The sequence below is a fragment of the Pontibacter populi genome (assembly GCF_019336435.1).
Taxonomy (GTDB): Bacteria; Bacteroidota; Bacteroidia; order Cytophagales; family Hymenobacteraceae; genus Pontibacter; species Pontibacter humidus.
Genome location: NZ_JAHWXQ010000004.1, coordinates 230685 through 288355 on the forward strand (window position 1 = coordinate 230685; position 57671 = coordinate 288355).

Here is a 57671-nt window from a genome sequence, read left to right on the forward strand (position 1 = left end):
GAACTTAAAGCGATGCAACAGCCATTGCCTGCGGCTTTCGGGTTCATCCTGTATAGTGGCTACTATTTTGCGACTGGTAAATTGCTTAAAGTCACGGATAATGTCCGATAGGGTTTTGCCTTCTTCTGCTGCAGCAATCAGGTGTAAGTGATTACTCATCAGAACCCATGCGTATAGTTCTAAGCCTTTCTTGTCCTGACAATACTTAAGAGCCTCAACTATAATATGTTTGTAAACTGGCCGAGTAAAAATATCTACCCAATCAACTACCGTCATGGTTAGAGAGTATACCCCGTTTGGTACTATCTTATTCTTAAGCCCCATAAAGCAACTATACCTTATAGTTTAATATGCTGTTTCAGGTTTTGCAGCTGTTTTATAGCTGTTTCGGATTTCTTAATCCGAAATTATCCCTGAAGCGGATTTCCTAATCCGCGTTTGTAGGTACGGGGATTAGGAAATCCCCATCAGTGTGCTTTCGGACTAAGAAGTCCAAAAGAGCCTTTTACACATATCTGCTAACTCCTTCATCCACCAGATTATTTTTAAACTACCCTATATTTACAAGCACACAAAACAATTATATTACTTACCTGTTATGCTTTACAACTATACTTTTACCCGTTTTAGACGTAAGTAAAAAGCTATGGCCTGAAAACAACGTCACCTTGTCAGGTGGGTATAGTTTGGGCTTATATTTGCCGAAGCTATATTTGTTACTATATTTATAACACAGAATTTAACCAACAAAAACGCTAAAGTTATGGCTAACAAAGCAATAGAAATTACAGACGCTAACTTTAATGAGATAATCAATTCAGATAAGCCGGTGCTGGTAGACTTTTGGGCAGAGTGGTGCGGCCCATGCCGTATGGTAGGCCCGATCGTGGAAGAACTGGCTGGCGACTACGAAGGGAAAGCCGTTATCGGTAAAGTAGACGTAGATGCAAATCCGCAGACTTCTGCTAAATTCGGTATCCGCAGCATTCCTACATTGCTGGTTTTCAAGAACGGTGAAGTAGTAGATAAGCAGGTTGGCGCGGTGCCTAAAAACGTACTGGCTCAGAAGCTGGATGCGCAAATGGCATAAGCTACACAAGCTTTAAAAATTCAAGGTCCCCTTTTGCAACTATAGCAGAAGGGGACTTTTTTGTAATTACCCTTTTTTAATAATAATGCTGATCTCGCCGTTGCGCTCCAGGTAAGCCGTTTCAATGGTTGAGATGTCGGGGTGTTTACTATGCGTACGCAATGCTTCCATCAGATCGTTTTCGGTCATACTGTATTTTTGGAGGGCATCATGCTGTAGTTCCCCGTTTTTTACCAGCTGTACGGGCCTGCCCTTCAGAAAATCACCAAACCTGCCCGACGTATGATAGGCTATCGTGGCCAGGCCACGATGCAGGAGTACCAGCACCAACGCAGAAGCCAGCGTCGGCCAGAAAGGCGAATTACCGGTTATGGCCCGGCTCAGGATAGATCCGAAAACAACGCCAAGGATAATATCAAAAGCAGTGTTTTTGCCGAATACCCGTTGGTTACCTACCCTAACTATAAGCAAGGCCGCAAAGAAAACCCCGATAGCCCGCAGCGACATTTGCCACCATGTCAGGGTATCCTCCCCTATCCCGAATAAATAATTAAAATCAAGCTCCATGTGCTCTTGCCAACGCAGCGCACAACTATAAAGTTATTTAAGCCGGGCACTCACAAAGTTTACTATCTATACTGCAAAGAATGGTATAGTTCTGTTTTGCTTCCTGCAGCAGGCGCTGCAGCTGTTTTGTATAGTCCTGCACTTTCTGTAGCTGCGAGATCTCCGGTTGTTGTTTGGCTAAGGCATCCAGGGTCTTTATGGAGGCCGAAAAAGCATCGCTTTTCTCTTTGATGCGGGCGTAGTAACTATCCATGCCATTATCGGTGGTAGCTACGGCGGTAGCCTGCAGGTTATTCTCAAAACATAGTTGCTGACGCAGATAAGTAAATACCTGTTGCTCGGCTTCGTTGCGCAGTTTTGTCATGTCGTGCACGGCTTCGCGCAGTTTGTAGCTTTCGTAACGCTTGTTGTAAGCCGTAACGGCATCACGTACTTTATCGCGGCAGCTCAGGCAGTTGCTGGCATTTACTTTATCCTGCAGCGCATTGCGTACAGCTATAGTTTCATCCGATGCCGGGGTATCATCCAGCTTTTTAACATCTTTTTCAAATACCGATGCATACTGCAATTCTTCCAGTTTTGCTTTTAACCGAACGATGGCTTCCCCTTCCACAGAGGCCGACAGCAGATCTGGGCGCGGCAACTCTACGGCGTATAGTTTAGCCAGCGCTTTCTCGCGTTTTTCGGGCGTGTTATAGTTGGCCGGGTCGTTTTCGAGCTCGCGCAACGTGTTTACCAACAGTTTCCCGCTTTTCAGGTTATGATCGGCCTCTAAGTACAGATCGGCATTGGTAAGTATAGATTGATACTCGTTCTTAAAGATATTCTTATAGGTGCTGTTTGTTTTGAATTCCGCTTCACGGGCATCCATGGTTGCTTTCAGGCGCTTGTATTCCTGGATGATGGCAAACAGGTTGCGGGCATTTATTTCAGGGCTGTTATTGCGGTAGTTTAACCGGTAAATGTTAAGCTGCTGCTTCATTTCGGCAAACACACGCAAAAATTCCACAAACAATTTCTCCTGCCTGAAGGTCTCGTCGTTTACCAGTTGCTGCTCGTAGGCGTTCTGTATTTTCTGTTTGCGCTTTTCTATCAGGTCCAGGGTTACTTCGTCGCCGGTCAGCACATCCATTTTGTACAACGATTTATAGTTGGCGATCACCATGTAAGGGTAATCCTTATAATTGGTCATCTCTTCCAGCATGCGGCGCTCCAGCTTGTTCGGGTTTTTAGCCAGGTAGTCGGCCAGGCGGGCCGATTTTATAGTTACCGTTTTTACTTCGCCGGGCACAAATACATACACTTTAACCGAGTGCAGGCGCGTATCGAAGTCCTGGCCCTCGTACAATCTTATAGTGGAACTGAAACGGTATTCGCGCTTGCTGGTGCGGGTACTGAGCAAATTACCAAACTCCCCTACCAGCGACAATACAGCCCCGGTTGGTGTAGTCAGCTTAGACAGGTTGACAAGTTGTTTTGCCACCATCCCAAAAACCTCATCGCCGCCGTCGTTTGTTATGGCCTTGGCATTTATGGTAGCATCTATGTTATTCTGGGTCGATGAAAGTGGCATCTTATCAATGATCCGAACCACTTCCAGGTTATCGCTTACCTGTGTTTTATAGTTATCCTTTTCCTGGTCTACATAAAAGTTATAAAGCGGATACACGATCTCATCGTTTCCGAAGAGCTTCATGTTTTTGAGCTGCGCTGTAATCAGCAGGTATTCCAGTTTATTGCGGTAGCGTTTTTTGGGTCTTTTAACGCCGCTTTCCAACTCGTTAAGTACACGTGTAAACTTGCTGCCGTTAAAAAGGTAGATGTCGGTGCTCAGGTATTGCCACTCATCCGAGAACTCAAACTGGTCGGTGTAACTATAGCCAAGACGGGTTTCGATGTTCTTCTGTGCGAGAACCTGTTGGCTTATAAGCAGGAAAAATAAAAAAAGTATAAAATTTCTCATGTATCAGTACTTGTCGGTAAGCAGGGTCTTGCGTATACACCCCTATAAGCACATGGCATAAAACTTAGTCAGCATAACGCTGGCGCCTGTACTATAGTGCTTTAAAATTGCGAATAATTTCTTAAGCATCACAGACCAAACCTGTAAAACAAACTATAAAATAGTATGAAAACGATAACATCAATTGCCTTATTTATACTTTGCCTTGTTGCAGTACAACCAACTATGGCACAGCAAAGCAATACACCTGGTATTACCACTTCTTCTTCGGTGTCTGGCACGTTGTCTGAATCTCAAAAAATAGACCAGTTGATTGAAAGTATCCGGGGCATGAAGGGCGCTACTTTTATCCGGAACGGTACCGAACACAGTTGCCAGGAAGCAGCCGAGCACCTGAAAGCAAAATTGGAAAAACATGGAGACAAAATAAAATCGGCAGAAGACTTTATAGAGTATCTGGCTACTAAATCGTCGATGAGCGGCGAAGTTTACAAGATCCGCTTTGCTGATGGCCGCGAAGAACCCACTGGCGAAGTGTTGCTTAAAACACTCGGGCAATTAAAATAAAGCACGTGCGTTAAAACTGTATTACATATGATCAATATTTCATAAACGTGTACCCTGCCGGTTGCGTTAATAGCTTAAAGAATGTCAACATCCATGTTAGAATTGTTAGAAGAATCAAAAGGTGATCTGGTAGCTTTCCGGATATCGGGCCATGTAGACAAAAACGATTACGATATAATGCTGCCTATACTGCAGGAAAAAATAAAGCAGTATGGCAAAATAAATGTGTATGCTGAGATGCAGGAAGTGGAAGATTTTACCCTGAAAGCCCTGTGGGAAGACCTTAAATTTGACTTCAGACACGCTGCAGACTTTAGCAAGGCCGCCCTTGTTGGCGAACAGAAATGGCTCGACTGGCTTATTGTAGCAGCATCGCCTTTCACATCTGCTACCGTAAAACACTTTACCTTAGAGCAACGCCAGCAAGCCCTGGACTGGATACAAACTCCTGAAGAATAAAAGTTGAATTATACCTAAAAGTTGCGGGCTATACTTAGTACAAGTATAGCCCGCTCTTTTTATATCAACTATAGTGTATAGTTACTACTCTTTATAAATGGCCACTTCAGCTTTTCCCTTTTTAATATAGCCACGGTACATACCTGCAGAGTTAAAAGGCATGGCAACATTTCCATCTCTATCAACGGCTATTACACCACCTTCGCCGCCACGTTTCACCAGTTTCTTCATTACTACCTCGTCGGCTGCTTTCTTTAAACTATAGCCTTTATATTCCATTAAAGCGGCAATGTCGTGGGCTACCACCGAGCGTATAAAATACTCGCCATGGCCTGTTGCCGAAACGGCACATGTATTATTATCGGCATAAGTACCGGCACCAATAATCGGCACATCGCCTACGCGGCCGTAGCGCTTGTTGGTCATGCCGCCGGTTGAGGTTGCTGCCGCCAGGTTGCCATAAGCATCCAGGGCTACGGCGCCAACGGTTCCGAACTTCTCACCTTCCACAAAAATATTCTCGGTGCTGCTGGTGCCGCTGCTATCGTGGTCTAGTTTTGTTTTCTCGCCTTCTTTTTCTTTCAGCTTCTGTAGTTGCTGGTAACGGGTTTCGGTACGGAAGTAAGAAGGGTCAACAATCTCCAGCCCTTTTTCTTTGGCAAACTTCTCAGCGCCCTGTCCTATCAGCATTACATGTTCTGATTGCTCCATTACGGCACGGGCAGCAGTAATTGGGTTGCGCACAGTTGTAAGGCTGGCTACAGCTCCTGCTTTGCCTGTTTTGCCGTCCATAATAGCCGCATCCAGTTCGTTTTTGCCTTCGTTGGTAAACACGGCACCTTTGCCGGCATTAAATAACGGCGAGTCTTCCATTACGCGTACGGTGGCTTCTACTGCATCGAGGCTTGAGCCGCCTTTCTCCAATATAGCGTAGCCGGTTTTCAGAGCCTGGTTAAGCACTTCTTTGTAGGCTTTCTCTTTTTCAGGTGTCATGTTGGCTTTGGTTATAGTTCCGGCGCCGCCATGTATTACCAGGGTAATCTTAGAATAATCGGGCTTGGATTGCGCCATGCTAACTATAGCCATTAGCAGAAAGAGGCACAGAAAGTATAGTTGTTTTTTCATGATGTAGTTAGGTGAAAGTACAGATGTTAAAGTTATCCTTTTTTACGGGAATCGGAAACGAAGGCGGTAGCAACCAATTGAATTGGTACAAAAATTTTCAGGTATCCCATCAACCTATAAGCCAAATAAGTAGAGCCCTTTGCTCCTCATTCCCAGTATTTTATATAAAATATTCAATTCTCACAATATTGCACTATACTTCGTCGTTTGAGGAACAATAAATATAGTGTTTATCTAATTTAGCTTGGCTTTAGCACTTGTTTTTTACATCTTTGCAGTCGTAAATGTATTACCAGATTACTATTTATAAACTAACAACAAATTAAAACACATGAAATTTAACTTTGTAAAAGCGTCTTTCTCTGTATTGCTTTGCACTACAATGCTGGCATCTTGCGTATCTTCTAAAAAATACGAAGACCTGAAAGCAAGCAAAGAAGCTCTGGAAGCTGAACAAGCTGCTTCTAAGCAAAAAGTTGATGAGTTATCTGCATCTTTAAAAGAGCGTGAGCAATCTCTTGCTGAGATGGAGCGCAAAATGAACGAGCAGCAGAAAGCACTGGATAACCTGAGAAACGAAGTAAATACTGCATTACAAGGCTTTAACCAGGGCGACCTGAGCGTAGAAGTTAGAGATGGCAAAGTTTACGTTTCTATGTCTGATAAGCTGTTGTTTAACACAGGTAGCACTAAAGTAAACCCAGGTGGCCAGAAAGCTCTTGATCAACTGGTAAGTGTACTGAAGAAAAACAATGAAGTTGGTGTGATGGTAGAAGGCCACACAGATGACGTGGAAGTATTGCCAGGTACTAAGAAAATTGCTGACAACTGGGATCTGAGCGTACTGCGTGCAACTGAGATCACTCGTATCCTGACTCAGAAAGGTCTTTCTCCGGACAGAGTAACACCTGCAGGTCGTGCTTACTACCAGCCAGCTGACACAGGACGTACTGCTGCTGCAAAAGCTAAAAACCGTCGTACTGAGATCGTTCTGATCCCGGACATGACTGAAGTATACAAAGTATTAGGCGTTCAGGCTCAGAAGTAGTCTAAGCGAACTATAGTTACAAAGGCCGCCAGCTTTATAGTTGGCGGCCTTTTTGTTTGAACCGGGATTGATAGGATTGATGTGATTTTGTGCAAATCAACAATCAAACCTTCTGCTGTTTGGCTATAGTTATGGCATCAAATAACTCATCGGGTTTCTGGGAGCCAATAAGTAAAGACTTACGGTTATAGAAGTATAGTTTCACACCTTTGTTACCATACACGTTGTAAGCCTTGCCTTTTAAACCCCATCTAATGCCCCATCCACCATATTCCATGATCGGGTTATAAGTTACTTTCTCATAATCGCGTAGTTCGTGCAAAGCTATAGTTACCGGTTTTAAGTGGAATGGCCAGAAACGCACCCGCAGCTCACCGGGAACCACCTCTGTAGTAAGCGACATTTTGTAGAAAAAGTAAGGCAGCCCTACTCCTACCAAACCTGTTATTATAGCTAACTGCACATCAGATGCTGGCCTGTTGCCAAATGCACCACCCAACAGAACCTGGTACACAAAGCCCAGCCAGAACAAAGCAGCTATACCCAATATAAGCACCCAAAGCCATACCTGCCTGAACCGCTGTCGCTCCCTGAAAAGAACCTTCATAGTTTTAGAGTTTAGGAGTTAGAGAGTTAGAGAAAGATAAGCAATTCAGGGTTATAGTTCCAGTAGCTATAGTTACTTCCAGACCTAGTTTTTTCGGGAATGGTATCCGTTCCTGCCAGCGGCTGAAGAACCATGCAACAAAAACAATAAAACTAATTCATGGCGCGAGCGTCCTCGCTCGTGACGTGCTATAGCGGGGCCTCTGGCCCCTTTTTCATTGTTTATATTTTATTAAACCGTTCAATTATGTAATAATGGGCGGGACGCCCAACTATAGTTCGACACGAGCGAAGACGCTCGCGCCATGAGAACTATAATCCTGTTAATCCAAAAATCCTGCAAATCCTGATTCAGACAAACAAGAAGAGCCGCCAACTATAACGCTGACGGCTCTTTTAACTTTTATATAAAGTTAGACTATAAACTTACCCAATTGCCTGCTCTAAATCTGCGATCAGGTCTTCTGCATCTTCAACGCCTACACTCAGTCTGATCAGCGAGTCGCTCAGGCCAGCTTTCATACGCTCTTCGCGTGGTATGCTGGCGTGCGTCATAGTTGCCGGGTGTCCGCAAAGCGACTCTACACCGCCTAATGACTCTGCCAACGCAAAGAATTTCAGTTTCTCCAACACACGGGTAGCATCTTCTACTTTATCACCTTTCAGCACGAACGAGATCATACCACCAAAATCATTCATCTGCTCTTTAGCAACGCTGTGGTTGTTGTGATCTTCAAAGCCCGGCCAGAATACCTTCTCTACCTTGGCATGGTTACGCAGGTACTCGGCAATCTTACGACCGTTCTGGCAATGGCGCTCCATGCGCAGGTGCAGTGTTTTTAAGCCACGCAGCAGCAGGAAGCAGTCCTGCGGGCCCGGTGTACCGCCGCATGCATTCTGGATAAAGGCCAAACGCTCGTGCAGGTCATCGTTGTTAACTATAAGCGCACCCATTACCACATCCGAGTGACCGCCCATATACTTTGTAAGCGAGTGCATCACAATGTCAGCACCCAGATCCAGTGGCGTTTGCAGGTATGGAGTGGCAAACGTATTATCAGCTACCAGTAGCAGGTTATGCTTTTTAGCGATGGCAGCGCAGCCTTTAATATCAATGATGTTAAGCAAGGGGTTGGTTGGTGTTTCTACCCAGATCATTTTGGTATTCTCGTTTACCAGCGCTTCTACCTTACTCAGGTCAGCCATGTTGGTAAAATGGAATTTGATACCATAGTTCTGAAAGATCTTGGTAAAAATGCGATAGCTACCACCGTACAGGTCGTTCGTCGAGATCACTTCATCGCCGGGAGCCAACATTTTAATAACCGCATCTATAGCGGCCATACCTGAGGCAAAACACAAGCCATGCTTACCGTTCTCCAGGGCTGCCAGTGCATTCTGTAGTTGCGTGCGCGTTGGGTTGTGCGTACGCGAATACTCGTAGCCTTTGTGGTCGCCTGGTGACTTTTGCACGTAGGTTGACGTTTGGTAAATTGGCGTCATGATGGCGCCTGTGGTTGGGTCTGGTTCTACACCAGCATGTATAGCTTTTGTTCCGAATTTCATATCTATAGTTTAATTATAAACGATACTCCGCAAGTTAATAAAAATAAGAAACAGCGCCCGGCTATAGTTGTTTAGCTATAGTTATACTTTGTTGTCAGCTAAAATCTTTTCTCCTTTGTCATTCGTCTAATGCTAACATTACCAAACCCCGTAAGCTGATGAAGCTGATACCACTGCTTAAAAACCTTGTCCGCGAAAATGCATCTACGTTTGTATCGATGCTGTTGTTGGTGGTGGTGCCGGTTACGGTAAGCTCTACGCTGGCTGTTTATTTGTACCAATACCAGGATATTTTCCGGGACCTTACCATCTGGCAGCTGCTTTTATACTTTGTGGTGATATCGATTACGATGGCGCTGGCCCTTACCCCTACTACTTTTGTGGCGCTGGTAAGCGGTTTTTACTTGGGATGGCAGGCTTTTCCGGGTGTAGTAGTGGCGTATGGCGTAGCGGCGCTGGTAGGCTATAGTTTGGCCAAGCTAATTGACCATGGCAAGATGATGAGTTTCCTGAACCGTTTCGAGAATGCCCGTAACCTAATGCAGGAACTGCGCGCCGAAAGCTGGCCCCTCATCTTTTTAACCCGCATTTCGCCGGTGCTGCCTTTTGCGCTGATGAACTTTGTGCTGTCGTTGTTGCAAGTAAACCGAAAAAAGTTTTTCCTGGCAAGTATAGTTGGCATGCTTCCGCGCACTGTTTTCTTTTACTGGATAGGCACACAGGCAAAAGATATTATTTCTTTGTTGCAAGACCCGGACAGTGGCACCACCGGCAAACTGCTTATGATTGCGCTGATTATCATTTCGATAGGTGGTTTATACTTCGTTTTTGACCGCGCCCTGAAGAAAGCGCTGAAGAACGCGAGCGCTAAAAATTAAAAAAATGTGTGTTTAGGGGTTGCGTTGTAAGAAAAATTGGCGTTACTTTGCATCACCATTACGGAAAATGGTCACGTAGCTCAACTGGATAGAGCATCTGACTACGAATCAGAAGGTTAGGGGTTCGACTCCCTTCGCGACCACACTTATTTAAAGAAAAGGCTTGTAAATCAGACGATTACAAGCCTTTTTTCATTTCTGCGGTACACTATACGGTACACTTTGTAAAGATTTACATAAATTTCGCTTTAAAGCAATCGTATTACATTTAAGAATCAAGTCCACTTGAATTCTCTTTTCTTAGTTTTACTCTTCTAAATAATTCAAAAGTATCATATCCTAGTACTGCCAAAATAAAAGTCATTTCTCTCGGTTCTAACATTATTGTTTGATTTTCAATATCTTGAATATAGCTTAAAGAAGATTGAATCTTTAAAGCTAAATCGTTTTGCGAAAGTCCTTTTTCCTTTCTTAGCTTTATAAGCTCATCTATCATTAAATCGTAGTAATCATATCCGTTTCCCATAAACAAATATGATGAATGCCTCTGATTAACGCAAAAGAGGATACCACAATTTAGATGCAGCACCCTCTTAATCTTAATATCCAGCATTCTTTGTTGATGAAGCTGACGAATGATTAAAAATTGATCAGTATGGGAGCATAAAGTGTGTTGATGTTATCTCCCGCTATTGTAGAACTTATCTCCCGCTATGTTTCTCCTACTAAATTTTTAATAACTAATTATTCCCTGATATATGAATCAATTGTATGAAAAGCTAAAAGGATATTTTCTCCTATCCTATAACTAATCATTGGATATTCATTTTCTGAATAGCTCCCTAAAACTTCAATTATTACCAGAGTTTTCTTACCATCCTTCCCACTATGCGCAGTCCAGTATGTTATCATATTTTCTTCCTTAATGCTTTCACTCTTAAGAATTTTTAAATCATATTTTCTCCCAGCCCATTGTAATGATATTGTGCTTTGTGTAAAGCTGAATACAGCTTTCTCTTCGAATTTTTCTTTTCTAAGTAAATCGAGATTGTAATCAGAGACATAGTAGATAGTTTTTTGCGCATTTGCTGAACCAATCAAAATGAAAGTTAACAGCAGAATCAAGTAAAACTTTTTCATTTTCGTTTATATTGTTTGTTTACACTATAAATATACAAACTACTATATCTATAACACATATATGTGTTAATAAAACTTCTTTAATCTCACCTTCTTGCTTTGTGACCAAAGTGAGAAACGAGCATATTATAAAAGCTGTGGGTGAGAACATCCGCTTATTAAGACTTTCTAAGGGCCTTTCTCAAGAAGAAATCGCATATGCAGCAGACATTCCAATAAATCAGATAGGAAGGATTGAAAGGGGTGAGATCAATGCTACAGTAAGTACTTTGTATGTTATTTCTAAAGCTCTTGACGTCCCTTTAACTTCGCTTGTATCAGTTGAAGAGCAATCTTAACTTGCATTAATACTTTTAAGCGTTTTTAAGCGTTTTAAGCATCTCGATAAGTATAATTAACATTGTTTGCTTTTATCTTAATTTATGACCGCTAAAAATGCGTTATTAAGTAGTATTTGCTTCTCTATTATACTTCTCAATGTTATTTGCTATAATATTAATCTATCTAATAGCTTTAACATCTTTTATCTACCCATTATAACCTAATAACACCTTCTATTACCTATCTAATCCTTTGTTAATTCTTCTCTCTTACTTATTAAACTTTTGCCCATCTCTTCAAACCTTTACACTTCCTTTATTTCAAAGCTTTTCAACCCATTCTAACAAACATTTCTACCCTTAACATACATTTCGCAATAAATTGTCGGGTAATGTATACCTTAAATTTGAGTCAAGTGATGACCTCAGCTCTTCATATACTCCTATGCTTTCTGCCTTTATTTTGCACTTTGGTATAGCAGATTGTACTAAGTCGTTTAAGTAATAAACACTATTCACATAGAAGCTTTCTTTTGTAAGTTCTGAAACTAAAGCTTCGTGCTTTAAATGCCTTTTAAACAAATAATTTGCACTTTGCCCTAATTCAGCTTTACTAAACAACCTTGCTTCTATTCTTAACAAATCTTCTTTATCATAAAGAGATAATACCCTTGCAGAATCTTTCAATTCTGCAGCTGTATGGTAATAAATACCTTTCTTCTTCAAGTTACATCCTTTGAAGTATGGAGGATTCTTTAAATGCTTAACATAAGCGCTTGCTCTGATAGAACTTTTAATATTTGTTGTTATATCAAGCCTGGAATTATGAAACTTCGAAAAATCTATACCTAGTATTTCCGCCATCAGCCCGACAGCTTCTAAAGTTTCGTTTATACCTGCAAGTTCTATATTACATCCGTTAAATAAGAGCTTCGGTATACTGAATGAAACAATCGTCATACCATTGGGAAATGACAGATGTATCTCGGCACTATTGTAAGTGATTTTACCACTTTTATTACGCTTAAATTCCTGCTCAAACCTATCACTAAGAATTTGACTATAGTCTTCGTATTGATACGCCCTTAACGTATCATATCCATAAATATACATATACAGAGAGTGGCATCAGCAGCGTTTAAGCTACTGATGCTCTTTTTACAGTTCTTGAAATTGATTGATTAAATGGGTGTGTTAATACGGAAGTTCGTCCGTTCGCCCATTAAGAAATGTATCTAACTGTTCTGCTGTGTATAAGCACTTTCTACCTGACTGCATCGGCACCAGAATGCCCTGCACTTTCCAGTTATGCAAAGTAGTAAGTGATACGTTAAGCTTTTCCGCAGCTTCTTTTCTTGTGTAGAGTTTTTGCTCATTTATAGAGCTTTTAACTGCACTTAATACATACGGAAGTACTTTCTCCAACTCTACAGCAAATGTTTTACTCATAAGCTCCAAGAGCTGTTGTGAAGTAAGATGTACTAATAATGTGTTTGTGTTTAATTGTTCTGGGAACATAATAAATTGATTTTTATTTGCCCCGATCAATAAGAACCTATGTTTTAAACAGAGTTCTTACTCTTTACAGTCTTTACTATTTACAGTATAGGCTCCAACCCTTGTATGCCTATGATTTGCTGAAGCTTTATTATCAAGTTCAGCTTATGTTACGATCTCTTAATTATGGTAAGCTTTGTATGATATAACTCAGCTTTAATAATAAGCTTACCTAAGCTACTAACTTCATTATTGCAGACTTATCAGCGAGTTTTTTAAACGCTTCAGCTTTGTCTTTTGAATTTGAAAAATCTATATATCGTTGAAATGACTTATAGTCTGTATGACCTGAACATTCCATAACCAATTGTACTGGCAACCCTGCTTTAAGTGCTCTTGTTATAAATGTCCGTCTCATACAGTGAGATGTAAGCATCTGCCATTTGGGTAATACATCAATAATAACTTCTCTACCACCCTGTGTTTTCGTCTTATTTACCTTATCTGTAATCTTAGCTCTTCTAGCAATTACTTTAATAAGCTTATTAAATTCTTGTTTCGATATTTTTGTAAGCAAAGATTCGATTTGCTCGTTGTACTTTTTAATAATTGCCACTGCTTCATTACTTACAATGGGTACTGAAAGCGGCTTTGAACGATGTTTTATAGTTTTCTCGGGTAAATACTCGATGAAGTAGTTACCGTCCTTATAAGCTATATTACTATGCTTTAAAACCAGTAAATCTGATACCCTGGCACCTACCGCAATACCAAGCACAAAGATGTCTCTTACCCGTTGCAACTTTTCGTCATCACCTAGATTTACATCTAATAGTTGCTGGTACTCATCATCATTCAAAGTAATTATCTGTTCCTTCTCAGCTTTCATTACTTTAAAATTTTTGTAAGCTGTATTACTATGTAATCCTTCCTGCTCTGCCCAGCTAAGAAATGCTTTTATATTTTTAACTGTACACCCTATCGTACTATCATCAAGCCCCACAATAGTTTTACCTTTCTCTGTGTAGAAGTATTCATATGTAAAGTAGCTTACGAAATCATTATAGAACCCTTTTGTCATTGAGTCAAAAGTTAACACTACCCTTCTGACGTCCTGATATATTTCCAGATGCTTTACTGCACAGTTATACTTCGCTACCGTTGATTTACCTATTCTAGCACTCGGAGATGCTTTAAGATGTTTTGCTTCTTTATAATCTTGCTTTAAGTAATCAAAAAATGTTTTCTCCTTAATTAAGCTTTTGTTTAAGTGCTGCTTTACCTGTTCTCTGAATTGTTGAAGTGATAAATGGATACCTTTTGTTTTGTTCTGGATGTATAATCCTTCAATTTCTTCTTCTAAATAATCCAGATACTTATTGTGATGTACTTTTGAAGATTGCGATTTAAACCGTTGCTTTTGCTTTCTGTCATCCCACTCTAAGGATGTAGCATTAATTCCAGTACCATAAACAAACGTTTGCCCATCATACCGCATTCTTAATTCTACATAGGTCCTTACATTTTGCTTTGCCTTCTTTGTTTGTGTTGTGTCGCCTTTGCTCGCTTTGCCCTTTAAATAAAAGTTGATTTTCATACATTAAATTTTTTGTGATGACTCTTAAACGTTCTTTTCGGAAAAGTGGCAATAGAATTATACATCTAAGTTTTTGTGACAAAAAATTCCACTCCTTTTTCAAAAAGAGTAAAAAATGACACTCCTAAAACACTTTCCTTGATCGTAATTAACCCCGTTGATTAAGTTTGAGCAACTATCATACAAATAATTGATATCCTAAAGAGGAGTAGTGCATTGCAAACAAAAATGCCTGAGAGCAACCAAGCTCCCAGGCATTAAATCATGTAAATTTTATCCTTACTATCTAATTCAGTAATGATTTTGATTCTACTAATAATAGATCAGCTTCATTAAGTTTGGCAAGATAATTCAGTTCAATACTTCTTAAAGCTTTTGAAATCTCTTGTTGCTCCTTAATGTCTGATTTTAAGTCAACTACAATTCTATTTACTTGTTCAGGTGTAAGCTCAATCAAGCCAGTTGATCCAGTAAATAATCTAGATACTTGTATTGCTCCAAATCCATTTCTAAGATAATCTGCTAAATAATAAGGATCAATTTTAGATAGATCAGGCCTTATGATAGTTACATGTCCATCTGCAACTGCCGGGTGTTCTAAGTCATACACTGCACATTTACCTAATGTCCCATCACCTGTTGAAGCTAATACAACATCTCCTTTCCGAACAAAACTCAAATTACAAGGCTCTCCAGTAACCTTTTCTATCTCTACTCCTTTTTCTAGTAATTCATCATAAATAGCTTTTTCAATCCAATCTGCTCCTTTTGTTATAATTTTGCCGAATTTACTAATGTTACTTCCTGCTTTTATAACAAGAGCATAACCATCTACTTCGTCTACATAGTTTTCTGCAGAAGGGCTTTTCCCTCGTTGAGTAGGGATTGTATTAAGTTCAGCTACAGTTAAGTTACCAGATTCACTTAATTCTTCTATCTTTTTTCTCGTTTCGCTGTTCCAATATTTATAATCAAATCTATGAGTATAATCATTAACTAAGTCTTGCACATCTACATCAAAAGCTTTCCAATTGTAACCTTCTCTTGTAGAAGAACCTGATTGATCCAAAAGCAGTGTGCTTATCTCATTTAAAAGCCTATCTAAGTTAAATCCTCTAATTTTATCTCCAGAACCTTGATAACCCAAAGACTTGAATTCACAAACTGTAGTTTTGTATACATCTTCAAATTCTTCATCTGGCATATCCCGTTTTTCAAGATATAATAAGCTTGATTTTACATTGATCTTATTTGGCTTAAATGTTTCTCCAGGAAGACTAATTGCTGCTATTAACCTGCAATGTTTTAATATATATTTTCTTAAGCTTGCTGCTGAATCAGTATTTAATACTCCTTCATCAATTACAGTACATATCTCTCCACCAGCATTTGTTGCTTTGATCATTTTCTGGATAAATAAATGCTGACCTTTCGTAGAAGATATGTCATACTGTAACAGATCATTTGCAGTCAAAGAATCTGCCTCAGATGTACCAAAAGGGGGATTTGTAAGTATTAAATCACAGTCTGAGAATGTAGTAGACCAATTTGTTGCCTTTGAGCTTAAGCTATCCTCATGTTGAATGTTTGTATGACCATCGCCTGCTATTATCATATTCATCTTGGCAGAAGCAGCAACACCTTTATTTGCGTCTGAACCATAGAATGTCCTACGTTTGATAATTTCAACGGCATTATCATATGTACTTCTGTTAATCTTCCTTCCCTTAAGCTTATCTTGAAGCTGAATTAAAGCATCTTGAAGAAGAAAAACTAAGAACCCACCTGTACCACAAGCCGGATCAATTATTTTTAAAGGAGAGCCTGAGAGTACAGAAGTTACTATCTTTTCTCTACCAACTAAAGCGAGCATACATTGAACAAGCTCACGCGGGGTAAAATATTGCCCGAGCTTTTTACCTTTTAATGTTGCTCTAACGAAGTATTCAAAAGCTGCACCTTTAGAATCATAACTGCAATCAGTAAATGATACTGAAGCTAAACTTTTAACAATATTATAGAATGTCCTAGGATTATTAAGTTTTATACCTTCCTTCAATACATCACCATAAGAAGTTCTATCAATTATCGCATCTATCATTGATAGGATTGCTACCTTAACTTGATCAGCTTCTCTTACAGGCTTTTCTGCCAATTCATAGAAACGATAAGAATATGGTAACTCAAAATCATCTTCATTATCATTCTTTTCTTCTAACAGCTTAAGAAACAACAACTTAGAAAAATCAGCAAAAGCATTATCTTCATCTTTCTCTATTTTTCTTATCATACTATGATTCTTGTAAAACAGAGCATTAAGTTGTCTGAGAGGTAGGCCAGGGCGATAAGGAAGACTACTATCGCTAGATAAAGGTATAATTACTGCATCAGGATTTGACTTTAATGTTCTAAGAGCAATTTTAAGTTGTTCTTTTGATGGAATCTTATCTAAAGGTTTCCCATCCCAAAGTATTCTATTTTTATTTTTTGTATTAAAACACTGTATTTCAATACCATTCGTTACCACTACAAATGGAACATTTATTTCTGACGATCTTGCATATGATATTGCTTGATCTCTGTCTTTACTATTTAATTTTTTAGATATCTTTTTTGCCTCAATCAGAAAAACAGGCTTAGGCTTTCCTAAGTTTACCAATACATCTATATACCCTTTCGAGTAACGCTCAGCAGTTACAACCGCTGTTTCAAAGTCAAAATCGCTTTTAAGATCGTACCCTCTTCGTTCTAAGTAAGGCAAAATCTTCTTTATTACTGTTTCAGTTTCCGTTCTTATACTCGTCATTCCACACCTTTAAAAATTCCATTAAAATTAGCATTTCAATAAAGATTGTGAAAGACATATTTAAGAAATGTTTACGGTACATCCTGCGGTACAACTTTACTGACAGAAGTGAATCTTAAAGATTAAGCTTGATACAGCTTTGTATAATAAACGCTGTGATAACTGATAATTGAATGCTGATGATTCAATAAGATATACTATGATAAACCTGCTCCTGCTCCCTTCGCGACCACAATAAAAGGCCTGTTTACGAAAGTAGACAGGCTTTTTTGTTTTCTCGGCTTATATTATTTAAATAGTAAGAGCGAACATCACCATCCACTCCTATTTAGAATATACTACCTAATTCCTGATAAGACCAGTATATTCAAGAGTTAAAGCTTTCTCTTATCTCCACGTTGTTGTGAACTTTAAGTATCTACACTGCTAAAATTGTAGTATAGACTCAATTTCCGATAACATCTGTATTTATATTCTTTCCCAAGCTTCTCCATAGAAACCCTTGATTGGTTTCACATCTCCTTCTATTGTGCATGCTTTGGATAATATTTCGCTCTAAGTTCTGCTAATAGAGAGGGTTAAAAAGACTAAGATTTTCAATTCATATAAAATACCCTATATTCGTCATTGAAAAAGCTTGAGGTTATTACTTACTATATTTTCAGCTTTTCTTCCAATTAACTTAATGCGATCTGTGAAAACTAAACTTATACTCTTTTACTTCATCAGCCTTGCACTTTCTATTTCAATATGCAATGCTCAGTCTTTTCAACAGCTATTTGCCCCAGTCTTCACACCCGGAGGGCGCTTTGGAGAAGCTGTAGCAGCTCATTCTGATTTTATGATTGTAGGGGAAACTCAGGCTATTAACCCAGTCAATAAAAATTATAGTGCTGGTGTAGCACATGTTTACCAGAAACGCGCTTCAGGCTGGCAACTAACACAAACTATTGCAGAACCTGAAATGTCTACTTATTCTGACTTCGGATACTCAGTAGATATAAGTCAAAATTATGCTATTGTTGGTGCTCCTGGCCACTCTTCAAGTGGAGCTGCATACATATATAAAAAAGTGAATGATCGATGGGTAAAGCAACTTCGTCTGCCTGAGAAGTTCGGAGCAAAGTTTGGACATTCAGTAGCTATAGTTGAGAACTATGCTATAGTTGGAGCAATTAACAGCAGGGGTAATGGTCCCTCATGGAGCGATAGGGGGAGTGCATGGGTCTATAAAAGAGTTGGTACGGGAGATACTGAAACTTGGACTGAAGTAGCCCACCTTACTGCCAGTGATGAGTTTGACAGAGCACACTTTGGATTTAAAGTGGACATAAGTGATAGCTATGCTGTAGTTAGTGCATACACAGCCGCAGCTAATGAAAATTATAACAGGAGCGGTGTATACATTTTTGAGAGGTCTTATGAATATTGGGCGGAGACAGCTAAATTACAACCTACTGACGCACAACTAACTGACAGAGAACAATTTGGATGGGACGTCAATTTGTTCGAAAATCAACTTATTGTAGGCGCACCTCTAGATGTTATTAATGGAAAAAATAAAGGTTCGGCTTATATATTCGAAAAACAAGTAAGTGCTTGGTCTCAAACAGCTAAATTAATTGCCTCAAGCGATACCTCTGCATATTTTGGAAGGGCAGTTGAGATAAAAGATGATATTGCGGTGATTGGATTCATTGACAATTACCGTGGGGCAGCAAGCTTCTTTCTGAAAACCAAAAAGGGCTGGGTACAAGGGACCAAATTACTCAATCCGGATAAATACAATAATGGTTCCATTACTGTCAACTTCGGTACTGCAATAGCATTTTCTGAAAATGAAGTAATCATTGGTCAATTCGACTCAAGCGTGGGAGCATCTATCGCCGGGACCGTTTTGGTTTTTAACAGGTCAACCCTTACAGGGCTAAATGATATAGCACAAAGCCAGTTTAGTGTATATCCCAATCCGGCTACTGATGTAATCTCTATTCAGTTCAATGAATCACTGAACTTTAAAGATAAAGTTACTATTGAAATTACTAGCCTGTTCGGTAAGTCAGTTTTAAAGAACAATTACTCTACTAGTGAGCTGAAACAAGGTATACAATTACCTGCTAACATATCAGGAATATATATGCTAACTATTAGATCTGGAGATAAAATTGGAAAAAGGAAAATTGTAGTGAACATCTAAGGTTGGTTAACTCTACAAAAAGTTTAAAGATCATATCTAAGCCTTTTGCTTTTAGGTCATATGCTTTTATGCTCTGTAAACTCGCGCCAGCGAATAGAATTCAATGAATACATAAGATATTAGCTTGCAATTCGCGAATCACAAATCTCTTACCCCACTTTAAGCAACCCACTCAAATCCGTAGTATAGCACGCCGAGATGTGCTCTTCTTTTAGCTGCCACTTTTTGCCGGTGCCCTGCACGCCGTACTTCACGAACTTGTTGCCGTATTTTTCGCGTAGGTCGTCGAGCACGTGCATTAGTTTAGTGTCGCGTTCAGTGTTTTGGCTGCTGAGTAACGAGAGCTGTACCTGGTTAGCTGGCACGATGTCGGAAACTATAACACCTGCTTTTTTATATTGCAGGCCCGGGCGGTATAGCTGTTTCAGGGCTCTGGTGGCGTGGCGAAGCAGGTCGAGTTCGCTGCTGGTAGGGCTGTCTAGTTTTATAGTTCGGCTATAGTAGTAATGCTGCTCGGTAAAGCGGTTCGTCATCAGGAAAACGGTTATCACACCAGCACATGACTTTTGCTTGCGCAGCTTCATGGCACAACGCACGGTATGTGTGGCCAGGGCTTCTTCCAGGTCGGTTAGTTCGGTTAATGTTTCGCCGAAGCTGCGGGATGTGCAGATGTTTTGCTTGGCCGGCGGCATGTGCTCCAGTTCCATACACGATTCGCCACGCAACTCTTTTACCGTGCGCAGGCCCACTACAGTCAGGTGCTTTTTAGCGAAGCCGTCGGTTACGTTGCGCAGGTCCCATGCGGTGTGTATGCCCAGCCCAGCCAGTTTAGTGGCGTAGCGCCGGCCAATGCCCCAAACACTGCCCACATCGGTTCTTTTGAGTGCAGCTTCAATGTGGCGTTCATCCGTCAGTACTAACACCCCGTCTGCTTTAGTAGATTTTTTAGACAGTCGGTTAGCTACTTTTGCCAGCGTTTTGGTAGTTGCTACGCCCACGGCTACCGGTATGCCCGTCCACTGAAACACGGTCTCTTTTATAGTTTTCGCGTAGCTTTGAAGATCAATTTTATAAAAATCACCCAGGTCCAGGAAGCTTTCATCTATGGAGTATACCTCCAGGTTAGGCGTAAACTGCTGCAGCGTCTCCACCACCCTCCGCGACATATCACCATATAGCTCATAGTTAGAGCTGAACACGGCTACACCATCCTTCTCAAGCTGCGGCCGCGCCTGGAAGTAGGGCGTACCCATTTTTATGCCTAAAGCTTTGGCTTCGTTGCTGAGCGCTATAATGCAGCCGTCGTTGTTCGATAGCACTACCACTGGCCTACCATTAAGCGCAGGGTTAAACACACGCTCACAGCTCGCATAAAAGTTATTACAATCCACTATAGCAAACAGCGATGTCATAGCTTATTTAAACTTTTTAATCACGCCCACCACTACACCCCAGATATGGCCACCTTCGGGATTATCTATTTTTATAGTTTCATAGTTAGGGTTTTCGGGTTGCAGGTAAGTACCATCCTTCCGGAACAGGACCCGCTTAATAGTAAATTCGCCATCCACAAAAGCCAGTACAATGTTTCCGGTAATCGCTTTTACAGACCTGTCTATTACGGCAAGATCACCTGATTCAATATGCGCTCCTATCATTGAGTCGCCTTCTACGCGCGCCAAGAACGTAGCCGTAGGATTCTCTGAAATATATTTGTTAAGGTCAATTGGATCAGCAGAATAATCGGCGGCAGGGCTCGGAAAGCCGGCCCGCACAGTGGTTCCAAACAACAGTAGTTTATCATCAGCCTCTTCTGCGATACTGTACAGCCCCGGCTGCCATTGACTTATAGGTATCACTTTAGTTTCCATATGCATTTGCTTTACGAACAAAATTAGCAAAAGCTATATAAAAAGCTAAAATATTTAGCATTATTAATAAAATTGGGGTGTTTGAAGGGGGAAGGAACTTGGCTATAGTTAGTGACTATAGTTTTATAGTTTCGGTTTTAACCTACCCCTACCCCCCCCGAGAGGGGATTTCCGGCTATAGTTGTAGTCGGTGGCTATAGTTCTATAGTTGCTGTTTGTCATCCCCTCTCCCCTTTCAAAGGGGACTTACCTGCTGTTACTTTTCAAGCTGTCATTTCGACCAGTGGGAGAAATCTGAGTTTGCTATAGTTACAGCCTGTGAACAGGACAGGTTTACCTGTCCCCACGGAACTATAGCCACGATAAATATCGAAGTTTACCGGCTCAAACTATAGTTCAACATTAGCTATGCGAAAATTCACAGTCTTTGGGTTGAGCGCCTTGTAGATTTCTGGTGCCGCAGGCATTTCGAGGAACGAGAAAAGGAAATGTACACCGCGCGATACTCGAAGACGGGGTCTCTCGGCCGTGAGGGCACCAAAGCTAAATTGAAACTGTAGATTTGTAGAGTTCCCAGGATTAAAGGAAATTTGAAAAGACAGCTTGGTTCTAATTGCAACTATAGTTAGCTAAAAGCTGAGATAGATTTCTCACTTTGTTCGAAATGACAAAAGGGAACTATAACCCAGACGCTAGCAGGAGCTGCGCACGCTGCTAGGTGTTAAATCTTTTTCATCTATCAAACCAACATTAAGCTGTAGTCAAAACCTTCCAGTTCTCGAATTGACAGCTGATAAACTATAGAAAAAGGCTTACTACTCCTATGAACTAAGTATAGAGTTATCAATAAAAAAGGCTGCTCTTTGCAGAGCAGCCTTCCTATAGTTTATAGTTTCCTATTACAGCATATTACTTACTAAACCCGGTACTAAACCTAACAGAACAGTAAGTGCCGCACAGATGATGAGTACCAATGTTGCAAAACCACTTACCGGTACTTTGGTGTTTTCACCGGCAGGCTGCATGTACATGGCGATAACTACTTTAATGTAGTAGTAGATACCAATAGCTGCCAGTACAACGGCTAATACCACCAGCCACATCAGGTTACCAGTCTCAATCACTGCTGAGAATACAAACAGTTTACCGAAGAAACCAGCTGTAAGTGGGATACCACCCAGCGATAGCATCGAAACAGTCATCACGAAAGCTAGTAGCGGATTTGTTTTACCCAGTCCGTTGAAGGCTGCAAAAGAATGGTTTCCTTCACGCGCGTCTTCTACCAGCTTCAGAATGCCAAACGACATTACCGATGCCAGGGCATAAGACAGGGAATAGAAGAAGATTGCATTCTCAGACAGGTCATTGAAAGCCACCAGCGTCATCAGCAGGTAACCGGCATGCGAGATAGATGAATAAGCCAGCATACGCTTCACGCTTGGCTGAATTACTGCGCCAATGTTACCAACTACCAGCGTCAGTACTGTGATAGCAATAATAGTCGGGAACCAGGCTGTGAAAGAGCCTTCGAAAGCTGCATTCATTAATTTATAGAAAGCCGCCACACCTGCAGTTTTAACTACAGTAGCCATAAACGTAGTAAAGAACGTTGGCGTACCTTCATACACGTCCGGCGTCCAGAAATGGAACGGAGCAGCAGCTATCTTAAAGGAGATACCAATCACTAGTAGCAGCAGACCCATCGTGAACATGGTATTGGTTGTACCATCTGCCATCACATTGGCCGCGCCTATCTCTGTAATGTCAAAAGTACCAGTTGCACCGTAGATCAGAACTATACCAAACAGCAGCACACCTGTAAAGAACGAACCCATCAGGAAGTACTTCAGGGCAGCTTCGTTTGAACGAAGACTGCGTTTGTTGCTACCTGCCAGCACATACATGGCAATCGACAGGATTTCGATACCGATGAACAGCATGATCAGGTTCTCATAGGCTACCATCATTATGGCACCAACCAGCGAGAACAGCAGCAGAGAGTAGTATTCAGCCAGGTTCTCATCTTCCGCATCGATATAACTTTGCGAGAACGGAAGAATAAGCAGCGTCGTCAGTACCATAATGCCCGTAAAAGCCACCGCATAGTTATCGATGGTGAGCATGTTGTTGAAGTAGGTCTGGGTGTTGTTCCAGGCAAGCAGGTTCACACCAAACACCACTATTAAAAACAGCAGGGCCAACGGTAATAATATTTTCTTAGACTTCAGGAAACCTACAAAAAGGTTAACGATGCCAAAAACTGAAAGAAGTATGATCGAGGTCATGTCGTCGTATTTCCTGTTAATTAGCGGTTAATGATGTTCAGCAGGTTACCTACAGCCGGCTCCGAAATGCTCAGGAACGTGTTCGGGAACAAACCGATCCAGAATACCATGATCACCAGCGGAATAAGCACTGCTTTTTCATTGAATGTGAGGTCAGTGAAAGCATCTGTATGCTCAGACTTGGTACCGAACATCACACCCTGGAACATGCGCAGCATATAAACCGCACTAAGTATAATTGTTAAGCCAGCTACAGCGCCAAACCAGGCATTGTATTGGTACACACCAGACAGAAGCAGGAATTCACCTACGAAACCGTTTGTAAGCGGCAGCGCCACAGCACCCAGCAACAGGATCATAAAGAAGATCGAAAGTGCTTTTGCGTTCTGTGTGATACCACCCAGGCTGGTAATCTCTCTGGTGTTGGTTCTTCTGTAAATGATGTCGATGATAAAGAACAGACCGGTTACGTTGATACCGTGGCTCAGCATCTGGATAACGCCACCCTGTAGGCCTTGCTCGTTCAGGGTGAAGATACCAGCTGCAATAAGGCCAACGTGTGCGATAGATGAATAAGCGATCAGGCGTTTCAGGTCGTGCTGGCGGATGGCGATAACAGATCCGTAAACAATACCGATGATAGATAGGACAAGCACCAGTTCATCCCACTGGCTCACACCCATTGGCACAACCGGCAGTAACCAGCGCAGCACACCGTAAATACCCATTTTCAGCATGATACCGGAAAGCAACATGGTAGCCTGTGTAGGCGACTCGGTATAAGTATCCGGCTGCCAGGTATGGAACGGAAACACCGGCATTTTAATAGCGAAGGCAATGAACAGGAACCAGAAGATCCAGCTCTGCGATTCAGCACTTAAGGCCAGTTGGTAGAACGCCTGCACATCAGAAGAATGTGCTGCTGCGTCAGTTGCACCCGTCTGGAAGTACAGGTATACAAAAGCAGCCAGCATGAAAAGCGAGCCGAAGACAGTATACACAAAGAACTTGAGCGTAACCTTAATGCGATTTGTACCGCCCCAGATGGCTGCAATAAAGTAGATCGGAATAAGGGCCACTTCCCAGAAGAAGTAGAACAGGAACGCATCCAAGGCTACAAACACACCGATAAGGCCGGTCTGCATGAACAGGATAAGGGCGTAAAAAGCGTTCGGGTTCTTATAGTCGTGGTTGAAGGCCGAGAGTATGATCAGCGGAACCAGGAAAGTAGTCAGCAACACCATCAGTAAGCTGATACCGTCCATACCGATATGGAAGCCGATACCGGCATTCTCTACCCATGGCAAATTCAGTTCATACTGCATACGGCCACCTGCCGCATCAAAACCTGTAGTTGCAAGTATAGCTATGGCAAACTCAATGAGTGCTGCTACAAAAGCCACTTTCTTGGCACCTTGTCCTTTTATCAGCAACACCAACAGTGCTGCTAAGGCAGGCCAGAAAAGTAAAAGAGCTGTTATCATCTTCTAAGAACCTTATCCGATAAAGAAATTTAAAAACAGGATAAGCGCGATGCTTACCACCATCAACAGAATGTAAAACCCGATTGCACCACTCTGTGCAAAGCGAAGTGTGCGGCTGCTCTGCATCACAAACTTACCTACACCATTCACGATGCCATCAACTATAGTCACATCAAATACTTTGTGGAAAACAGAAGATAGCCACATGAGCGGGCGGACGATGATCGCGTTATATAATTCGTCGATGTAATACTTGTTGTAGATCAGGTTGTGGATAGGAGAAAGCTGGGTGCCTTCTGCTGCCGGAACCTGCTTTTTGCTCACATACATAACATAAGCCAGGATGATCGCCACTACAGCCACCGCTACCGAAATACCCATTAGCATCCATTCAGTCGCATGATCGATGTGTAGTGGTGCAACTGCAGCTGCATTAGCAACCTGCGCGTAACCATAAATAGGCGCCAGGTAATTCTGCAGCACGTGCATGTTCTCGCCAAACACTGCCGGAATACCTAAGAATCCGCCTATAGTTGAAAGGATAGCCAGCACGATCAGCGGCAGTGTCATTGACATTGGTGATTCGTGCAGGTGAGATTTCTGTGCTTCTGTGCCGCGGAACGTGCCGAAGAATGTCAGGAACACCAGGCGGAACATGTAGAATGAAGTCATGAACGAAGTCAGCAGACCAAGTCCCCACATCAGTTTATTATGCTCCCAAACATGCGCCAGTAATTCATCTTTAGAGAAGAAACCAGCGAATGGTGGAATACCGGCAATTGCCAGTGTACCGATCAGGAAAGTAAGGAACGTAATAGGCAGATACTTGCGCAAGCCACCCATGAAACGGATATCCTGCTCGTTGCTCATGGCGTGGATAACTGAACCAGCACCTAAGAACAGAAGCGCCTTGAAGAAAGCGTGCGTCAGTACGTGGAAGATAGACGAATCGAAGGCCATTACGCCAAGTGCCAGGAACATGTAACCCAGCTGCGAAACAGTAGAGTAAGCCAATACCTTTTTAATATCGTTTTGTGCCAGGCCTATAGTTGCCGCCAGCAGTGCCGTTGCAATACCAACTATAGCTATCACTTCCATAGTAGATGGAGCTAGCACATAGAGCACGTTCGAGCGAATTACCATATAAATACCAGCCGTCACCATGGTTGCCGCGTGTATCAGGGCCGAAACTGGAGTAGGACCTGCCATCGCATCCGGTAACCAGGTAAATAAAGGTATCTGTGCACTTTTACCCATCGCGCCAACAAACAGCAGCAGGGTAATCGTAATCATTACTGTAGAATCAATTCCACCAGTGTAACGGGCCGCTTCAGCAAAAACCTGCGGGTAGCTAACCGAACCGAACGTGATAAAAATCAGGAAAATAGCCAGTAGGAAACCTAAGTCACCGATACGGTTCATGACGAAGGCTTTCTTGGCAGCATTGTTATAGTTGGTGTTCTTGTTCCAGAAACCAATCAGCAGGTACGAGCAAAGCCCTACCCCTTCCCAGCCCACAAACATCATCACGTAGTTAGAGCCCATTACAAGCAGTAACATCGAGAACATGAACAGGTTGATGAAAGCGAAGAACTTACCGAAGTTTTCATCGTGGCTCATGTAGCCGGCCGAGTACAGGTGAATCAGGAAACCGATACCGGTTACCATCAGCATCATCAGCAGCGTCAGCTGGTCTATCAAAAACGAGAAACCGATTTGCATGTTGCCTACCGAGATCCAGTTATAGAAATCTACGGTGTAAGCGCGGCTGCCATTGGCTGTAAAATCAACGAAAAGGTATACCGAGATAAGGAAGGAGGCGAGCACGGTGCCGCAGCCTATCAGACTTACCATACCCTTTGCGAGCTTCCTGTTGCCAAGCCCGTTCACGATAAAGCCGATCAGAGGCAGCAACGGAATAAGCAAACAGAGCAGTGCCATCGCCTGGTTATTGAAGGGCATTACAATCTCTTGCATCTAATTTGTATTAAGTTAAGCTATTGTAGATTAGATTTCGGGGCTTACCACTTCAGGCGGTTAAGCAATTGCACGTCCGTAGAGCGTATGTTGCGGTAGATCATTACAATAATTGCCAGACCAACGCATACTTCGGCGGCGGCAACAGCCATAATGAAAAACACGAAAACCTGTCCGTTTGTATCTCCGCGGTAAGCAGAAAGTGCTGTAAGTAAAATGTTTGCAGCATTCAGCATCAGCTCCACACACATAAAGATGATGATGGCATTTCGTCTGGTAAGTACGCCAATTACGCCGATCGCGAAAAGAGCAGTGCTAAAGAACAGGTAATATTCCAGCGGAATGGTTCTGATAATTTCAGGTATCTGATTCATTTTCTGTGTAGTCCGAACGTAGTCCTACTGTTAAAGTATAATCCAATATTTCGTGTCGCAAAGTTATCCCGATTTCTTAAATATCCATAACATATTTCCATACTTCTTAATACCAATCCGCTATATGTAGGCATCTATAGTTTTACTAGTTTGTAATAAGACTTATTCCTGATAAAAATACACCAGAAACAGGTTTTTGCTTAGTTTTATAGTTTGGCTTTGCTGCCGTTGCTTATACTTTAGTGATAAAGATGCGTAGGTTTATAGTTATACTTGCAGCCCCTGTTTCTATAGTTTACAGGCGACCATGCAGTACAAAAATGTGACAATACGAAATGCAATCTGAAACAGAAAAAACATGAGACGAGCGTACAATTATCAATCAAACTATAGCGTAGGCTTACTATATAGCTTTATTATATTAGCAGTATTGATATTACATGGGTGTACTATGGAAGAGAAAAAGGGAACAGAAAAAACAGATGCGGAAACTATAACGGCAGTAGTTACAGGTAAAACGTTCTACGATAATATTCCTTCGGGCTCAGGCATCGAGACTGCACCAGAGGGCTATTATATCATCGGCGACGATTCTCCGTTTTTATACCTGGTTGGCAAAGACTTTACTTTCACCGAAAAGTATGCGCTTTTCGATACTTCTGATTTTAAGAATGGCCGCATCCCCAAACCTTTGAAGCCAGACCTGGAGAGCCTGGCAACTATAAACTATAAAAACAAAAATTACCTGCTTACGCTTGGCTCTGGCTCCTCAGAAGCCCGGAACCTGGGATATTTGATAGAATTGCCTATAGTTGCCGGGAAAGCTGTTGTAAAACAGTTTAGCTTCAGGAAGCTGATGGATGCGCTGCAACAGGATACAACTGTAGTTGGGGAAGAGTTGCTGAATATTGAAGGCCTTGCCATTTCAGATGAGAATGTATACCTGCTCCAGCGAGCCCTTAATAAAGCCGGCAATGTTGTCCTGACAATAAAAGTATCTGACTTCACTGCATTTCTTTTCGAAGATAAGCCCCTTCCAGCCCCAACTGCTACTTTTTTCCGGTTGCCGACATTGCAGCACTATCAGGCTGGTTTCTCAGGAGCTTTTATTTTAGATGATAAACTATTCTTTACAGCATCTATAGAAAGCGCCCCAAATGCCATTCTCGACGGGGAAGTATTAGGAAGCTACATCGGCTATATTCCTTTAGCTGACCTAACTGAAACTATAGCGGCTGGCAAAACTATAGTTGCGAAGGCCGCCAAAGTAACCGACAACAAGGGGAAAACCTATACCGGCAAAATAGAATCGCTGGTTGTAGAGAAGGCCGATAAGCCTGGTAACTATAGAGTGATAGCCATTTCAGATGATGACCAGGGCCATTCGGAGCTGTTGGAAGTAGAGTTTATAGTTAAGTAGTGTTTAGTAGAATTTGTCACTCCGAAGGCAGTCGAGGAATCTTACTCGTTCTATAGTTCCTCTTTGTCATTTCGAACGAAGTGACAAATCTATCTCGGCTTATAGTTAGATTATCTACAGTTCTATAGTTTGCTACTCTACAATCTGAACCAAGCTATCCTTTGAAATCACTTTCCATCCTGGGAGCTCTACTCACCTATTGTTTTATAGTTGGCTTTGGTACCCTCACGGCCGGGAGGCCTCGTCTTCGGGCATCGCGCGGTGTACATTTGCTTTGCTCCTGCGTCGCAATGCTTTCAGCACCGCAAATCTACAAGGCGCTCAACCCAAAGACTGTGAATTTTCGCATAGCAACCGCTAAGTGTAGTTTGAACCTGCTCACTTCGAGATTTACCGGGATTATAGTTTCGTAAGGCCAGGTAAACCTGTCCTGCTCGTGGACTGGAATCATAAAACTATAGTTTAGAAACAAGCAAAGGTGGAACTGTCCCCTTGAGGGGACTACAGGGGTGTTGTAACGGCAACTATAAAATTGTAAACCAAACTATAGCAACAACAGAAATTCCCCTCTTGGGAGGGGTAGGGGTGGGTTAAAACCGCAACTATAGAACCATAATTCAAACTATAGCGGTAACCGAAAGCTCCCCTCCTTGGGTAAGAAGGGGTTTGGGGTGGTTGGACCAACGGGAACTATAAAACTTTACCTCTAACTATAGCAATAGCTTTATCCCTCTAATCCTGTAAATCCCGGTAAAACAAAAAAAAGGGCTGCAACTATAAAATTGCAGCCCCTTTATATTTTTTAAGCAGTTCGGATTAGAAGTGTCTTTCTCCGGTTTCTTTCTTACCTAACATTACGGCACCAACCATGGCAACCAGGAACAGCACCGATGCTAATTCGAATGGCAGCAGGTATTTTGTGAACAGGACCTTACCCAGGTTCTCTACCATACCGATCTGTGAGTTAAAGTTTTCGGCATCATAGGTTCCTACATGGGCATCCTTCAGGGCTGCGAACATCACTATAAAAAGTAAGCCGCCAGCTATAGTTCCGGTAATTCTGGTCACAGCAGATGCTTTCGGGTCGTGATCATTCTTGCCAACACTAAGGAACATGATCACAAACAGGAACAATACCATGATCGCTCCGGCGTAAACGATGATGTTTACGGCAGCCAGGAACTGCGCATTCAGCAGAATATAGTGTGCTGAAATAGTGAAGAAGGTAATGATCAGGAAAATAATGCTGTGCACCGGGTTTTTAGATAGTACTACCATCAGGGCGCAAAGCAATGTAAGCGAAGCCAGGAAATAGAACACGTTCTCCATTATGGGATTATTTTGTTTCAGTGGTTTTTAAAGGCTCCACCAGTCGGTCTTTGCCATAAATAAATTCGTCGCGCTCGTAGCGGGCAGGTGCAAGTTTATCGTCCTGCAGGAAGATAGCAGCTTTAGGGCACGCCTCTTCGCATAGCCCGCAGAAAATGCAACGCAGCATGTTCACTTCGTATGTAACTGCGTATTTTTCCTCACGGTACAGATGCTCTTCCCCAGCTTTACGCTCTCCGGCAGTCATGGTAATGGCTTCTGCAGGGCATGCTACCGCGCAAAGTCCGCAGGCAGTACAACGCTCCGCGCCGTTCTCATCACGCTTTAACACGTGCAGGCCACGCCAGATATCGCTGCGCTCGCGCGTTTGCTCCGGGTAATTTATAGTTGCCTTCTTTTTAAAGAAGTGTTTTAACGTAATACCTAAGCCCTGTGCAATTGCCGGAAGATAAGCCCTTTCTGCAAAGGTCATCTCGCGCTTCTGCACTTTCTTGCTTCTATTTGATAATGGTTCCATTATATCTCGTCTCCGTTATGATCAGCTATACTTGTAGTATAACAATCAGATTTCGGTACTATAGTTTAAAATAAAGAATCTTTCAGCAGAATAGCGCCACCTGTCAGTACCATGTTCAGTATTGCAAGCGGAATCAGTATCTGCCAGCCCAGCTTCATTAGTTGGTCATAACGGAAGCGCGGAAGCGTCCAGCGAACCCACATAAAGAAGAAGATAAAGGCAAATATCTTGGCAAACATTACAGCTACACCAACCAAAGTTACCACGTTATTGGCCAGTACCGGATCGCTGATAGCCGAACGCAGGTTCTCCATGAACGGGAAGTTGTAAGCACCAAAGTATAGTGTTGACATTACAGCCGATACTACAAAGATGTTGATATACTCCGCAAACAGGTACATACCCAGTTTCATAGAGCCATACTCGGTGTGGTAACCACCAATAAGTTCAGCTTCAGATTCCGGTAAGTCGAATGGCGTACGGTTAGTTTCAGCAAAAGCACACACCAGGAAAATGATAAAGCCAAGCGGCTGGTACCAGATGTTCCAGTTAAAGCCCTGCTGCTGCTCTGCGATCTCTCTTAACGAAAGTGAGCCTGTCATCATCAGCACTGCGATCAGCGAAAGACCCATGGCCAGTTCGTAACTAATGTTCTGCGATGCTGCACGAATGGCGCCCAGCAGCGAGAATTTATTATTCGAAGCCCATCCACCGATCATCAGGCCATATACACCCAGCGATACAATACCAAAAACATACAGTACGCCGATGTTAACATCGATAGCCTGCAGCCATATTTCGCGGCCTCCAACTATAAGCATGTCGCCAAACGGAATAACCGCGCTCGACATTGTTGCTACCAGCATGGCAATACCCGGGCCGATAATGAACAGCGCTTTATTTGCTTTGGCAGGTATAAATTCTTCTTTAAAGAACAGTTTACCGGCATCGGCAAGCGGCTGCAGTAATCCGAAAGGACCAGCACGGTTCGGGCCCACACGATCCTGGATAAAAGCTGCTATTTTACGCTCAAAGTAAGTTGAATAGGTAGCGATCAGTAGAGTGATACCGAAAATTACCAGGATAAAAATCCCTTTATATATTAGGTCTACAGACTCCATGTTTATTCCTGTGGCAGGTTTTTCTTGGTAGAACTTGGTAAGTTAGGCACGATAGGCACATTCAGCACCGGCAACTCGTAATGGTTGGCCGAAATTACAGAATTGCGCTCAATATGACGCGGTCCTTCAATTGTCCAGTCCTTTGTTTCTTTTTTATCGAAGCGGCAGGTGTTACAGATAAACTCTTCTACTTCGTTGTACTGGTCCTTGCGGGCTGTTACGCGCAATACTTCTTCGCCACGTGTCCAGAGCGTTACTTTACCAGAGCAGGTCGGGCAGTCGCGGTGTGCGTCCATTGGCTTTGTAAACCAAACACGGTTCTTAAAGCGCCAGGTCTTATCTGTAAGCGCACCTACAGGGCACACATCAATCACGTTTCCAGAGAAATCGTTATCGATCACGTTCTCAATGTACGTACCGATCTCAGCAGCATCGCCACGGCCTAACACGCCATGCACACGGTTGGCTGTGATCTGGTCAGCAGTATACACGCAACGATAGCACAAAATACAGCGCGTCATGTGCAGCTGTATGTAAGGGCCAAGATCAATCTTGTTGAATTTACGACGCTCTTCCTCGTAACGTGTAGCACTTACACCATGCTCGTAAGAAAGGTCCTGCAGATCGCACTCACCAGCCTGGTCGCAGATAGGGCAATCCAGTGGGTGGTTGATCAACAGCATTTCCACGATGCCTTTACGGGCATTCAGAACATCTTCGTTGGTCGTATTCTCTACCACCATGCCATCCTGCACTGGCGTAATGCACGATGCTACCAGTTTAGGCATAGGGCGTGGGTCTTTGGCAGAACCCTGCGTTACTTTTACAAGGCACACACGGCACTTACCGCCACTGCCTTTTAATGGAGTATAGTAACACATGGCAGGCGGCACTACACTGCCACCAATTTTTCTGGCGGCCTGCAGGATGGTAGTTCCATCTTCTACCTCTACTTCAATGCCATCGAACGTTATTTTAGCCATTATTTCGTTGTTCGTTTTTCGTGGTTCATGAGATTGCAGAACTACGAACTTTATAATTTACTTTTTATACTATACCAGTAACACTGGTTATCACTTCAGGCATTTTCTAATTCGAGACCGCTTTCAGGCCAACTATAGATGCAATAAGTGTTGTTATAAAGAACAGTCTCCAGAACTCAGCAGGCTCTTTAAAGAAGAATATCCCCATAAGCACAGTGCCAACTGCTCCAATTCCTGTCCAGACAGCATAAGCCGTTCCAATTGGCAGGGTTTGGGTTGCTTTCACCAGTAAGACCATACTCACAGTTAAGCAAACTATAAACCCGATGTACCAGTAGGTAGCTGCTATTCCTGTTGCTTGTTTGGCCTTGCCTAAACAGGAGGTAAATCCTACTTCAAACAGCCCGGCAATAATTAACAGTATCCAGTTCATCTTTTCAAGTTGCTATTCACTTGCTCTTCTACCGCATAGCATCCAGGAACATCCTGAAAGCCGGTGAATAAGTGTATTCTTAAGCTTCTATAGTTGCTAATTGACCTCTGTATACTGCTCCTGGTAATATTGCTTCTTTCGGATGCTTGATGTGCCACTCAAACTCATCGCGGAAGTGACGGATTGCACTTGCTACCGGCCATGCTGCTGCATCACCCAGTGGGCAAATAGTATTACCCTCAATCTGCTTGGCAACACTTACTAACAGGTCTATGTCCTGCTGATGTCCGTGACCGTGCTCGATGCGGTGCAATACTTTTTCCATCCAGCCTGTACCTTCACGGCAAGGGCTGCACTGGCCACACGACTCATGATGATAGAATCTTGCATAGTTCCAGGTGTTGCGTACAATGCACTGGTCTTCATCGAAAACTATAAATGCACCGGAACCTAACATTGAACCACTCACAAAACCACCATCAGATAATGATTCATAAGTCATTAGTCGGTCTTCGCCGGCAGCTGTTTTAGTTATCAGGTTAGCAGGCAGAATTGGAACAGAAGAACCTCCTGGCACTACGGCCTTCAGTTGCTTGCCTTTCCAGATACCACCGCAGTATTCGTCAGAGTAAATGAATTCTTCAACCGGAACACCCAGCTCGATCTCGTAAACGCCCGGCTTGTTGATGTTACCGCTGCATGAGAACAGTTTTGTACCGGTACTTCTACCGATACCGATCTTCGCATACTCTGCACCACCGTTGTTCACGATCCAAGGCACAGATGCGATAGACTCCACATTATTCACCACTGTTGGCGAAGCAAACAAACCTTTCACAGCCGGGAATGGCGGCTTGTTACGCGGGTTACCACGCTTACCTTCCAACGATTCCAGCAGAGCAGTTTCTTCACCGCAGATATAAGCACCACCACCCGGAGCTACATGCAGGTCCAGGTCGTAGCCAGAACCAAGTATGTTTTTACCCAGCAAACCGGCGGCATACGCTTCCGCAATCGCTTTCTCCAGGATGCGCAGCACAAACATCAACTCACCACGGATATAGATATATGATGTGTTCGCACCCAACGCGTAGCTCGATGTGATCATACCTTCTATCAGAGAGTGTGGTGTTTTCTCCATGAAGTAGCGGTCCTTGAACGTGCCTGGCTCCGACTCATCGGCGTTGCAAACCAGGTAACGCGGAACACCTTCCGGTTTCGCCAGGAAGCTCCACTTCATACCAGTCGGGAAGCCGGCACCACCACGACCACGCAGGCCTGATGTTTTTACTTCTTCCACCACCTCGTCCGGAGACATCGTTTTCAGGGCTTTCTCTACCGAGCGGTAGCCGCCATGCTTACGATATACTTCCAGGGTCTCGATGCCTGGTACGTTTATATGTTCGGTTAATATTTTAATTCCCATTGTTACAGGATATATAGCTTGGCAGTTACTTTATAGTTTGCTGCCTGATTATACTTTATTGTTAGCTGACAAATGACAGTGTGACAAAGGACAAAAGAGGAAATTGTAAAAAAATGTCCTTTGTCTTTTGTCTAATAGTCTTTTGTCTATTGTGCCTGATGATAAGGTGTCTCTACCTCGGTGTTGCGCATTGTTTCCAGGAACTGATCCAGCTTTTCTTCTGTATCAATGTTCTCATAAAACTTCTCGCGTACCTGCAGCATCGGGCCTGTTCCGCACGAAGCAAGGCATTCCACTGGCTTCAGGGTAAACATACCGTCGGCAGTGGTCTCTCCTTCTTCTATGTTCAGCTTCTCCTTCAGCATATCGATCACCTGGTCGGCGCCACGCAGGCAGCAAGGGCCTGTACGGCATACTTCCAGCACGTGCTTGCCAACCGGTTTCAGGTTGAACATGGTATAGAACGTAGCCACTTCGTAAACTTCGATGGGCTGAATGTTCAGGATTTCGGCAATTTTATCCATCGCCTGCGGGCTCAGCCAGCCACCAAATTCTGCCTGTGCTACGTGCATGATAGGTAGAATAGCGGATTTCTGACGTCCTTCCGGGTAATGGCTGATGTAGCGCTGGATCTCGGCCATGCCTGCATCAGAAAACTTTACTTCGTTTATAGTCTCTGCCATTTTATAGTTGTCATCGGCTGTTTCAGGCAACCAATGTTAAATGGTAATAAAATCTAAAATATTAAGCGTCGAGCTCACCGGCAATTACGTTCAGGCTACTCAGTGTCAGGATAGCATCTGCCAGTTGACCACCTTTTATCATTTCGGTATAAGCCTGGTAATAAATAAAGCAAGGACGACGGAAATGCAGACGATACGGCGTACGGCCACCATCTGAAATGATGTAGAAGCCGAGTTCACCGTTACCACCCTCTACAGAGTGGTACACTTCGCCAACAGGAGCATCAATCTCACCCATCACAATTTTAAAGTGATAGATAAGGGCTTCCATGTTGCGGTACACTTCCTGCTTTGGAGGTAAATAGTAGTGAGGCGCATCCGCGTGGTAAGAACCTTCCGGCAGGTTTTTGTATGCCTGCTCAATGATCTTTAAGCTTTCCCAAACTTCCACGTTACGAACCAGGAAGCGGTCGTACGTATCACCTTTAGAACCTACCGGTATTTCGAAATCGAAATCTTCATAGGAAGAATATGGATTCATCACGCGCACGTCATAATCCACACCGGTAGCACGCAGGTTAGGGCCGGTAAAGCCGTAGCTCAACGCACGCTCTGCTGAGATAGCCCCAACGTCTGTCGTTCTGTCGATGAAGATACGGTTACGGGTAAGCATTTTCTCAAACTCCGCCCACACTTTTGGGAAGCGCTTGAGGAACTCACCGATCAGGTGTAAGGCCTTAGGCGAAAGGTCGCGCTCCATACCACCGATACGACCCATGTTCGTCGTCAGGCGGGCACCGCAAACTTCTTCGTAAATGTCGTAGATGTTCTCACGCTCCTGCATCACGTACAGGAAGCCCGTAAACGCACCAGAGTCCACACCCAGAATCGAGTTACAGATCAAATGGTCCGAAATACGGGCCAGCTCCATCATGATCACGCGGATGTACTGCGCACGCTTCGGGATCTCGATGCCCAACAGCTTCTCAACCGACATATGGTAACCCATGTTGTTGATTGGAGACGAGCAGTAGTTCATACGGTCGGTAAGCGGCGTGATCTGGTAGAACGGACGGCGCTCTGCGATCTTCTCGAAAGCACGGTGTATGTAGCCGATCGTTGGAACAGCGTCCACAATCACCTCACCGTTCATCTGCAGGATGTTCTGGAAAATACCATGCGTAGCCGGGTGCGTTGGCCCCAGGTTAAGCGTGGTTAAGTTCTCGTTATGTTTATCTTGTAGTTTCAGATCCAGGTTCTCACGAAACTGCTCTAATCCATCAAGTTCAACTGTCTTAGTTTCAGTAGCCATAATATGCTTCTAAAGTATAGCCGCCAACTATAAACTGGCAGCAAAACCGGCTTAACGGCCGAAAAATGTATTTACTTTATCTTCTCGTGTCTGATCTTCCAGCGGGTACTGCTTCAGCATTGGGTGGTACTCCATATCTTCCACATTCAGGATGCGGATCAGGTTCGGGTGACCGGCGAATACAATACCGTAAAAGTCGTAGGCTTCGCGCTCCATCCAGTTGGCAGCAGCGTAAAGGTCCGTCAGGGTAGGCATTACCGGGTCCGAAATCGGGAAGTATACTTTAATGCGCAAGCGGTAATTATGACGCAGGCTATGCAGCTGATACATCATGCAAAGCTCCTTGTCTTTCTGCTCCGGATAATGAACACCGCACATCGTAGTCAGGAAACTGATCTGTAGTTCCTTGTCATCGCGCAGGTACTTTATCAGCTCATGAATGGTCTGGCGGTTTGTCTGGAACGTCATGATCCCATCCGGATTCATTGCATCCGTGATGTTCTCTTCTCCAAACTGTTCTATGATCTTACCGAGTACGTTTTCGTTCGTAAGCTCCATGATGCTTATTTAATATTGTAAGATTCCAAAAGAGCCTGATACTCCGGTGAGTTGCGGCGGCGTAGAGATTCGTTTTTAGCTAAATCCTGCACACGCATCAAACCATCCAGTATCTGCTCTGGGCGAGGTGGACAACCAGGTACGTACACATCTACAGGCACTACACGGTCAATGCCCTGTAGCACAGAATATGTATCGAAAATACCACCTGACGTAGCACAGGCACCAACGGCTACTACCCAGCGCGGCTCAGACATCTGCTCATATACCTGCTTTACAACAGGACCCATTTTCTTGGCAATCGTTCCCATTACCAGCAGGATATCTGCCTGGCGTGGCGAGAAGCTTGGTCGCTCAGAACCGAAACGGGAAATATCGTAATGCGCGCCCATGGTAGCCATGAATTCGATACCGCAGCACGAGGTAGCAAAAGGCAACGGCCAGAGCGAGTTCGCACGGGCCAGACCAATTACTTTCTCAAACGATGTAGCAAAGAAACCCGCACCAGTGTAACCATCCGGGGCTTTCGCCATTTTAATATCTTTATTAGAATCGCTCATTTCAGAGTTTAATTTTGTTGTACGAAAAGGCTTTTCAGGGCCTCTTGCTCTAACAATAATGTTCTTGTAATAGTTTAATCTATTCCCACTTCAGAATACCCTTCTTCAGCACGTAGAAGAAGCCGGACATCAGCAAGCCAAGGAATAAAAGCATCTGCAGGAAACCTTCCACACCAAACTCTCTGAAATTGACCGCCCAAGGGTACATAAAGATGATTTCCACATCAAAAAGCACGAAAAGGATGGCCGTCATGAAGTACTTGTAAGATATCGGCGTACGCGCATCACCTACTGACTCGATACCACTTTCCCAGGCAGCATCTTTTACAGCACTGCTGCGCTTAGGGCCAAGCATGTGTGTTGCCACCAATGCAAAAATCACAAAGCCAATAGCTGCTGCAAATTGTATTAAAATCGGCAGGTAGTCAGACGGTAAGTACTGATTTACAGTAGTTTCCATAAAGTTGTAATTCTTTCTTGAAATTTAGGAGCAAAATTAGGGATAAATAGCCAACAATCAAAAGTATAAGTTGACTGGAAATTGGTGTAAAAAGCATGATTTATCTCACTTTTCGCAGCAGTGTAATTTATCTAAATGCAAATATAACAAAACAAAGGGCCGTACTTTTTTTGAGTACGGCCCTTCATCTGAACTATAGATTTGTTATTTATTCTCTCCTAAGAAAGGATAGCGGTAATCTACTGGCGGCACAAATGTTTCTTTGATAGAACGGGCAGATACCCAACGCAGCAGGTTCAGCATAGAACCAGCTTTGTCGTTCGTACCGGATGCGCGCGCGCCACCAAACGGCTGCTGACCAACCACGGCACCTGTCGGTTTATCGTTGATATAGAAGTTACCGGCAGCCTGATCCAGCTTCTTGGTAGCGTATTCAGCTGCATAGCGGTCTTGGCTGAAAATTGCACCGGTAAGAGCATATGGCGAAGTCGAGTTAACCAGTTCTATAGTTTCCTCGAAGTTATTTTCGTCATATACATAGATCGAAATTACCGGCCCGAAGATCTCTTCGCACATCGTAACGTAAGTCGGGTTATGCGACAGCAGCACCGTTGGCTCTATGAAATAACCTTTCGATTTGTCGTAACCACCACCTGCGATTATCTCTACTTCATTGCTGTTCTTCGCATTGTCAATGTACTTGGCAATCTTATCAAAAGACTTCTCATCGATCACGGCGTTGATGAAGTTAGAGAAATCCTCCGGAGCACCCATTTTAAACGACTTCAGGTCTTCGATGATGTAGCCTTTCACTTCGTCCCACAGGTTGCTAGGCACGTAAGCGCGCGAAGCAGCAGAACATTTCTGCCCCTGGTACTCGAATGCGCCACGAACTATACCTGTAGCCAGTGCTTTGGCATCGGCAGAACGGTGGGCAAGTATAAAGTCTTTACCACCTGTTTCGCCAACTATGCGCGGGTAAGACTTGTACTTATGTATGTTTGTACCAATCGTTTTCCAGATGTTCTGGAATACGCCTGTACTGCCTGTAAAGTGGATACCTGCAAAATCAGCGTGGTCAAAAATAACATCACCGGCAGTTGGCCCATCCACATACACCAGGTTGATAACGCCATCAGGCAGACCAGCTTCACGGAACAATTCCATGATCATCTGCGCAGCATACACCTGTGTGTTGGCTGGCTTCCAAACCACCACGTTACCCATCATGGCAACTGAAGCTGGCAGGTTACCTGCAATAGCTGTAAAGTTGAATGGCGTTAATGCAAACACAAAACCTTCCAGCGGGCGGTGCTCCATGCGGTTCCAAACGCCTGGAGACGATTCTGGCTGCATGTGGTAAATTTCCGTCATGTACTGCACGTTAAAGCGCAGGAAGTCGATCAGCTCGCAAGCAGAGTCGATCTCGGCCTGGTACGCGTTTTTAGACTGCCCCAGCATTGTAGCCGCATTCAGGCGTGCTCTCCATGGTCCTGCCAGTAGATCAGCAGCCTTTAAGAAGATAGAAGCGCGGTGCTCCCAGCCCATGTTCACCCACATTTTGCGAGCGGCAAGGGCTGCATTTATTGCCTGCTCCACGTGTGTCGAGTCACCTTCGCTGAAATGACCCAGGATATGCTTGTGGTCGTGCGGCTGAAGCATAGGCTTCTTTTTGTCGGTAAAAACTTTGTCGCCACCAATGTACATAGGTACATCAATCTCTTTCGACTTCAGTTCTTTATAAGTGCGCTGCAGTTCTTCGCGCTCCGGCGAGCCCGGTGCATAAGACTTTACAGGTTCGTTTATGGGTGTTGGTACTTTAAAAAATCCGGTTGCCATGTAGTTTATAGTTAAGGATTTAAAATATGCTTCTGAATGGTTAATATAACCATGGTGCAAAGGTAAGGCTATTTCTGTAAATAAGCTTGTCCGTTAACGGGTTTAACCAAGTGAGGCAGCTTGTGCCTGAATCTTCTGGTCATTTAACAGTTTTCCGGAAGTTTTGTTAGTTGCTATGGTTGGTTTATAGGAGAAGTTGTTTGCCACAGGCCATAGTTTTATAGTTGACTAAACCTACTATTCGAACCAAGCCTTCCCTCCATAGCCAATTCCAATGCTGGGAGCTCTACTTATCTATCGTTTCAATTTAGTTTTGGTGCCCTCACGGCCGGGAAGCCCCGTCTTCGGGCATCGCGCTGCTGCTTTCTTGCTATCCTCGCTCTGCTCGGATTGCCTAAAGGCACCGCAACAAATCAAAGGTGCTCAACCCAAAGACTGTGATAAGTTCGATAGGAAAAGCTAACTATAGTTTGTTATGGGAAGCTTCGAGATTGATCGTGGTAGTAGTTTTAAAGGGACAAGTAAACTTGCCCTTATCGTGGGCTGTAACTATAGCAAACTCAGATTTCTCCTTCGTCGAAATAACAGATGGGAAGCAGTAGCAGAATTGTCCCTTTCAGGGGACTATAGGGGTGTTAATACGTTAACTATAGAACTATAAACCCAACTATACCAAAAGCTAAAATTCCCCTCTCGGGAGGGGCAGGGGTGGGTTAACACTGTAACGATAACCAAACTCCCTCTCCTGTTTTCAGGAGAGGGCTAGGGTGAGGTAATCCCACATAAACAAAAAAGCCTGCAACATCTCTGCTACAGGCTATTTTTATAATTTATAGTTACAACTACTTCTTCTCAGAAGCAGTTATATTTCTCAGTTTAATATGCAGCTCATCTAACTGTGCATCAGCAATCGGCGATGGTGCATCGATCATCACATCGCGGCCTGAGTTGTTTTTCGGGAAGGCAATGTAATCGCGGATGGAATCGGAGCCACCGAAGATAGAACAAAGTCTGTCGAAGCCGAAAGCGATACCACCGTGCGGCGGCGCACCGTACTCAAATGCCTCCATCAGGAATCCGAACTGCGCTTTTGCTTCGTCGTTGGAGAAGCCCAGCAAACGGAACATCTGCTCCTGCAAGCGGCGGTCGTGGATACGAATAGAGCCACCGCCTACTTCCACACCATTAATAACCATGTCGTACGCATTGGCGCGGATATCGCTTGGACGATCGTCGATCAGCTCCAAATCTTCTGGCTTAGGTGATGTAAATGGATGGTGCATGGCATGGAAACGACCGGCTTCCTCGTCCCACTCCAGTAGCGGAAAGTCAACTACCCACAGGGCAGAGAAAGTATCTTTATTGCGTAAGCCAAGGCGGGTTCCCATTTCCAGGCGAAGCTCGTTCAGGGCTTTACGGGTTTTGTCTTTTCCACCGGCCAGCACCAGCAGCAGGTCGCCCGGTTTAGCGTTAAACGCCGCAGCCCACTCTGCCAGGTCTTCCGGCGAATAGAATTTATCAACCGATGATTTAACAGAGCCGTCTTCGTTCACACGCGCATACACCAGGCCGGTTGCCCCAATCTGCGGACGCTTTACGAAATCAGTCAGCTCATCTAGTTGCTTGCGGGTATAGCTGGAAGCGCCAGTGGCATTAATACCAACTATAAGCTCGGCGTCATCAAACACCTTAAAGCCTTTGTTCTTTACCAGGTTATTCAGCTCCACAAACTGCATTCCGAAACGGGTATCCGGCTTATCAGAACCGTACAGGCGCATCGCATCGGCATAGGTCATGCGTGGAAGTTTCGGCAGGTCAATGCCTTTTACTTTCTGGAACAGGTGGTGAATCAGACCTTCAAAGGTATTCAGGATATCTTCCTGGGTCACGAAAGAAAGTTCGCAGTCTATCTGCGTAAATTCCGGCTGGCGGTCGGCACGCAGGTCTTCATCTCTGAAGCACTTCACGATCTGGTAATACTTATCGAAACCAGATACCATCAGCAGCTGCTTAAACGTCTGCGGCGATTGTGGCAGGGCATAAAATTCACCTGGGTTCATGCGGCTTGGTACCACAAAGTCGCGGGCACCTTCCGGCGTAGATTTTATAAGTACAGGCGTTTCTACTTCAATAAAGTAATGTCCGTCCAGGTAATTGCGTGTTTCGCGCATCACACGGTGGCGCAGCTCCAGGTTACGACGCACCGGGTTGCGGCGCAAATCCAGGTAGCGGTATTTCATGCGCAGGTCATCTCCCCCATCGGTCTCATCTTCGATCATGAACGGTGGCAACTTGGCAGCATTCAGTACTTCCAGCTTGGTCACTTTCAGCTCTATCGCTCCGGTAGGAATTTTATCGTTTTTAGATTCGCGCTCAATAACTTTACCTACCACTCTGATCACGAATTCACGGCCCAGGCTGCGTGCCTGGTTCAGCAGCGCTTCCGGCGTCATGCCTTCTTCAAAGCTGAGCTGGGTTATACCATAGCGGTCGCGCAGGTCTATCCAGAGCATTCCGCCTTTGTCGCGCAGGCGCTGTACCCAGCCAGCCAGGATAACTTCCTCGCCTACATTATCTATTCGTAGTTCGCCGCAAGTATGAGTTCGGAGCATAATCGTTTTTTGTAAGTCTATAGCGCAAAAGTAATAATTGTTACGTTAGGTTGCAGCTAAAATAGCAGGAGTATGCAAGAACTCAGTAAGCAGGCAGATGAGCAACTATAGTAGAGGTGGTTTTTCCTGAATGCAAACTATAAACTACTGATATGTACCGGAAACAATCCTAGCTACAGGTGCACCTGAGGCTTAAACAACTATAACTCAGGTTGGTCGGGAAAAAGGGCAGGTTTGTATAGTTTATTTTGAATGGAAATATAGTTTGATTTTCTTTAGTTATAGTTAACCCTGAAAATCAAAACATTAAGTATAAAATACAACTATGGAACTTGTCATACAGAATCTGTCCAAAACCTACCCTAATGGCACTCAAGCACTTAAAAACATTAACCTGACCATCCCGAAGGGAATGTTTGGCTTGCTTGGACCTAATGGCGCCGGCAAATCATCATTGATGCGAACTATAGCCACGCTGCAGGAAGCCGATACCGGCAGCATTATGCTGGGCGACCTGGATGTGCTGCGCCAGAAAGAAGAAATGCGGAAAGTGCTGGGTTACCTGCCACAGGAGTTCGGGGTTTACCCAAAAGTGAGCGCCGAAGAAATGCTGGACCATTTTGCTGTACTAAAAGGCATCAGTGATAATAAAGAACGTAAAGAAGTGGTGGCTGCGCTATTGCAGCAAACCAACCTGTACGACGTGCGCAAGAAAAACCTGGGCGGTTATTCGGGTGGTATGAAGCAGCGTTTCGGTATTGCGCAGGCCTTATTAGGTAACCCGCAACTAATTATAGTGGATGAGCCAACTGCCGGCCTGGACCCAGCAGAGCGTAATCGTTTCCATAATTTACTGAGTGAGATCGGGGAAAATATCATTGTTATTCTTTCTACACACATCGTGGAAGATGTAACCGACCTGTGCCGCAATTTTGCTATCATTAACAAAGGCGAAGTACTGTTAACCGGAGACCCGCTGGAAGTGATCAACAGCCTGAACGGTCGCATCTGGCGCAAATTCATCCACAAATCAGAACTGGCAGATCATCAAGTGCAGTACGATGTTATCTCGTCGCGCCTATTTGCCGGCAAAACCATTATCCATGTGCTCAGCGATGCGCAGCCCGGCATAGACTTCGAACCGGTTAACGCAGACCTGGAAGACGTGTACTTCAGCAAGATACACGAGGCGAGCAGAAAGGATAAAAGTACCGAACAAGAACTAGTTGTGAATTAGATTTTGGCCAAGACGCCATTTCTAATTTTTAATTTCTAATTCATAATTAACAGAAATCATGTTCAAAGAGATCTTCTTATTCGAACTCAAGTACCGGATGAAGCGTCCGGCAACTTATATATACTTTTTCATTCTGTTTTTGATGGCTTTCCTGACCATGCTGGCCTTAGGCGGCGCTTTTGGCGGTGGCGTGATTATCGGGGATGCCAGCGGCGGAAAAGTATTTGCCAATTCTCCTTACCAGATCAACTGGATCGTAACACTGCTCAGCTGGTTCGGTGTGCTGATCACCTGTTCTATGATGGGTACGCCTATCTTCCGGGATTTCGAACACAAAACGCATTCGCTGTACTATACTACGCCTATCTCAAAGGCCGGCTATATTTTTGGCCGCTTTACGGGTTCGTTTCTGGTAACGCTGTTCGTGTTTACGGGTGTAGCACTGGGTGCTATGGTTGCGACTTTTATGCCGTGGATGGAGCCTGACAAAGTTGGCCCCTTCAACCTGATGTGGTACATCCAACCGTATCTAACGATTATCATTCCAAACCTGCTGTTAACAGGGTCTATCTTCTTTACACTGGCTACACTTACCCGCAGCGCACTTTCTATTTATGTAGGTGGCGTAATATTCCTGGTGATGTACGGCATTGCCAGCAGCCTGACCAGCGACCTGGATAACGAGTTTATCGCCAACCTGACCGACCCGCTGGGTGCTTCTGCTATTTACCTGACCCAACGCTACTGGACCACAGCCGAGCGGAATACGTTAATGCTGCCATTCAGTGAGTATGTGCTCCTGAACCGCGGGCTTTGGTTAACTATAGGTTTGGGCCTACTGGCGTTCTGTTACTATAAATTCAGCTTCTCGTTTGCCAATACAGGCATAAAATTGTTCCGTCGTAAAAACAGTGCCGAAGCCGTAGGAGTTATTGTGCCATCAGAGCGCCTGAATCTGCCAAAAGTATCGCAGAGCTTTTCGTTTAACCTGAGCCTGAAGCAGTACTTTAAGCTGAGCAAACTGGAGTTCAATGGCGTTATCAAAAGCGTTTACTTTATAGCCATCGTTACAGCAGGTATTATTTTCCTGTTCGTTTCAGGGGCGCAGGTGGGTAAAATGTATGATACCAATACCTTCCCGGTTACCTCGCAGGTAGTTACGGTACTGAACGGTACCTTTGCGCTGTTCTTCCTGATCATCATCACCTTTTATTCCGGTGAGTTGGTGTGGCGCGAGCGCGATAACCACATCAACCAGATCTACGATGCCCTGCCGATTCCAAACTGGGTACCATTTGCTTCTAAAATGACAGCCCTGATGCTGGTGCAGGTAGTGCTGTTATTCGTGATCATGATTTGCGGTATCATCATCCAGACGTTTAAAGGCTACTATAAGTATGAGATTGATGTATACCTGCAGGGACTGTTCGGTATTAACCTGATAGATTACCTGTTGCTGTGTGTGCTGGCCATGCTGGTACAGGTGATCGTGAACAATAAATTCATCGGCCACTTTGTGATGGTGGTGTATTACCTGCTCAACATCTTTAAAGGCCAGCTCGGTTTTGAGCATACGCTCTACTCCTATAGTTCCGATCCGGGCATTACCTACTCGGCCATGAATGGCTACGGGCATTTTGTGTGGCCATTCACGATCTATAAAATTTACTGGGCAGCCTTTGCCCTGTTGCTGGCTATAGTTGCCAATATGCTGTGGTCGCGTGGTTCAGAAAACATGCTGAAGTGGCGCCTGAAACTGGCCAGCATGCAGCTTACCAGATCCACCCTTTTTGTAACCGCAGCCGGACTGATCGTTTTCCTGATTACGGGTGGCTTTATTTTCTATAACACCAACATCCTGAACAAGTACCGCACATCAGATGACCAGGAGGAACGCCAGGCTTACTATGAAAAGACCTACAAAAAGTACGATGGCATACCGCAGCCGCGCATTACGGATGTAAACCTGAACGTGGATATTTACCCGGAAGAGCGCATTTTCGACTTTAAAGGTTACTTCTGGATCAAGAACACGCACAACCAACCCATAGATTCGGTACACGTTGCTGTTTCGGATGAAGCTGAAGTACGGAAACTGGAATTTGATCGGCCGGCTAAACTTGCCCTGAATGACAAAGACTATGGTTACCGCATCTATAAGCTGGCTAAACCAATGCAGCCCGGCGATTCTATGCGCCTGAACCTGGACCTGCACTATGCAACAAAAGGCTTCCGTAACAATGGCTCTAACACCGGCATCGTTTACAACGGCACGTTCATCAACAGCGAATATTTACCTAAGATCGGATATCGTTCGGGTGTAGAGTTGAGCGATGATGACCTGCGTAAAGAACATGGCCTGAAGCCTAAACCGCGCATGGCTGACGTAAACGACTCTGTGGCCCGCATGAACACCTACATCAGTAACGAAGCCGATTGGATAAACTTCGAAACTACCGTAAGCACCATACCAAGCCAGATTGCCATTGCGCCGGGCTACCTGCAGAAAGAATGGACAAAAGACGGTCGCCGCTATTTCCACTATAAGATGGATGCGCCGATCCTGAACTTCTACTCTTTCCTGTCGGCAGATTACCAGGTAAAGAAAGACCACTGGAAAGGCAAAAACGGACAGAATGTAGCCATTGAAATTTACTACCACAAAGGCCACGAGTATAACCTGGACCGCATGATCAAATCGGTGAAGAAATCACTGGATTACTTTACTGAGAATTTCAGCCCATACCAGCACAAACAGGTGCGTATCCTGGAGTTCCCGGGTTACCAGTCGTTCGCACAATCCTTCCCGAACACGATTCCTTACTCCGAGTCTATTGGGTTTATAGCGGATGTGGATGACGATGACCCGGAAGATGTGGATTACCCTTTCTATGTTACCGCACATGAAATTGCACACCAGTGGTGGGCACACCAGGTTATCGGTGGCGATGTGCAGGGATCGGTACTGATGTCGGAAACAATGAGCCAGTACAGCGCCCTGATGGTGATGAAGCATGAGTACGGCGAAGAGCGCATGAACAAGTTCCTGAAGTATGAGTTGAACTCGTACCTGCTGGGCCGCACATCAGAGCGTAAAAAAGAAATGCCGCTCTACAAAGTAGAAAATCAGGGATATATCCACTACCGCAAAGGCAGCGTGATCATGTATGCGCTGGCTGACTATATTGGTGAAGAAAACCTGAACAAGGCACTGCAGAAGTATATTCAGAAAGTGGCGTTCCAGCGGGCTCCTTATACCAATTCTGTTGAGTTCCTGGGTTACATCCGCGAAGCTACGCCAGACTCGCTGCAGTATATGGTGACAGACATGTTTGAGAAGATTACGCTGTACGAGAACAAAACCACCGATGCTTCTTACAAAAAGCTGGCTGACAACAAGTACAAGGTAACCTTTACCGTAGATGCCAAGAAACTATACGCCGACAGCCTGGGCACCGAAACACCTGCCAAAATGAACGATTGGGTAGATGTTGGCGTAATTGCCCGCCACAAAGTAGATGGCAACTGGCAGGATAAACCGCTTTACCTGAAGAAGCACAAGATCAAGGCCGGCGAAAACAAGTTTGAGTTTATAGTTAACGAGAAGCCTGAAAAAGCTGGCATAGACCCGATGAACAAACTCATTGACCGGAACCCAACTGATAACACCAAAAAAGTTACCGAAGGATAAAGAGCCTATAGTTTCGTTTAAACACAGAAGCCATACCCGGAAAGGTATGGCTTCATTTTTATAGTTGAGTTTATAGTTACTTAAACATCCCGCCTAGTTTATCGCCTAAGCCGCCGGGCAGTTTATCTTTCAAGCCGCCGCCCAGCATGCCCATCAGATCACCTTCCGATGACACTTTACCTGACAGCTTCTGCATGATAAACGAAATTACGAACGGCCCTGCCTGTTTGGCTATAGATTCAGGCACACCCAGTTTTGTGCTCAGGTTATTCACATATTTCCCGATCATGTTATTTACCTGAGGCTGTTCAGTTGCACTTTTGTTTCCTTTCAGCACATCCAGTATGCCACCAAAGTTGCCGCTGGTCGCTTCGTTTTTAAGGCCATTCTCCAGGTCATCTTTGGCAAGGTCTACAGCTTTGTTGGCGGTGTCGGGCTGCATCTGGAATTTGTTTTGCAGTTCGCCGGTCAGTTGCCCTTTTACAGAATTAATTAAGTCGTTTAGCATAGTTATAGTTTGTTTATAGTTATGGATCTATCTATAGTTTGTAACGGCAACTATAGCTATTAGATACTTTTTAAATCTCCGGAATCGTTAACAATCTCAAACTTTTGGCAGAGAAATTGCACCACTTTCAGTTACTACCTGTTATTTGAACAATAATTTATAGCTTTGCCTACACAACCCTTATGAACATGCGTTATTTAGCATTTTTAGCTATCATCCTTATTGCCGGTGCTGCTTTTGCCGCCCCAAAACTGAAGAAGATAAATCTTACCAAAGAGATCAGCATCTTGTTGCCAAAGGATTTCATGCCAATGTCTGACGATGACATTGCCCGGGAATACCCTGCAACCACAAGGCCAGTGGCCGCTTACACCAGCCCGGATGGCAACATCGACTTTAATTTAACCCTGAAGCGCTCTACGTTCCATGCCGAGGATCTGGATATGCTGCGCGAGTTTTACAAAGCCAACCTGGTAGAAACTTTTACCAACATCGACTTTATCCGGCAGGAAGTAACAGAGGTTAAAGGACAGAAATTTATAGTTTTTGAGTTTGTATCAAGGCTTGCCGATACACGCGGCGCTTCAAACCTGAGACCTGTACAGAAATACAGCATTATTCAGTATACTATAGTTGGCAGACAACTCCAGATCTACACGTTGCATATCCCTTTCCAGCTAAAAAACGACTGGCAGGATACAGCCCGCGAGATCATGGGCTCGGTCAAAATCAAAAAGTAAATTTAACTACCTATAGCCTGAAAGCCTCTTCTGTAATCAGAAGGGGCTTTTGTTTTATAGTTCGCGATGTCCAACCACCCCTCCCCCCTTATCTAAGGCGGGGAGCTTTCTGCTATTGCTATAGTCTGGTAAACAGTTTTATAGTTGCGGTATTAACCCACCCCTGCCCCTCCCGAGAGGGGAATTTCGGCTATAGTTATAGTTGATGCTATCGTTCTATAGTTAGCTTATTAGTAACCATATGAGCTTCTCTCCTAAGTTCTGAACTCCAGTTCTCACCTGTCCTTAAGGCACAGCTTCTGCTGTTGCTATAGTTTAGATTATAGTTTACAGACCATCACTAATCAATAACAAGCAACTAAACCTTGCTAAACCTGGCCTTAGCCTTTACCTTTACAACTATGGCTACAGATTTTCTTTCGATATACAGCGACGAACATTTTATGCAGCAGGCTTACCGGCAGGCGCAGCAGGCGTTTGAGGAAGGCGAGATTCCGATTGGGGCTGTTATAGTTGCCAACAACCGCATTATTGCCAAAGCCTACAACCAGACCGAAAAGCTGAACGACGTAACCGCCCATGCCGAGATGCTGGCCTTTACCGCTGCCTCCGAGTACCTGGGCAACAAATACCTGCACGATTGCACCCTTTATGTAACTGTTGAACCCTGCATTATGTGTGCAGGTGCCAGCTACTGGGCGCAGCTCAAGCGGGTGGTGTTCGGAACAAACGAGCCCAAACGTGGTTATAGAAGAGTAGGCAACCTGCTTCACCCTAAAACCGAGATGGTTAGCGGCATTATGGCGCAGGAATGTGCCGACCTGATGGCAACTTTCTTTGCAGCCAGAAGAAAATAACTAATTTTGAAACTAAGAGTTTAAACGCATACGTACTCATTAAAGCGCTACGTATGTAATTGTTCACATATAAAAATATACAAAACTATGGCTTTCGAACTTCCGAAATTACCTTATGCTTACGATGCACTGGAGCCGCACATTGATGCACGCACCATGGAAATCCACCATACAAAACACCACCAGGCCTATACCGATAACCTGAACAAGGCTATTGCCGGCACTGACCTGGAAGGTAAGTCTATCGAAGAGATCATGACTAGTATTGATGGTGATAACAAAGCGGTTCGCAACAACGGTGGCGGTTACTATAACCACAACCTGTTCTGGACAATCCTATCGCCAAATGGTGGCGGTCAGCCTTCAGGTGAGCTGGCAGAGGCGATCAACTCCGCATTTGGTTCTTTCGATCAGATGAAAGAGAAATTTAACGCAGCTGCAGCTACCCGTTTCGGATCTGGCTGGGCATGGCTTTGCGTAAAAGGTGGTAAACTGGAGATCTGCTCTACTCCTAACCAGGACAACAGCCTGATGCCTTTTGCTGAAGGTTGTGGCGGTCAGCCAATCCTGGGTCTGGATGTGTGGGAGCACGCTTATTACCTGAACTACCAGAACCGTCGTCCGGACTATATCAACGCATTCTGGAATGTAGTGAACTGGGAAGAAGTAACCCGCCGCTACAACGAAGCGAAGTAGTTGTAAAAGACGTAAGAATCAGGAGTTGAGGCTTCTTATTCAATAAAAAAAGCCCCGCCGTTCCCGGTGGGGCTTTTTTGTTATAGTTGATAACAGAAATCCTGTTAATCCTGGTTGAGACAATTACTTCTGTGCGATCTTTCTGGCTTTATGCGCAGCAACGCCGGCATCCAGGAACTTCACAAAGTTTTCTACATTCAGGTCGTAAGCAATAGGTTTAACCAGTACGTTCTCATTCTCATCCATCAGCACATAATATGGCTGCGCATTTACATTGAATTTGGTGATCTGGTAATCGGCGTATTTTTTGCCCAGGGTCTTCTTTTCCTTGCCGTCGTATTTGCTGGTGTACCATTCGCTTTGTGGCAACTCCGACTTATCATCTACATACAATGCAGCAATTACATAGTCTTCGCGCAGGCGCTTAAGCACAGCAGGGTCTGACCACACGTTGGCCTCCATTTCGCGGCAGTTTACACAGCCATGGCCGGTAAAATCTATAAAGATTGGTTTGCCTTGCTCTGCAGCACACTTTTTAGCTTGCTCCAGGTCAAAGTAACCTTGCAGGCCGTGAGGCAGGCGCAGGAAGTCGCCATACTTTGGTGTTTCGCAAAGTTGGTTAGATGCTACACCTGCCGTATTTCCGCCTCCGTTACTCTGCCGTGCAATCGCATTCAGGTCAAAGTCCTGGGTCGTTTGCGGTGGCAGGTAACCGGACAGTGCTTTTAACGGTGCACCAAACATCCCCGGGATCAGATAGATCACAAACCCAAACGTAACGATAGCAAAGAACAAACGCGGCACACTAATGTGCGGCAGGTCTGAGTCGTGCGAAAATTTGAGTTTACCCAGCAGGTAAAAGCCCATTAGGGTAAAGATCACGATCCATAAGGCCAGGTAAACTTCGCGGTCCAGAATGCCCCAATGATATACCTGGTCGGCTATGCTCAGGAACTTAAGCGCCAGTGCCAGTTCTATAAAACCCAGCACTACTTTAACCGAGTTAAGCCAGCCACCTGATTTTGGTAAACTGCTCAGCCACGATGGGAATATAGCAAACAAGGTAAAGGGCAGAGCAAACGCCAGCGAGAACGCAAACATCCCCATAATTGGGCGAATCATTTCGCCGCCAGCCGATGCTACCAGTATGCTGCCAACTATAGGCCCGGTGCAGGAGAACGAAACCAGCACCAGCGTAAAGGCCATAAAGAAAACGCCAACCCAGCCGCCACGGTCTGCCTGTGCATCCACTTTGGTTAGCCACGAGCTTGGCAGCGTAATCTCGAACATCCCGAAAAAGGACATCGCAAAAATCACAAACACCAGGAAGAAAAGGACATTCGGCAACCAGTGTGTACTGATAAAGTTAGCTCCATCGGCACCAAATAAACGGGCAACTATAGTTCCGATAATGGTATAGATAGCAATGATAGACAACCCATAAACAGCTGCCTTAACAATGCCCTGCGTACGGCTACCGCTGCTATTGGTAAAGAAGCTTACCGTCATGGGTACCATCGGGAATACGCATGGTGTTAGCAGCGCCACCAAACCGGAGCCAAAGGCAACCAGCATCAATGTCCAGACATCGCCCTGGTCAGTAGCAGGGTTGGTTAGAGTTGTGTCGTCTATGGTTGACTGTACTGTTTCCGTATTTTCAGGGGCTGTTACAGTGTCTATAGTTGCGGTATTCTGCGAAAAAGCGGGAGATGTGATAGTATCTGCAGTAACAGGGGGCTGCGCTATAGTTTGTGATGCAGCGGCTCTGGAGTTTGCATTTGTGGTTACAGTTTGCGTTGGCTCAGCAGCAGGAGTTGCGGCAGCTGCCGCTTTCCCGGTTACCTGTATCTGCTTGTTGCTAAACGTAAACTCGTCATCAAACGGAATGCAACGGCCGTCTATATCGGTACAAACCTGGTATTCGTAGCTGCCTTTTACCAGAAGCTCGGGTTTCAGCACTTTAATTTTCTGGCGGAACTGCCCGGTACCAACAAAGTAGGTGTACTCGCCACCCCACAGGTCGTCGTATTTCTTTTTGGGTTTAACCGGTACAACTTTACCAACCAGCTCGTAAGACGGATGCTTTTCGAACTTAAACTCAGTTACCATCGGGCCCAGCTCCGGATCGAAGTCAGAAGAGTACAGATACCAGTCTTTGTCTATGCGGGCATTAAAGATCAGTTCTACTTCATCGCCTACAGCTACTTGCTTCTTCGAAACATCGTAACTCCAGGTGGCAGGTTTTAACACTTGCGCAACGGCACCAAAGGCTAACAGCCAAAGCATCGCTACTGCAAAAAGGGTTTTAGAAGATTTATAGGTAAGCATAAGTGCTTTTAAGTTTTTGTAAGCGCTACAGGCCTTTCGGTCAAATATAACTGAGTAATAGGTGTTATGTTAGCAACTATAGTACAAAAGTAAAAAATATATTACTGCCGTGTGCAATCCATAGTTTATAGTGAGATGTAAAGCAGCCTGAACAATACATACTACGCTCGTTAAACGACCGAATCCCACCTGCCTTACAGCAGGCATATAAAGCCCCAGATTTTATAGTTTACAGCCATCCAACTATAGCTTTACAGCTCCTACAAATTGTATACATCAAAGCTTTTACCATAAGCACAAGCCAATTGCAATATTCTCATCAAATACAGTTAATGCAACTTTTTATAAAATATTTTAAAATAAATATATAATAATATAACTTTTATTAAATATTATCAGTATATTATACAAGCACATCAAACCAAAGACACTAATTATTAAACTATAACTTTTACCCTTATTTATGGCACGTATACCAATTCAGTGCCGTCGTTTACTCAGTAGCTTGATTTGCCGGTTTGCGGGAAGGAATTTTAAATTAATTTTGAATGTAGAGTAAATAAGAATTAATATAACTCAGCCAACAAAACACAATGAAACAAAGTCTACAGCATACAGAGCAACAACTACTGCAGACAGAATGCGGAAGAGTGTTTGACTACATTTTTAAGGCTATGAAACTTGTCAGAGACGAGAAACATAACTTTCATGTAGTTTATAAAACCATGACGGATGAGTATATATATTCTTTTTGCAATCCCTTCCTCGATACGTTGGCATCAAACACTTACAAACTGATTTCAGAAGATGAAGCAAAGAAGATCTTTCTTCCAAGGTTAACTTCTGCTAATGCCCACGAGTTGTTTACAACCGCCAAGGCATCTTTTGCGCTGCAGGCATAGTTTGATGCCAACGTATATATAACAGAAAGGTGCCTCCCACGGCACCTTTCTGTTTTTATGCCCTATCCGCCTAGTTCTCACCGCTTTTATAGCCGGCAATATTTTCTAAACTATATACATTTGTAGGTTAACATCGTATTTTAGTTAATTTTACAGCTGTAGTAGCTTAAGCTCCCTAATATAAACTATGATATTTAATATTTTCCTGACTATATTCCTGGTACTGCTCAATGGCTTTTTCGTGGCAGCAGAGTTTGCTATTGTAAAAGTCCGGTCGTCGCAGATAGAACTGCGTGCCCAGGCTGGTAACAGAATGGCGAAGCTGGCACAGCACATGATCACGCACCTCGACGCTTACCTGTCGGCCACACAGTTGGGTATTACGCTGGCTTCGCTGGGCTTAGGTTGGATTGGTGAAAGCGTTGTGTCGCAGATCATCATAAACCTAATGGCCGCTTTCGGTTTTGAGCCAAGCCCTGAGGTAGCCCATAGCATTGCCCTGCCAATTGCTTTTGCCCTGATAACTGTACTGCACATTGTGTTTGGTGAACTGGCTCCAAAATCGCTGGCTATACAACGCCCGGAGTCTACCACGCTGGCTATTGCGCTGCCGCTACGGTTTTTCTACATTGTATTCATCCCGTTTATCTGGCTGCTCAACGGCTTCTCAAATTTCATACTCCGGTCTATGGGCATACGCTCGTTGCACGGGTCAGAAGTACACTCCGCCGAAGAGCTGCGCCTGCTTTTTGAGCAGAGCGCTGAAGGGGGTGCCATTCAGGATTCGCAGCACGAACTGATAGAAAATGTGTTCCAGTTTAATGAGCGCATGGTGAAGCAGATATTAGTGCCGCGTACCAAAATGGTGGCCATTGACAGTAGCATCAGTGAGCATGACCTGATGGAGATCATCTTTAACGAAGGATACTCGCGCCTGCCTGTTTACAGCGGCAACATCGATAATATAGTTGGTGTGTTGTATGTTAAAGACCTGTTGAGCATTATCCGCATGGGTGAGCCGGTGGTACTTGAGAAACTGATCAGACCTGCTTACTTCGTACCGGAAACCAAGAAGATCAACCGCCTGCTGAAGCAGTTCCAACGCCGCCATATGCACATAGCTATAGTTACCGATGAGTTTGGTGGCGTATCGGGCATCGTGACCATGGAAGATATTATTGAAGAGCTGGTAGGCGAAATCCAGGATGAGTACGATGAGGAGGTGCCGTTGGTAGAGCTGGTAAGCGACTATGAATATAAAGTAAGCGCTTCGGCCCCTATTTCGGATGCAAACGACTTCTTACCTTACCCCCTGCCTGAAGGCGAAGATTACGAAACCGTTGGCGGACTGGTGAGTGTACTTTACGGCCAGATTCCGGAAGACATCAGCGACACGATAGACTTTAATGAATATGAGATCAGCGTGCTCGAGAAATCAGAACGAAGCCTGATATCGGTGCTGTTCAGAATAAAAGAAGATATGCGCGAAGAGGCAATTATCAAAGACATGCCCGAGCATTAAGATTGAACTATAAAAATAACAGACGCCTGCGTTGCCAACTATAATCCGGCAGCGCAGGTGTTTTTTGTTTTACTCTTTACCGGTAAACCAGCTGCTGTACATTACATAGTTGTTAGCTACTTTGTCAAGGCCGTCAATCTGCGCCTGGCTTAGCTGCTTCACTTTTTTAGCCGGGATACCCGCATAGATCCAACCCGATTCGCACACGGTATTTTCGAGAACTATAGCCCCGGCAGCAATGATACAATTCTTCTGCACTACGGCATTATCCATCACTATAGAACCCATACCGATCAACACGTTATCTTCTACGTTACAACCGTGCACGATGGCATTATGCCCTACCGACACGTTGCTGCCAATCGTTGTAGCGGCCTTCTGGTAGGTGCAGTGTATCACGGCGCCATCCTGTATGTTGGTTTTGTCACCGATCCGTATCGAATTCACGTCTCCCCGAATCACGGCATTAAACCACACCGAGCACTCGTGGCCCATTATCACATCGCCAACTATAGTTGCGTTCTCTGCGACAAACGTATCATCGCCAATCTGTGGCGACAGGCCTTTTACCGGAAGTATTATGGGCATATTTTTTAATTATGAATGAGGAATTATGAATGGGTGGTAAAGTTATAGTTTAATTGTTTAGTGTTGAATTGTTAAATGGTTACCCAAGTAAACATATTGCCAACCGCATCAAAAGTCCAACAATCAACAATTTAACAATTAAGCCTTCAGCAGTCTCTTCCAGGTGCCTTTGCTATAGTTGTATTTCAGGGTACTGGGCAGGGCTTTCCAGAAGTATTTATTTAGGTTTACGGCAAAACTGGGTTGCATGTAGCAGTTAATCGTACAGCCTTCACATGCTGGCAGCCTCCCTTCCAGTTGCTTCAGTTTCTCTACTTCAGGGCTATAGTATAGTTGGTGCAGATTGCCATTGATCGGGTAGGTTTTAGCGCCCAGGTGGTAGCAGGGCAATACCAGTTCGTTTTCAGGGGAGATAACGATAGTGGTAGTGGCAGCTTTACAGACCGGATCGCTGATATGGTTTCCGCCATCTCTGCGGAGCTGAATAAAACCGTCGTTCAGATACACACCTTTCCGTTTGCCAAAAGCCGACAAGTATTCCAGTTCTTCTTCCGTTAAGCGTTCGCCGGTTTCTACCCCATTATATTCAAAGGCCGGGTTCAGGATAAGTACCAGTTTATTTGGCTGCGTTATCGTTCGGTACACTTCCTCCAGCTCGTGTAGGTTGTGCTTAAAAACTGTGAAAAGAATATCCGGCCGTTCGCCCAGCTCCTTCGCCACCTTTACCGATTCCATCACAAAATCATAACAGGCCACTCCCCTGCCTAAATCGTGTTTTTCTTTGTCAGCCGAGTCGAGCGAAAAATGCAGCATGTCCACTTTCCCTTTCAGCCGCTCGGCAAATTTCGGGTAAAGCATGGCATTGGTGGTGAGCGTGGTGATAAAGCCCATGTCGTGTGCCATGCCCAGCATCTCGTCGATCTGCCGGTGCAGCAGTGGTTCGCCACCCGTAAAGTCAATTACCTGTACGCCTAGTTTCTTCAGGTCGCGCAGGTTCTGCTGCACATCATCTATGGTTATGTAAGGCGATGGTTTTTCCCAGATGTCGCAGAACGAGCACTTTGCGTTACAGCGGTAGGTAACGTAATAGTTGCAAAGTACAGGTCTGGTTCTCAGGAGCATTTTTGGTGAATTATGAATTCAAAATTATGAATTAAGAATTAGTATAAAGTACGCAGGGCAGAATGAATTAACTAAGCTATAGTTTTTCTACATTTAGACCGCTGATCTTCCTTAACTTTCTAACATCCAAACTTTCAAACTTATGAAGAGGCAAAACATTTCATCCGGCGCTGTGTGGGAAGATATAATCGGTTATAGTCGTGCTGTGAGGGTAGGCAATGTAATTGAAGTGGCAGGCACTACCGCTACCGATGGCGACCAGGTCATTGGAAAAGGCAATGCGTACGAGCAGACAAAGTTCATTCTTCAGAAGATTGAAAAAGCCCTGGAAGCAGCTGGCGCAACAATGGAAGACGTAGTGCGCACCCGCATGTTTGTGACCGATATCAGTCAATGGGAAGAGATTGGCCGCGCGCATGGCGAAGTGTTCCGAACTATAAAACCGGCCTCAACTATGGTGCAGGTAAGTGCGCTTATAAACCCGGAGCTTCTGGTAGAAATAGAAGTAACAGCTTTACTTTCCGCAGAACACCCGCAAACCGAAGGCTTCTCTCTTAGGTAAAGCAGCTATAGTTTCATAGCCATCAATTAACCCACCCCTACCCCTCCCGGGAGGGGAATCTTGGCTATAGTTATAGTTGGTGGATATAGTTCTATAGCTTCTGCCTTAACACCCCTGTAGTCCCCTCAAGGGGACAATTGCTGCCGATACCAATTTCCAAGCTATAGTCTATAGTTACTTATCACGATCAGGACAGGTTTACCTGTCCCTTCGAAACAATCATCCCGATAAAGCTCGAAGCTGACCGG

Annotated in this window: 52 protein-coding genes and 1 tRNA gene (1 of these 53 only partly in view); 17 read left to right on the forward strand and 36 right to left on the reverse strand. The window is 44.2% G+C overall.

Annotation, left to right across the window (positions count from 1 at the left end):
* Positions 1-324, reverse strand: partial view of an REP-associated tyrosine transposase gene (locus tag KYK27_RS14820; RefSeq protein ID WP_199110947.1) — the 5' portion only. The gene continues 222 nt to the left of window position 1, outside the view; 324 of the gene's 546 nt are visible here — the first part of the coding sequence; the start codon lies at positions 322-324; its stop codon lies off the left edge, out of view.
* A gap of 403 nt (positions 325-727) precedes the next feature.
* Here KYK27_RS14820 and trxA point away from each other — a divergent pair, with 403 nt between their 5' ends.
* On the forward strand, positions 728-1090 hold the full coding sequence (gene trxA / locus KYK27_RS14825) for a thioredoxin (protein WP_350410446.1): 363 nt from the start codon (positions 728-730) through the stop codon (positions 1088-1090).
* 66 nt (positions 1091-1156) lie between these two features.
* Here the strand turns inward: trxA and KYK27_RS14830 are convergent, their stop codons facing one another.
* Together KYK27_RS14830 and KYK27_RS14835 are read right to left on the reverse strand one after the other, a co-directional pair.
* The gene (locus KYK27_RS14830; RefSeq protein WP_199110949.1) at positions 1157-1657 is read right to left on the reverse strand and encodes a DUF421 domain-containing protein; all 501 of its coding nucleotides are present in this window, start codon (positions 1655-1657) and stop codon (positions 1157-1159) included.
* Positions 1658-1694: 37 nt separating this feature from the next.
* Positions 1695-3620 carry a hypothetical protein gene (locus tag KYK27_RS14835; protein ID WP_199110950.1) on the reverse strand — a complete coding sequence of 642 codons (1926 nt, stop codon included), beginning with the start codon at positions 3618-3620 and terminating at the stop codon, positions 1695-1697.
* 165 nt (positions 3621-3785) lie between these two features.
* Between KYK27_RS14835 and KYK27_RS14840 the strand changes: the two genes are divergently transcribed.
* Positions 3786-4187 (forward strand): DUF5329 family protein, encoded by a 402-nt coding sequence (locus KYK27_RS14840; RefSeq protein WP_199110952.1) that lies wholly within the window; start codon positions 3786-3788, stop codon positions 4185-4187.
* Between the two features lie 81 nt (positions 4188-4268).
* Positions 4269-4646 carry an STAS/SEC14 domain-containing protein gene (locus tag KYK27_RS14845; RefSeq protein ID WP_246594265.1) on the forward strand — a complete coding sequence of 126 codons (378 nt, stop codon included), beginning with the start codon at positions 4269-4271 and terminating at the stop codon, positions 4644-4646.
* An 84-nt stretch (positions 4647-4730) separates the two neighbouring features.
* Here the strand turns inward: KYK27_RS14845 and KYK27_RS14850 are convergent, their stop codons facing one another.
* Entirely contained in the window at positions 4731-5771 is a 1041-nt protein-coding gene (locus KYK27_RS14850) for an isoaspartyl peptidase/L-asparaginase family protein (RefSeq protein WP_199110956.1), read from the reverse strand.
* A gap of 331 nt (positions 5772-6102) precedes the next feature.
* Between KYK27_RS14850 and KYK27_RS14855 the strand changes: the two genes are divergently transcribed.
* The gene (locus KYK27_RS14855; protein ID WP_199110958.1) at positions 6103-6819 is read left to right on the forward strand and encodes a flagellar motor protein MotB; all 717 of its coding nucleotides are present in this window, start codon (positions 6103-6105) and stop codon (positions 6817-6819) included.
* 103 nt (positions 6820-6922) lie between these two features.
* On the opposite strand, the gene KYK27_RS14860 is transcribed toward KYK27_RS14855, so the two are convergent.
* Both KYK27_RS14860 and KYK27_RS14865 read right to left on the reverse strand, forming a co-directional pair.
* Entirely contained in the window at positions 6923-7426 is a 504-nt protein-coding gene (locus tag KYK27_RS14860) for a DUF6141 family protein (protein WP_199110960.1), read from the reverse strand.
* 425 nt (positions 7427-7851) lie between these two features.
* On the reverse strand, positions 7852-8991 hold the full coding sequence (locus KYK27_RS14865; RefSeq protein ID WP_199110962.1) for a cystathionine gamma-synthase: 1140 nt from the start codon (positions 8989-8991) through the stop codon (positions 7852-7854).
* Positions 8992-9149: 158 nt separating this feature from the next.
* On the opposite strand from KYK27_RS14865, the gene KYK27_RS14870 reads away from it, so the two are divergent.
* Together KYK27_RS14870 and KYK27_RS14875 are read left to right on the forward strand one after the other, a co-directional pair.
* Positions 9150-9869, forward strand: a complete 720-nt coding sequence (locus KYK27_RS14870; RefSeq protein ID WP_199110964.1) for a TVP38/TMEM64 family protein — start codon at positions 9150-9152, stop codon at positions 9867-9869.
* A gap of 69 nt (positions 9870-9938) precedes the next feature.
* Positions 9939-10012: transfer RNA gene (locus tag KYK27_RS14875), tRNA-Arg, on the forward strand.
* Positions 10013-10137: 125 nt separating this feature from the next.
* Here KYK27_RS14875 and KYK27_RS14880 read toward each other — a convergent pair.
* The gene (locus KYK27_RS14880; protein ID WP_199110965.1) at positions 10138-10395 is read right to left on the reverse strand and encodes a helix-turn-helix domain-containing protein; all 258 of its coding nucleotides are present in this window, start codon (positions 10393-10395) and stop codon (positions 10138-10140) included.
* Between the two features lie 218 nt (positions 10396-10613).
* The gene (locus tag KYK27_RS14885) at positions 10614-11009 is read right to left on the reverse strand and encodes a hypothetical protein (RefSeq protein WP_199110967.1); all 396 of its coding nucleotides are present in this window, start codon (positions 11007-11009) and stop codon (positions 10614-10616) included.
* Positions 11010-11146: 137 nt separating this feature from the next.
* Here KYK27_RS14885 and KYK27_RS18525 point away from each other — a divergent pair, with 137 nt between their 5' ends.
* Positions 11147-11347, forward strand: a complete 201-nt coding sequence (locus KYK27_RS18525) for a helix-turn-helix domain-containing protein (protein ID WP_317195941.1) — start codon at positions 11147-11149, stop codon at positions 11345-11347.
* Between the two features lie 342 nt (positions 11348-11689).
* Here the strand turns inward: KYK27_RS18525 and KYK27_RS14895 are convergent, their stop codons facing one another.
* The 4 genes from KYK27_RS14895 to KYK27_RS14910 form a co-directional block, all read right to left on the reverse strand.
* On the reverse strand, positions 11690-12289 hold the full coding sequence (locus tag KYK27_RS14895; protein WP_199110970.1) for a hypothetical protein: 600 nt from the start codon (positions 12287-12289) through the stop codon (positions 11690-11692).
* 234 nt (positions 12290-12523) lie between these two features.
* Entirely contained in the window at positions 12524-12847 is a 324-nt protein-coding gene (locus KYK27_RS14900; protein WP_199110972.1) for a helix-turn-helix domain-containing protein, read from the reverse strand.
* Between the two features lie 211 nt (positions 12848-13058).
* Entirely contained in the window at positions 13059-14423 is a 1365-nt protein-coding gene (locus KYK27_RS14905; protein ID WP_199110973.1) for a tyrosine-type recombinase/integrase, read from the reverse strand.
* Positions 14424-14709: 286 nt separating this feature from the next.
* Positions 14710-17229 carry an N-6 DNA methylase gene (locus KYK27_RS14910; RefSeq protein ID WP_199110974.1) on the reverse strand — a complete coding sequence of 840 codons (2520 nt, stop codon included), beginning with the start codon at positions 17227-17229 and terminating at the stop codon, positions 14710-14712.
* A gap of 694 nt (positions 17230-17923) precedes the next feature.
* On the opposite strand from KYK27_RS14910, the gene KYK27_RS14915 reads away from it, so the two are divergent.
* A complete protein-coding gene (locus KYK27_RS14915) occupies positions 17924-19426 on the forward strand; it encodes a T9SS type A sorting domain-containing protein (RefSeq protein WP_199110975.1) in 1503 nt (500 codons plus the stop codon).
* Between the two features lie 149 nt (positions 19427-19575).
* On the opposite strand, the gene KYK27_RS14920 is transcribed toward KYK27_RS14915, so the two are convergent.
* The 6 genes from KYK27_RS14920 to nuoK form a co-directional block, all read right to left on the reverse strand.
* Entirely contained in the window at positions 19576-20838 is a 1263-nt protein-coding gene (locus tag KYK27_RS14920) for a Y-family DNA polymerase (protein ID WP_199110976.1), read from the reverse strand.
* A gap of 3 nt (positions 20839-20841) precedes the next feature.
* Positions 20842-21297: a LexA family protein gene (locus KYK27_RS14925; RefSeq protein WP_199110977.1), complete on the reverse strand. Its 456-nt coding sequence runs from the start codon at positions 21295-21297 to the stop codon at positions 20842-20844.
* A gap of 899 nt (positions 21298-22196) precedes the next feature.
* A complete protein-coding gene (locus KYK27_RS14930; RefSeq protein WP_199110979.1) occupies positions 22197-23582 on the reverse strand; it encodes an NADH-quinone oxidoreductase subunit N in 1386 nt (461 codons plus the stop codon).
* A gap of 20 nt (positions 23583-23602) precedes the next feature.
* Positions 23603-25066 (reverse strand): NuoM family protein, encoded by a 1464-nt coding sequence (locus KYK27_RS14935; protein ID WP_199110980.1) that lies wholly within the window; start codon positions 25064-25066, stop codon positions 23603-23605.
* 12 nt (positions 25067-25078) lie between these two features.
* Entirely contained in the window at positions 25079-27043 is a 1965-nt protein-coding gene (gene nuoL, locus KYK27_RS14940) for an NADH-quinone oxidoreductase subunit L (RefSeq protein ID WP_233150462.1), read from the reverse strand.
* Between the two features lie 44 nt (positions 27044-27087).
* On the reverse strand, positions 27088-27417 hold the full coding sequence (gene nuoK, locus KYK27_RS14945) for an NADH-quinone oxidoreductase subunit NuoK (RefSeq protein WP_162427516.1): 330 nt from the start codon (positions 27415-27417) through the stop codon (positions 27088-27090).
* A 451-nt stretch (positions 27418-27868) separates the two neighbouring features.
* On the opposite strand from nuoK, the gene KYK27_RS14950 reads away from it, so the two are divergent.
* Complete coding sequence (locus KYK27_RS14950; RefSeq protein WP_199110982.1) at positions 27869-28837, forward strand: DUF6929 family protein; 969 nt, start codon at positions 27869-27871, stop codon at positions 28835-28837.
* Between the two features lie 310 nt (positions 28838-29147).
* Here KYK27_RS14950 and KYK27_RS14955 read toward each other — a convergent pair whose 3' ends face one another.
* From KYK27_RS14955 to aspS, 14 genes are all read right to left on the reverse strand, one after another.
* The gene (locus KYK27_RS14955; RefSeq protein ID WP_199110984.1) at positions 29148-29288 is read right to left on the reverse strand and encodes a hypothetical protein; all 141 of its coding nucleotides are present in this window, start codon (positions 29286-29288) and stop codon (positions 29148-29150) included.
* Between the two features lie 365 nt (positions 29289-29653).
* Complete coding sequence (locus tag KYK27_RS14960; RefSeq protein ID WP_199110985.1) at positions 29654-30166, reverse strand: NADH-quinone oxidoreductase subunit J; 513 nt, start codon at positions 30164-30166, stop codon at positions 29654-29656.
* A gap of 7 nt (positions 30167-30173) precedes the next feature.
* Entirely contained in the window at positions 30174-30683 is a 510-nt protein-coding gene (locus KYK27_RS14965; RefSeq protein WP_233150463.1) for a NuoI/complex I 23 kDa subunit family protein, read from the reverse strand.
* A gap of 65 nt (positions 30684-30748) precedes the next feature.
* Complete coding sequence (nuoH, locus tag KYK27_RS14970; protein WP_199110987.1) at positions 30749-31804, reverse strand: NADH-quinone oxidoreductase subunit NuoH; 1056 nt, start codon at positions 31802-31804, stop codon at positions 30749-30751.
* A 2-nt stretch (positions 31805-31806) separates the two neighbouring features.
* The gene (locus tag KYK27_RS14975) at positions 31807-32787 is read right to left on the reverse strand and encodes a 2Fe-2S iron-sulfur cluster-binding protein (RefSeq protein WP_162427520.1); all 981 of its coding nucleotides are present in this window, start codon (positions 32785-32787) and stop codon (positions 31807-31809) included.
* Between the two features lie 106 nt (positions 32788-32893).
* Positions 32894-33220 carry a DMT family transporter gene (locus KYK27_RS14980; protein WP_199110988.1) on the reverse strand — a complete coding sequence of 109 codons (327 nt, stop codon included), beginning with the start codon at positions 33218-33220 and terminating at the stop codon, positions 32894-32896.
* 79 nt (positions 33221-33299) lie between these two features.
* Entirely contained in the window at positions 33300-34646 is a 1347-nt protein-coding gene (gene nuoF / locus KYK27_RS14985) for an NADH-quinone oxidoreductase subunit NuoF (RefSeq protein ID WP_199110990.1), read from the reverse strand.
* A 146-nt stretch (positions 34647-34792) separates the two neighbouring features.
* Entirely contained in the window at positions 34793-35329 is a 537-nt protein-coding gene (nuoE, locus tag KYK27_RS14990; protein WP_199111132.1) for an NADH-quinone oxidoreductase subunit NuoE, read from the reverse strand.
* 61 nt (positions 35330-35390) lie between these two features.
* Positions 35391-36641 carry an NADH dehydrogenase (quinone) subunit D gene (nuoD, locus tag KYK27_RS14995; RefSeq protein ID WP_199110991.1) on the reverse strand — a complete coding sequence of 417 codons (1251 nt, stop codon included), beginning with the start codon at positions 36639-36641 and terminating at the stop codon, positions 35391-35393.
* A gap of 51 nt (positions 36642-36692) precedes the next feature.
* Entirely contained in the window at positions 36693-37199 is a 507-nt protein-coding gene (locus KYK27_RS15000) for an NADH-quinone oxidoreductase subunit C (RefSeq protein WP_162427524.1), read from the reverse strand.
* A gap of 5 nt (positions 37200-37204) precedes the next feature.
* Entirely contained in the window at positions 37205-37759 is a 555-nt protein-coding gene (locus KYK27_RS15005; protein WP_199110993.1) for an NADH-quinone oxidoreductase subunit B, read from the reverse strand.
* 79 nt (positions 37760-37838) lie between these two features.
* Positions 37839-38219, reverse strand: a complete 381-nt coding sequence (locus tag KYK27_RS15010) for an NADH-quinone oxidoreductase subunit A (RefSeq protein ID WP_162427526.1) — start codon at positions 38217-38219, stop codon at positions 37839-37841.
* A gap of 204 nt (positions 38220-38423) precedes the next feature.
* The gene (pruA, locus tag KYK27_RS15015) at positions 38424-40058 is read right to left on the reverse strand and encodes an L-glutamate gamma-semialdehyde dehydrogenase (RefSeq protein WP_199110994.1); all 1635 of its coding nucleotides are present in this window, start codon (positions 40056-40058) and stop codon (positions 38424-38426) included.
* An 842-nt stretch (positions 40059-40900) separates the two neighbouring features.
* Positions 40901-42670: an aspartate--tRNA ligase gene (aspS, locus tag KYK27_RS15020; protein ID WP_199110997.1), complete on the reverse strand. Its 1770-nt coding sequence runs from the start codon at positions 42668-42670 to the stop codon at positions 40901-40903.
* Between the two features lie 325 nt (positions 42671-42995).
* On the opposite strand from aspS, the gene KYK27_RS15025 reads away from it, so the two are divergent.
* Entirely contained in the window at positions 42996-43907 is a 912-nt protein-coding gene (locus KYK27_RS15025; RefSeq protein ID WP_199110999.1) for an ABC transporter ATP-binding protein, read from the forward strand.
* A 58-nt stretch (positions 43908-43965) separates the two neighbouring features.
* Complete coding sequence (locus KYK27_RS15030; RefSeq protein WP_199111000.1) at positions 43966-47598, forward strand: ABC transporter permease/M1 family aminopeptidase; 3633 nt, start codon at positions 43966-43968, stop codon at positions 47596-47598.
* A gap of 76 nt (positions 47599-47674) precedes the next feature.
* On the opposite strand, the gene KYK27_RS15035 is transcribed toward KYK27_RS15030, so the two are convergent.
* Positions 47675-48106 (reverse strand): hypothetical protein, encoded by a 432-nt coding sequence (locus KYK27_RS15035; protein ID WP_199111002.1) that lies wholly within the window; start codon positions 48104-48106, stop codon positions 47675-47677.
* A gap of 188 nt (positions 48107-48294) precedes the next feature.
* Between KYK27_RS15035 and KYK27_RS15040 the strand changes: the two genes are divergently transcribed.
* The 3 genes from KYK27_RS15040 to KYK27_RS15050 all read left to right on the forward strand — a co-directional run bounded on the left by KYK27_RS15040 (position 48295) and on the right by KYK27_RS15050 (position 50399).
* The gene (locus tag KYK27_RS15040) at positions 48295-48846 is read left to right on the forward strand and encodes a hypothetical protein (RefSeq protein ID WP_233150464.1); all 552 of its coding nucleotides are present in this window, start codon (positions 48295-48297) and stop codon (positions 48844-48846) included.
* A gap of 401 nt (positions 48847-49247) precedes the next feature.
* Positions 49248-49703, forward strand: coding sequence for a nucleoside deaminase (locus KYK27_RS15045; RefSeq protein WP_233150465.1), 456 nt, complete (start codon positions 49248-49250; stop codon positions 49701-49703).
* A gap of 87 nt (positions 49704-49790) precedes the next feature.
* Complete coding sequence (locus KYK27_RS15050; protein ID WP_199111003.1) at positions 49791-50399, forward strand: superoxide dismutase; 609 nt, start codon at positions 49791-49793, stop codon at positions 50397-50399.
* 123 nt (positions 50400-50522) lie between these two features.
* On the opposite strand, the gene KYK27_RS15055 is transcribed toward KYK27_RS15050, so the two are convergent.
* The gene (locus KYK27_RS15055; RefSeq protein WP_199111005.1) at positions 50523-52727 is read right to left on the reverse strand and encodes a protein-disulfide reductase DsbD family protein; all 2205 of its coding nucleotides are present in this window, start codon (positions 52725-52727) and stop codon (positions 50523-50525) included.
* Positions 52728-53401: 674 nt separating this feature from the next.
* Between KYK27_RS15055 and KYK27_RS15060 the strand changes: the two genes are divergently transcribed.
* Both KYK27_RS15060 and KYK27_RS15065 read left to right on the forward strand, forming a co-directional pair.
* Entirely contained in the window at positions 53402-53629 is a 228-nt protein-coding gene (locus KYK27_RS15060; protein WP_233150466.1) for a hypothetical protein, read from the forward strand.
* Between the two features lie 187 nt (positions 53630-53816).
* Entirely contained in the window at positions 53817-55151 is a 1335-nt protein-coding gene (locus KYK27_RS15065) for a hemolysin family protein (RefSeq protein ID WP_199111008.1), read from the forward strand.
* A gap of 69 nt (positions 55152-55220) precedes the next feature.
* On the opposite strand, the gene KYK27_RS15070 is transcribed toward KYK27_RS15065, so the two are convergent.
* Positions 55221-55739 carry a gamma carbonic anhydrase family protein gene (locus KYK27_RS15070; RefSeq protein ID WP_199111010.1) on the reverse strand — a complete coding sequence of 173 codons (519 nt, stop codon included), beginning with the start codon at positions 55737-55739 and terminating at the stop codon, positions 55221-55223.
* Between the two features lie 138 nt (positions 55740-55877).
* Entirely contained in the window at positions 55878-56861 is a 984-nt protein-coding gene (locus KYK27_RS15075; RefSeq protein WP_199111011.1) for a radical SAM protein, read from the reverse strand.
* A gap of 142 nt (positions 56862-57003) precedes the next feature.
* Between KYK27_RS15075 and KYK27_RS15080 the strand changes: the two genes are divergently transcribed.
* Positions 57004-57423, forward strand: coding sequence for a RidA family protein (locus KYK27_RS15080; protein ID WP_199111013.1), 420 nt, complete (start codon positions 57004-57006; stop codon positions 57421-57423).
* Positions 57424-57671 lie beyond the last annotated feature (248 nt).

What these genes read in the sequence shown, in the direction of transcription:
- KYK27_RS14855 (WP_199110958.1), top strand. Translation starts at nt 6,103, where the DNA reads ATGAAATTTAACTTTGTAAAAGCGTCTTTCTCTGTATTGCTTTGCACT.
- KYK27_RS15055 (WP_199111005.1), bottom strand. Translation starts at nt 52,727, where the DNA reads ATGCTTACCTATAAATCTTCTAAAACCCTTTTTGCAGTAGCGATGCTT.
- KYK27_RS15075 (WP_199111011.1), bottom strand. Translation starts at nt 56,861, where the DNA reads ATGCTCCTGAGAACCAGACCTGTACTTTGCAACTATTACGTTACCTAC.
- KYK27_RS14955 (WP_199110984.1), bottom strand. Translation starts at nt 29,288, where the DNA reads ATGATTCCAGTCCACGAGCAGGACAGGTTTACCTGGCCTTACGAAACT.
- KYK27_RS14925 (WP_199110977.1), bottom strand. Translation starts at nt 21,297, where the DNA reads ATGGAAACTAAAGTGATACCTATAAGTCAATGGCAGCCGGGGCTGTAC.
- KYK27_RS15010 (WP_162427526.1), bottom strand. Translation starts at nt 38,219, where the DNA reads ATGGAAACTACTGTAAATCAGTACTTACCGTCTGACTACCTGCCGATT.
- KYK27_RS15025 (WP_199110999.1), top strand. Translation starts at nt 42,996, where the DNA reads ATGGAACTTGTCATACAGAATCTGTCCAAAACCTACCCTAATGGCACT.
- nuoL (WP_233150462.1), bottom strand. Translation starts at nt 27,043, where the DNA reads ATGCAAGAGATTGTAATGCCCTTCAATAACCAGGCGATGGCACTGCTC.
- KYK27_RS14900 (WP_199110972.1), bottom strand. Translation starts at nt 12,847, where the DNA reads ATGTTCCCAGAACAATTAAACACAAACACATTATTAGTACATCTTACT.
- KYK27_RS15005 (WP_199110993.1), bottom strand. Translation starts at nt 37,759, where the DNA reads ATGAGCGATTCTAATAAAGATATTAAAATGGCGAAAGCCCCGGATGGT.
- KYK27_RS14865 (WP_199110962.1), bottom strand. Translation starts at nt 8,991, where the DNA reads ATGAAATTCGGAACAAAAGCTATACATGCTGGTGTAGAACCAGACCCA.
- KYK27_RS15080 (WP_199111013.1), top strand. Translation starts at nt 57,004, where the DNA reads ATGAAGAGGCAAAACATTTCATCCGGCGCTGTGTGGGAAGATATAATC.
- nuoD (WP_199110991.1), bottom strand. Translation starts at nt 36,641, where the DNA reads ATGGCTACTGAAACTAAGACAGTTGAACTTGATGGATTAGAGCAGTTT.
- KYK27_RS14920 (WP_199110976.1), bottom strand. Translation starts at nt 20,838, where the DNA reads ATGACATCGCTGTTTGCTATAGTGGATTGTAATAACTTTTATGCGAGC.
- KYK27_RS14835 (WP_199110950.1), bottom strand. Translation starts at nt 3,620, where the DNA reads ATGAGAAATTTTATACTTTTTTTATTTTTCCTGCTTATAAGCCAACAG.
- KYK27_RS14850 (WP_199110956.1), bottom strand. Translation starts at nt 5,771, where the DNA reads ATGAAAAAACAACTATACTTTCTGTGCCTCTTTCTGCTAATGGCTATA.
- KYK27_RS14880 (WP_199110965.1), bottom strand. Translation starts at nt 10,395, where the DNA reads ATGGGAAACGGATATGATTACTACGATTTAATGATAGATGAGCTTATA.
- KYK27_RS14960 (WP_199110985.1), bottom strand. Translation starts at nt 30,166, where the DNA reads ATGGAGAACGTGTTCTATTTCCTGGCTTCGCTTACATTGCTTTGCGCC.
- KYK27_RS14860 (WP_199110960.1), bottom strand. Translation starts at nt 7,426, where the DNA reads ATGAAGGTTCTTTTCAGGGAGCGACAGCGGTTCAGGCAGGTATGGCTT.
- KYK27_RS15035 (WP_199111002.1), bottom strand. Translation starts at nt 48,106, where the DNA reads ATGCTAAACGACTTAATTAATTCTGTAAAAGGGCAACTGACCGGCGAA.
- nuoK (WP_162427516.1), bottom strand. Translation starts at nt 27,417, where the DNA reads ATGAATCAGATACCTGAAATTATCAGAACCATTCCGCTGGAATATTAC.
- KYK27_RS14845 (WP_246594265.1), top strand. Translation starts at nt 4,269, where the DNA reads ATGTCAACATCCATGTTAGAATTGTTAGAAGAATCAAAAGGTGATCTG.
- nuoF (WP_199110990.1), bottom strand. Translation starts at nt 34,646, where the DNA reads ATGGGAATTAAAATATTAACCGAACATATAAACGTACCAGGCATCGAG.
- KYK27_RS15065 (WP_199111008.1), top strand. Translation starts at nt 53,817, where the DNA reads ATGATATTTAATATTTTCCTGACTATATTCCTGGTACTGCTCAATGGC.
- KYK27_RS14870 (WP_199110964.1), top strand. Translation starts at nt 9,150, where the DNA reads ATGAAGCTGATACCACTGCTTAAAAACCTTGTCCGCGAAAATGCATCT.
- nuoE (WP_199111132.1), bottom strand. Translation starts at nt 35,329, where the DNA reads ATGGCAGAGACTATAAACGAAGTAAAGTTTTCTGATGCAGGCATGGCC.
- KYK27_RS14930 (WP_199110979.1), bottom strand. Translation starts at nt 23,582, where the DNA reads ATGACCTCGATCATACTTCTTTCAGTTTTTGGCATCGTTAACCTTTTT.
- KYK27_RS15030 (WP_199111000.1), top strand. Translation starts at nt 43,966, where the DNA reads ATGTTCAAAGAGATCTTCTTATTCGAACTCAAGTACCGGATGAAGCGT.
- KYK27_RS14950 (WP_199110982.1), top strand. Translation starts at nt 27,869, where the DNA reads ATGGAAGAGAAAAAGGGAACAGAAAAAACAGATGCGGAAACTATAACG.
- KYK27_RS15000 (WP_162427524.1), bottom strand. Translation starts at nt 37,199, where the DNA reads ATGGAGCTTACGAACGAAAACGTACTCGGTAAGATCATAGAACAGTTT.
- KYK27_RS15050 (WP_199111003.1), top strand. Translation starts at nt 49,791, where the DNA reads ATGGCTTTCGAACTTCCGAAATTACCTTATGCTTACGATGCACTGGAG.
- KYK27_RS14905 (WP_199110973.1), bottom strand. Translation starts at nt 14,423, where the DNA reads ATGAAAATCAACTTTTATTTAAAGGGCAAAGCGAGCAAAGGCGACACA.
- pruA (WP_199110994.1), bottom strand. Translation starts at nt 40,058, where the DNA reads ATGGCAACCGGATTTTTTAAAGTACCAACACCCATAAACGAACCTGTA.
- KYK27_RS15040 (WP_233150464.1), top strand. Translation starts at nt 48,295, where the DNA reads ATGCGTTATTTAGCATTTTTAGCTATCATCCTTATTGCCGGTGCTGCT.
- KYK27_RS14895 (WP_199110970.1), bottom strand. Translation starts at nt 12,289, where the DNA reads ATGACGATTGTTTCATTCAGTATACCGAAGCTCTTATTTAACGGATGT.
- aspS (WP_199110997.1), bottom strand. Translation starts at nt 42,670, where the DNA reads ATGCTCCGAACTCATACTTGCGGCGAACTACGAATAGATAATGTAGGC.
- KYK27_RS14830 (WP_199110949.1), bottom strand. Translation starts at nt 1,657, where the DNA reads ATGGAGCTTGATTTTAATTATTTATTCGGGATAGGGGAGGATACCCTG.
- KYK27_RS14965 (WP_233150463.1), bottom strand. Translation starts at nt 30,683, where the DNA reads ATGGAACCATTATCAAATAGAAGCAAGAAAGTGCAGAAGCGCGAGATG.
- KYK27_RS14935 (WP_199110980.1), bottom strand. Translation starts at nt 25,066, where the DNA reads ATGATAACAGCTCTTTTACTTTTCTGGCCTGCCTTAGCAGCACTGTTG.
- KYK27_RS14840 (WP_199110952.1), top strand. Translation starts at nt 3,786, where the DNA reads ATGAAAACGATAACATCAATTGCCTTATTTATACTTTGCCTTGTTGCA.
- nuoH (WP_199110987.1), bottom strand. Translation starts at nt 31,804, where the DNA reads ATGGAGTCTGTAGACCTAATATATAAAGGGATTTTTATCCTGGTAATT.
- KYK27_RS15060 (WP_233150466.1), top strand. Translation starts at nt 53,402, where the DNA reads ATGAAACTTGTCAGAGACGAGAAACATAACTTTCATGTAGTTTATAAA.
- KYK27_RS14885 (WP_199110967.1), bottom strand. Translation starts at nt 11,009, where the DNA reads ATGAAAAAGTTTTACTTGATTCTGCTGTTAACTTTCATTTTGATTGGT.
- KYK27_RS14980 (WP_199110988.1), bottom strand. Translation starts at nt 33,220, where the DNA reads ATGAACTGGATACTGTTAATTATTGCCGGGCTGTTTGAAGTAGGATTT.
- KYK27_RS15045 (WP_233150465.1), top strand. Translation starts at nt 49,248, where the DNA reads ATGGCTACAGATTTTCTTTCGATATACAGCGACGAACATTTTATGCAG.
- KYK27_RS15070 (WP_199111010.1), bottom strand. Translation starts at nt 55,739, where the DNA reads ATGCCCATAATACTTCCGGTAAAAGGCCTGTCGCCACAGATTGGCGAT.
- KYK27_RS14910 (WP_199110974.1), bottom strand. Translation starts at nt 17,229, where the DNA reads ATGACGAGTATAAGAACGGAAACTGAAACAGTAATAAAGAAGATTTTG.
- KYK27_RS14975 (WP_162427520.1), bottom strand. Translation starts at nt 32,787, where the DNA reads ATGGCTAAAATAACGTTCGATGGCATTGAAGTAGAGGTAGAAGATGGA.